Source organism: uncultured Tissierella sp., from assembly GCF_902479755.1.
GTDB lineage: Bacteria > Bacillota > Clostridia > Tissierellales > Tissierellaceae > Tissierella > Tissierella carlieri.
This window is the reverse complement of record NZ_CABSQO010000006.1, coordinates 57,672-115,342: the sequence shown is the minus strand read 5'-3', so window position 1 is coordinate 115,342 and position 57,671 is coordinate 57,672. Positions and strand designations below refer to the sequence as shown.

The window sequence follows — 57,671 nt, the reverse complement described above, 5'->3', positions numbered from 1 at the left end:
CTTTTCATCATATGAATTCACCATACCCTCTAGCTCCAAACTATGAAGTAATGGATAAAGTGTACCTGCCTTTAATGAAAATGTATTATCCGATTTCTTAGCCAATTCTTCAATCATTAAATAGCCATACATGTCCTTTTCTTCAAGGAGCTTTAATATTAACATTGTTGTGCTCCCAGTAATTAGATTCTTATTAATAGCCATATCTTCCCTTCCTTTCCATATATAGATAATCTATATATAGTATATATAGATTATCTATATATGTCAATAAAGAAAAAAAGACCTTGAAACTACTATTATAGCTTCTTAGTCCTTTCTCTATTACAAATATCATATTCCATTTCATTTCTCATTGTCTAATTCCTAAGTTCACAATAAATTCTTCTTATTAATTCTCATTTTTACTTTCATCATATATCTCTAGTATTCGATCATAATTCAAACTGTCACCTTTTAATTTATAGTTTTCTATTTTAGCATCCAGACAATATACACCATTTTTATCTACACCATATGATGCAATAGGCTCCCCTTCCTTTAGAAAAACAATATTAATCATTGATCTAATATCCATCCCTATCTTTTAAAATCATATATTCACAAGCTGGCCTTTTCATATTTTAGTTTAATAATATGGTAAAAGTGAGAAGTTTCCCTAAAGCCTAATTTACCATTTCTCTATCTCCGGAATCTTCTGGATTAATTTTTCATTGGCTTCTAGCATCTTTTCATAATATTTATCATATGCTGGACTTAGTTTTCGCATTGCTGGAATAAATATATCATAGTATCCACTCGTTTCTCCAAACTTACGAAATAAATTCATTTGCTGAGTCATCATAGAATCTTGATACTCCTCTGATTTCTTAAACTCTGCATATTCAATTATACTATCTTTGTTGTTTTTCCAGTATGTTTCAAAGTCATCATATACAGCTTGCATATTTTGATTAAGTTTTTCCAGTACCTCGTCTTCTATATCAAGATTAGCTTTATCTAATATAGGTTGGAGCTCTTCCGGTATTTGTATTGATTCAATATTGTCTAAGAAATCAACTATTATACCATACATTCTATTTTGTTCCTCTGTCTTTATAGGTTCATTGAGAAATTGACCAAAATGAATACTAATATAACGACCATAATATCCAGGGAAAGCCATCATCAATTTTTCTTTTATTGTAGTTTGTTGCTCTAGTAAATTAATCCTATCTTGAACCTTATACATATCTTCCTCACGAATTAATTCTTCAATTAATTCTATTCGGGCTAGTTTCGCCTTTGCTTGAATTTGCTTTTCTTGCTTTATCATTATTAGAACAGATTTCTTATCCTTACTTTCCATTACTTCTCTAATCTCATCTGTACTTAAATCAAGCCTTCTTAGCAAAGAAATCATCTTCAATTGTTCAAGGTTATCATCTGTAAACTCCCTATATCCATTTTCTTTTATTATTGGGGAGATCAATCCCTTGTTCTGATAATATTCAATTGCTTTCTTAGTTAATCCTGTTTGTTTGCAAACTTCATTAATTTGCATTATTACCACCTCCTAATTTAAGCTTAATCTATTCCCCAAGGTGGTAGTCAAGTACTTAAGCTAAATAATTTTCGCATCCTAATTACCCATGAATTCTACATTTTATCTAAGAAAAAAGATTTTATTACAGCAAAATATTCTCTAATATAAGATTTGAAGATAATTATGGGTGGTGTTTTGGCAGGCAATCCATAAGGAATTAATCCTAATCTCTTTGCTAATAATTTTGACCTGAAAATATGATACCTATTAGATGCAATTAAAATCTTTATATTTTCTTTATCATCTACTTCCCTTATCTTATCTAAACTTAACCTCAGATTTTGAAAAGTAGATGTAGATTTATCTTCGATAATTATCCTGCTTTTTTCAATACCATTATCTACTAAGTACTTCTCCATAGCATATGCCTCTGCAATATCCTCATTTGAACCTTGTCCACCTGATACCACTACTTTTACCTCTTTATTCTCAAGTAAATATCCTTTAGCTATCTTGAGTCTTTCTAATAAGGCTGGAGAAGGTATATCTCCATAAAGTCTTGCTCCTAGTACGATAACATAATCCACTTTTTCTGTTGATATTCTTTTTCCCTCAATAATAATTAGACTTTCTATTACTAAAAAAGATATTAAAACCATTGTAATAAGAATAACCATTGTTTTAAGCATTATTTTTTTCATAACTTTCTCCTATTTTACAACTTTTTTGTCCTAATAAAATTTTATAATGGATATGTATAAAACTTTATTTTATTATAAGTATTATATCATTAATAATGCTTTATTCCATCTATAGTTCTCTTTCAATTTTAATAATATATAATAGGAATAAAGTATAATTAAAAAGACCATATGTCTATCTATGGTCTATATTTCTTACTCTATTTTCTTATTATCTATAAGCTCTTCTTCTCCCATTCTTATTAATTCTCGTACTACCAAACCAGTATGTTTGGATGCCAAATTTCTAGGATCATCTACTCCAAATTCATTTGCAATCTCCATTTTAAACTTTTCTAAGGCTTCTCTGGCTTCAGGAACAATTAATTTATTTTTTGACATTAAATTCATCTCCTATTAATTAAATTATCACTATATATAGTATTTGTAAGAACCAACAAATTATCCCCATATAAGTTATTCTAATATCTTTTTTATTAATATCTTGACAATAAGTAAATAATATATAAGGAAATCAAATATTTAACCTTAAACTTTAGGAGGAGTGACATTGTCTGTAAAAATAGTAAAAAGAGGATTTGATCCTAACGATCATAAATGGTTTTCAGAGCAATCTTTAATAAAACTTAGTATTGCGCAAGAAGAAATTGAATGGTTGTTAGATAGAAATTATAAATTATCTTCAATATTAGAATTTGTTGGAGGACATTATCAGCTTTCTGCAAGACAAAGAATTGCACTAAAAAGAGCAACTTCAACTGAATTACAATATAAAAAAAGAAAATCAACTATGCTTCCATTGGAAATAGCTAAAAATGGGTGTATGCATATAGATGGATTCAATTTAATTATAACTCTTGAGGTAGCATTATCAGGAAGTCCACTTATATTTGGAAATGATGGTGTTATAAGAGATTTAGCAGGCTTAAGGGGTACTTATAAACCTATAGATAAAACTGACATAGCTTTACAACTTATTGGAAATAAATTAAATCAGCTTGAAGTTCCTAAGGTAATTTTTTTCCTTGACTCACCAGTCTCTAATTCTGGGATATTAAAAAGTAAAATTACTAATCTTGAAGATACATGGAAAATCCCTTTAAAGGTAGAACTAGTATCGAATCCTGATAGTATACTTTCTAAAATGGAAAGAGTAGTAACTTCAGATTCTATAATACTTGACGAATGCAAAAGTTGGTTTAATTTATCTAGAAAAATTATTGAAGAAAATATAAATAATCCTTGGATTATAAGCTTTAAGAATATGCACTAATCTTCTTAATGTATTTTTAGATTTTTACCTCGCTTATATTTCTTCAATAATTTCACAAGCCTATTTTTTCCATCCTTTAAAAACCATATAAAAATCTATATGGCTTTTAAATAAGTTTATTTTTAGTAGTTGAATTTTACTATTGTAGCCCAAATTGCTCTAAAATAGCCTTTGCTTTTTCAAATACTGATTTTTCTACTAGTATATCAACTCTTTCATTAGATGTACCACTAATTATTCTCATATAGCCGCCAATTCCATGCTCCTTTACTATATACGGAATCTTATGTTCATCCAATATACCTTTTACCATGTTAAATTCGTATTCATTATTAATAATTTTTAATAGAACTAGTTCAAAGTCATCTGATTTATTTCTCTTTTGAATTTTATTCTTTCTTTTAAACATAAGACTTTCCCCCTATTCGATTTGGTTTAATAAGGCTTCATCTTATTCCCTAATTTAATTATACCCAATAAGTTTCTTTATATCTAATGATTTATCTAATTTCAAAGTATTATTATATCTTTTAAAATTTCTTACTTAGTATAATTTCATTAAGCTCATTTGTTTTATCTCCATCTCTCTGAAATTCTTGAAATAGATTGATGGTCAAATCTCTAAAGAGGGTACTAGTATAGAAGGTATACACTAATCAACAAAGGGAATCGCTTATTAAAGAAGCGATTCCCTTGTCCTATTTATACATTAAAATTAAATTAGATCTTTCCTTATTACTTATTTCTTTATATTTTTAATGGTCTAATCCTGCTCACGAGGTCTACTCTCATTATTTACTTTATCTAAAGCTGTTATTGCATACTTATATCTCATAGACAAATCAACATTTTTGTCTATAAAGACAAAAGCATTATAATTATCTCTATCTACTTTTCTAACAATACTTTTTCCTTCATTACTTCCATCTTCAATTGCTCCTCGATATACTAAATAAGATATAGCATCATTTGTTGGGGAATCTTCCCAAATCAATATATTTCCATAGTTAGTTCCTATTGACCTTAAACTCAATGGAGCTTGTACTTCACTATGACTTGTCTCAGATTTAGTGGGTGATGAAATCTTACTAGTAAAATGCTCCGTCTTGAGAATATTAATAAACTCGTTATTCACTGGATTATTTACATTTTCTAATAAAGATCTATAACTAAAGAATATACTTCCCTTTATCTCATCATATAAACTATTAAACTTAAGCTGATTTGATATTTCCTGAGGATTTTTCCAACTTAAATTCTTATTATTTACATCAGCTTTTCTATAGCTGGCATGACCAATATATAAATTTACTTCTGTTCCATTTGCCACATCAGTCCACCAATCAACTAATTCTCCATAAGGTGCCGCCTTCTCATCAAAGGTCCAATAAATTTGTGGTGCTATATAATCAATCCAATTATTTTTAACCCATTTTCTTGTATCTGCAAATTGATCATCATAAGAAGCTCTAGATGTTCTAGGTGTTAAAGAACCTGTTCCCTCTATACTTCCTTCTGGATGCAGATCTTTATGCCCCCATATACCAAAAGGACTAATACCAAATTGTACACTCTTATTATTGTTATTATTATAAGTCTTAATGGAGTTATGAACAGTTTCTATTAGCTTGTCCACATTGTTTCTTCTCCAATCATCCCTATTTTTAAATCCACTTCCATACTTATTAAATGCGGCTTCTTCCTCCTTTGCATACCAGCTATCTCCACTCTTAAAAGGATAGAAATAATCATCAAAATGAACTGCATCTATATCATAGTTTTCTACTACTTCCATTACACTATCATTAATATATTTAATTACTTCAGGTTCTCCTGGATTTAATTGAAGCTTACCACCAAAATTAAAAACATATTGCGGATTTTGTCTTGCCCAATTATTAGAAGCTAAATCAGACAACTGTTCACTTCCAGTAGTTACTCTATATGGATTAAACCAAGCGTGAAATTCCATTCCACGATTATGAGCTTCTTCAATCATCCACTCTAATGGATCCCATTCAGGACTTAAACCCTGTGTACCAGTTAAATACTCTGACCAAGGATTTATATTTGATTCATAAAATGCATCTAATTTCGGTCTAACTTGAAATATAACTGCATTCATATTTAAGGCTTCTAAATTATCTAAAATCCTTATGTACTCATTCTTATACTCCCATTCAGTCAATCCCTTTTTAGATGGAAAATCTAAGTTATACACCGTGGACACCCATACCCCTCTTAACTGTTCTGTCTGCTCTTTGGCATATACAGGTATCTCTATTGGTTTATTTTTTAAGTAAATTATTTCATTTGAGTTATATTTCTTTAAAAGCTGCATTCCCATACCACTAGAATTTGCATTAACAGAAATAGTGTTTAAAGTCATAGTTAAAACAGTAGCACCTATTGTAATAAATTTAAATATTTTCTTTTTCATCTCCTATCCAACTCCAATCAAATAAATTATGCTGTTTCATAGAATTATATTATAATTCTATGGAGATTTCAAATTACGATTCTGTGACAATTCAATAAAAAAATCTACAACCTAGATTAACTGGGCTGTAGATAAAAATTTTAATTTATTATTTATAAAAAAGTAATTCTATCTCACTATTAATACAGAAATTTTAATATGATTTAGCACCTTATTTGATACACTACCTAGCATCGCTCTTGATAAAGCATTTAATCCTCTGCTTCCCATAACTAATAAATCATATCCTCCCTTTTCCGCCATTTCTATAATTTCACGAGCGGCATCACCACATTTAATAGATGTGCCAACCTTCCCTTCGTATCCTTCAAAAATTTTTAATGCTTCATCTAATAATTTCTTACCATGTTCTAACAATACCTTATTTATTTCAGATTCATATACCCTGTCTATAACATATGGATGGTAATTTCTTAGATCACTAACAACATTTAATATCATTAATTCACTGTTGTTTAATAAAGCAAGTTCTTTTGCTTTCTCTAGCGCCTTTGTTGAGTTTTCAGAGCCATCAATTGCCACTAAGATTTTTTTCATAGTCATACCCTCCTTTTATATTGTTTTATTAAAAGTATATGCTCAAAATTATACAGTCTGCAACTACTTTCATAATACATATACCCTATTCGTTATTATATTAACATAAAGCTAAGAAAAAAATCCTTACTTTAATTAGTAAGAATTTCCTCCTCAAACATCTCTACTATTATATGTGGGTCAACAGGCTTACTGATTAAATATCCTTGAATTTGATCACAGCTCTTTTTCTTTAGATATTCTAACTGTTCCCAAGTTTCTACCCCTTCTGCAATAGTTTTTATCTTTATAGATTTAGCCATATTAATAATAGTCGTTACAATAGTTTTTGCATTTTCATCATTCAACATATCATTAATAAATGAGCGATCTATTTTTAATGTATCAATAGGAAATCGTGTAAAATAAGCTAATGAAGAGTAACCTGTACCAAAATCATCTATAGATATGCGAACTCCCATACTTTTTAATTCTTTCATTTTAAGAAGCTTCTCCTCTACTCTATCCATAGCAATTCTTTCTGTAATTTCCAACTCTAAATATTTAGGTTCTAATTCTGTTTCCTCTAATATTTCCTTCACCATTTCAACAAAATTCGTTTGTTCAAATTGAATAGCTGAAACATTTACCGACACTATAATTGGTGAATAACCTTCTTTTTGCCATTGCTTATTTTGCCTACATGCTTCCTTTAAAACCCATCTGCCTATCTCTATTATTAAACCATTTTGTTCAGCTATTTGTATCAGCACTAAAGGAGAAACTTTACTATATAAGGGATTTGTCCATCTAAGCAATGCCTCTATACCTATGTTTCTGCCTGTAGCCAATTCTCTAATAGGTTGATATACTAATTTAAATTCATTGTTTTCAATTGCATGGTATAAGTCATTCTCTATTTTTTGCTCCTCTTTAATCAGTTCCTCCAACTCAAAATCGTAGAATCTATAATGATTTCCTCCCATCTTTTTAACTATGAGCTTTGCGATAGTTGCTTGATGTATGATTTCTTCTATAGCTATACTGTTATTAGTAGAAACACTAGCCCCAATACTCACCCTCATAACAAATTGATTATCATTGACTTTTACCTCACCACTACATAAATTCCATAACTTCTTTATCCGTTCCTCTATAGTTAATATATCATCCTCGTATAAGAATAAGATAAATTCATCTCCCAGAAATCTAGCTACAATTTCTTCTCCTCTCAAAAAATTCTTAAGCTGTCTTGCAAAATCGCAGAGCACTCCATCTCCAAAATCAAAACCATGAATACTATTTATCCTCTTAAAATCATCGATAGATATTATTACTATGGATGTCACTATTTTTTTGTCAGCTAACTTCTTCATCTTATAAGGAAGTTCCAGAAAGAAACCATTATAATTATAAAGTTCTGTTACCATATCTCTATAAGTTAAATCTTTAATCTTTTCTAGCATTTTATTAAAACTTTTAGCCGCTAAACCTAATTCATTATATATTTTCTCATTTGCCCTTATATTCAGATCACCATTAGCAGCTCTCTCGAATACTTTTTTTAATTCTAGAATTGGTTTTGATAGACTTCTTGAATAGAAGAAACAAAATGCAATCACTAATATTAATCCTATAATAATAGCTGCTAAAATTGTATTCCTCACTCCATTTATTTCTTTGTAAATTGATTTTTCAGAAATAGAAATAAGAAAGGTCCACTCTGGAGATTCTCTAATCTTATTAAAAAACACCAATATATTTTCACCATTCTCATCTATATATTCAATGATACCAGATTCCCCTTCCAGTATTTCATTTATTATATTGCCATCATCTATTATATAATCTTTAATATTTTTCTTTAAAGATGCTTGAGAATCTGGATGTGCTACTAATACACCATCCTTATTTACTATCCAACCATAAGCTTCTCCCTTCAAATTCATTCCTCTTACGACCTCGTTCAAAAACTCGTTATTTATTACTATATTTACTAGCCCAATAACTCGATTTTTTTCATCAGTAACACTATGGGAAATAATTATAATAGGCTTGTCTGATTCATGAACATATGGGCTATAAAATGGCTGAGAGATTATACATTCCTCTTCCTCTACAAAAATCTTTTGATATTGTTCTTGATGTGAGATATCAAATTCATCTAATATTGTTGACCAAGCCCTACCATCTGGATAAGCTATAGTCATATTTCTATATTTATTCTTTAGTACTAAATTAGGCAAATAAGATTTTATCTTTTCCAAGTCCATTGACCTTATTATTGGTGATTTTGATATTATGGTTATCTGCTCAATAAATCCTTTTAACTCCTTAGTTACTTCATCTGATCTAGCATTTACTATTTCACTATACTGAGCTTTAATATGCTTTGGAAGTTCATTTAATTTCAAATCAGAAAAAACAAACAATAATCCAAATAGTATTATTGCCCCTACCATGAGATATATTAGTATTTGATTTCTAATGGATTTCATATCATTATCACCTTTTCTCTATTCAGTGTCAATTTGATATCACGAGTATATATTGGCATAATATTTGAATCAATCTTTTTTAGACTTTTTTCGACAAAGTTTTATTTAAAAATTACCTCTATATTTCAGAGGTAATTCACTGTTTGTTTCTATTATTTAGTTCTTATAATTTCAACATCATATCCATCTGGATCTGTTACAAAATAATATCTTGGCTTTTCACCCGGAAGACCCATTAATTCTGTAACTTCATATCCCATTTCTTTATGTTTTTCTCTTGATGCCTCTAAATCTTCTACTCCAAATGCCATATGACTAAAGCCATCACCAATTACATATGGTTTTTCTGGATTATAGTTATATGTTAATTCTATTTCATGTTTCCCTGATTCATCAGATAAAAAAACTAAAGTAAATTCATCCTCTGGAAAATCCTTTCTTCTTGTCTCTGCTAAGCCTAAAGCTTCTTTATAAAATTTTAAAGATCTTTCTAAATCCATTACTCTTATACAAGTATGAAGTATTTTATAGTTCATAAATCACCACTCCTTTTTTGTAAATTAATGATATATATCCTATTATACCCTATTTATCCTATGTATTGAAAGTATTTTACTAATAAAATAATATTCTATTCGCTGGGCATAATAATTTAAAACTATTAGGAGGAGATAATATGTCTATTTTGCAAATAGATACTTGTGGATATGAAATTAATGATATAAATGATGTAGTTTTACGAACTTTTGATTCCCTGCCAGTAGGTGAAAAAATGGTGTTAATAAACGATACGGACCCATCTCATGTATTCAATCAATTGGAAGAAAAAAGATTTGGAAAATTTGAATGGGAATATATTGAAGAAGGACCAGATGTATGGAAAGTATCTTTAGCAAAAAAATATCTTAACTATATATAATAGGGTAGATAGCAGTTTGCTATCTACCTTTAGTTAATAACTTTATCAATATTAAAACGCTCTGAGATATCCCAGAATAATTTCAAAATCTTAATATTTACAACTATAGCTATTATGATAACCACTATTAAATATATAATACCTATTACAGGAATCAATGCTATAGGTATTGCTAGAAATACTGCCAATAGAACCTTCCAATAATAATTCCATAGCTCATCAGCCGTATTAGATAAATCTATTATATTGTTTTTTCTGCACATCTCTTTAATTCCAACAAGCAAATTATACATGAGTAGTAAAGATAAAACAGTTGAAGCTATACCAACTATAGTACCTATTAGACTAGATTGCGGCAATGTGAAATATCCATCTCTAATATTATTTTGATAAATTGAAAATAATGATAAAACTATTAATGGATAATTATATTTCATTGCCATAGTAAAATGTTCGCTATTAGGCAATAACATCTTTATTCCTTGTAAAATAATAATATAACCTATAGAGTCTGGTAATATATCAACTCCAGAAATTCTTAGATTAATAAATATGAAGATATATCCCCAAAACAACTTCTTAAAAGCCTTTTCATACATAAGTATCCCCCCCTTCCCAATGCGACTTTATACTATAGTATTCTATAGTTATCATTAAAACCACTTATAAAATTAAATTTATTTATATTATTTTCTCTGCTATAGATAAAACTAATGGTATAATGTATAGGTATTTAAATTATTTAATAGAAGAAGGGAATTATATGTTTAAAATTATTAATTATGAAGATATAGATCAAAATAGACTAGATGAAAATTATGTATTAATTGATGTTAGATCCCCCCACGAATATACATTAGAAACAATACCAGGATCTGTTAACATCCCTATTTTTGATGATAAGGAAAGAGAATTAATAGGTACAATCTATAAACAAGAAAGTATTGAAATAGCAAAGAAAATTGGTATAGCAACTGCAGCAAAAAATCTTCCAAGTATTTATGATAGGGTCTCTGAACTCGATAAGGAATATAATAATCTTATATTTTTCTGTGCTAGAGGTGGATTTAGAAGCAGCTCATTGGTTTCTCTTTTTAAAACCCTTGGAATAAATGCCACTAAACTGGATTGTGGATATAAGGGGTATAGAAAATATGTCAATGATCACCTACCAACAGTAGTAGAAAACATAAAATTTATAGTCCTTTATGGGAATACTGGGACAGGTAAAACTAATATTTTAAAATCTCTGGGAAGTCAAGGCTTGGATACTCTTGATTTGGAAGGTTGTGCTAATCATAGAGGTTCTATCCTTGGTAGTGTTGGTCTTGGTGAACAAAACAGTCAAAAAATGTTTGAAAGTCTTGTATACAAATCCTTAAAAAATAGAAAGACAAATTTTGTTTTTGTAGAAGGTGAAAGTAAAAGAATAGGTAAAGATATAATACCTAATTATTTGTATAATGCCATAAACAATGGAATAAATGTAAAGATTGAAGCTAATATAGAAACAAGAGTAAATAATCTTTTGAAGGAATATGTTCATGATACAGATAATGAACTTATAACCTCACTCCATAATCTAAGAAAATATTTGGGAGATAGTAATATTGATAAATATATAAAACTAATTGGAGAACATGATTATAAACCAGTAATAGAGGAACTGATAATAAAATATTATGACCCTCTTTACGAGCATAGAAATAGAGTTTATGAGGCAGTATTTTATAATGATAATGAATTACAAACAACTAATAAAATTATTGAATGGGCTAAAGATCATAAATATGATAAAAATTAATAAGACATAAGTGGCTTAATTCTTTACTCTGTTTTTTCATTAAATTAGAAAATTAAACTAATAAGGTAAATAATGGTTCCTGAAATACCCATAAATATACAAAATCTATAACTATCAGGAATTAAACTCAAATCACTCTTTGTTGGATTAGTTCTCCCAGTAGAAAATTTTTGATAGTTATATTGGGTATTCATTACCATTTTACTGCCACCAAGTACTGATAATGCTCCTACACATATTATTGCAAGAGAAGCATATTCTAACAAGTTCTTAAAGCCTAGATTAGTAAACCTACTTAATATGAAAGTTATTACAATTGTAATCAATATCATAATTATTAACTTTTTTATGTATTTAATTAGTTTAGATTTAATTATGTTCCAATCTATACTTGTTTTCATAATTTCTCCTTTCTTTTAAATACATAGAATAACTTCTTTATTCTCATCTTTTAATATTTTTTACATTATATTCTATTTACCCCTTTTTATACATATAAAAACTTAAAGTATAAAAATCAAGCTATAATTATAGCTTGATTTTTATACTTTTCCTTATAAAGTAGATTCAACCAATTCTTCATCTATCTCTAATGCTTTATATATAGTTTTTGCTATAAAATATACTAAAATCATAAATATATTAAAGGCAAAAAATGCTGTTAAACTATATGTTCTAGGTGACATGTATTTTTCAAAAAATGCAGCGGCAAAAGGGGCTTTATTTAAATAGCAATAATTAGAATTAGTTGCTTTATTAAATATATAAATTAGTAAATTATAAGTATTAGTAAAATACAATATTGATTTTAAACTATTTCTATCTATCCTATATTGATCTACCGCTAAAATATATACTGTAGACCATAACAACCCAATATGTCCTAAGAAATAGGAAATATTTGTATAATGAGGAAATGAGAAGGGATATAAATCAACAGGCATCATTAGAACTAATATAGATCCTATAAATCCCCAGTAGCATCCAACATTTTTAAATATTTTTTTATCTGTTATAAAAGCAAGTATTATAAAAATGATAGCAATTCTACAATTATATAGTGGTAAACTTTCTTTTATAGTACCATATCCCGAAAAACTGTACCAAAGATATAATATTATTTGCTGCAAAAATAAAATAATAATCATTAAAAGCTTAAATTTTCTTCCTATCAGAGGATTTCTGAGTTTTCTTTGATTCAATAATATAAATTGAATTCCTAGAAATGCAACTAAAATAATTACCAAATGAGTCAAACTCCAGATAGGAAATACATATCCATCTGGAGTACCTCTAAAAAAATGTTTTATCAGTTCCATAAGTTCTCCCTACCTTGCTATAAATCCTATCTTTTTATAAACCTTTCTAAGGGTTTTCATGGCTTGATACTCAGCTTTTTCTGCCCCATCTTTATATATCTTTTCTAGATAATCTTTATTTTTTATCAGATATTCAAACTTATCATGAATAGGTGAAAGTCCATTAACTACTACCTCTGCTAAATCTTCTTTAAATTTTCCATAGCCTTGCCCTTCATAACGATTTACTATTTGTGGTATTTCCTCATTTGAAAATATGCTATAAATTGTTAATAGGTTCTTTAGCCCCAGCTGTTCATCATTATATGCCATTGCTCCTAAAGAATCTGTAACAGCTCTTTTTACTTTTCTTCTTATGACATCTTTATTATCTAGAATCAATATATATCCATTTTCATCTGAATCAGATTTACTCATCTTTGCCTCTGGATTTTGAAGACTCATTATTCTAGCCCCGAATTCCTTTATTAGTGGCTCTGGCACCTTGAAAGTATCACTATATTTATTATTAAATCTTATTGCCAAATCTCTAGCTAATTCTAAATGTTGTTTTTGGTCCTCTCCTACAGGCACTAAATCAGTTTGATATAAAAGTATATCTGAAGCCATTAAAACTGGATAAGTAAATAATGCTGCATTTAGATTCTCCTCAGATTTCTTAGATTTCTCTTTATATTGAGTCATTCTATTTAATTGTCCCATATAAGATATACTATTTAATACCCAAGTTAATTCTGCATGGGCTGGTACATGAGATTGGACAAATAAAGTACTTTTATCTGGATCTATTCCACAAGCCAGATATAAAGCTAAGACATCTAATGTGTTTTTTCTAAGGTCTTTAGGTACTTGAGGTACTGTAATAGCATGCATGTCAACTATACAGTAGTAGCAATCATATTCATCTTGTAGCTCTACCCAGTTTTTTATAGCTCCTATATAATTCCCTATAGTTAGTGCTCCTGAAGGCTGCACTCCACTAAATACAATTTTCTTTTCCATAATAGTCCCTCCTATAATTCAATTCATAATTCATAGACATAGGCCGCTTGCACAATTCACATTTCTTAATGTACTGACTCTACATCAACTCACAACCTTTATCTACCCCGTAGGGCATAATTCAGTGGTGTCCGATAGGACCTAGCGTTCGTTGTGTTAGGTCATTTTCCGCAGTTTCGCAACTCAAATTTGTTCACTCCCTAATGGTCGTGCAAATTTGGTGCTCATTGCGTTTGACCTACATCAACTCACTAGCGTTCGTTGTGTTAGGTCATAAAAAAACCCTTTCATCTCTAATTAAAGAGACGAAAGGGTAATTTCCGCGGTACCACTCTTTTTGCTAAAAGCCAACTTTAATCCTTTAAGGGTGATTAACCCTATATCCTAATTATTTCAGATATATACTCCCAAGTCCATTCATCATAATAGTATCGCTAAGTTCTCACCATCCCTAGCTCTCTTTAGATCTTTATTATGATTACTATTCTTGTTCATTGTTAGTCCTATATTATATATATTATACTCTAGAATATTATATTGTAAACAATAAAATTTAATATTATTTACACGACATAAATATATCCATAATTTCTTTTTTTAACTACTCTAGCTGGAGCTCCTACTGCCGTAGAATATGGTGGAACATCTTCTAATACTACAGAATTTGCTCCTATTTTAGCTCCCTTTCCAATGGTTATAGGTCCAAGTATCTTAGCCCCTGCACCAATGATAACGTCATCTTCTATGGTAGGATGCCTTTTAGCCCCCTTTTCTCCGCCTATTCCTCCCAGAGTCACACCATGATACATTAGTACATTATTTCCTATTTCAGCAGTTTCACCTATTACTACACCCATTCCATGGTCTATAAACAATTTCTCTCCAATTTTAGCTCCAGGATGTATCTCAATGCCAGTTATTCTCCTAGCTCGCTGAGATATTATCCAAGAGAGCACAAATCTCTTCTTCTTATATAGTTTATATGCAATCTTATGATAAAATATTGCCTTTAAACTTGGGTAGAAAAACATAGCTGTAAAAAGACTTTTAGCTGCAGGATCTTTTTCCAATATGTTTTTTCCTTCTTCTATGAGAAACTTAAACATAGAATCACTCTCCATTAAATAAGTCAGTAGATAAATACCTTTCACCAGTATCAGGAAGGACTGTTAATACTATTTTACCTTCACCTAGTCTTTTAGCTATTATATTTGCAGCAGCCAGATTTGCTCCTGATGAAATTCCACATAGAATCCCTTCTTCTGCTGCCAATTTCCTTGCATATGAATATGCAGTTTCTTCATCAATACTTAGTATTTCATCTACTATATCATTATCAAATATATCAGGTATAAAGTTTGCACCTATACCTTGTATCTTATGACCACTTGGCTGCCCTCCTGTTAGAACTGGAGATTTAGCTGGCTGAACTGCTATAAGCAATATATCCTTATTATATTCTTTTAGTCTTTTTCCTGCTCCTGATATAGTTCCACCTGTTCCAACTCCTGCCACAAAGGCATCTATATTCCCATCAGTGGCCTTAAGTATTTCTATACCAGTTGTTTCATAATGAGCCATTAAATTATTTTTATTTGCAAATTGATTTGGCATAAAATAATTATTATCTCTAGCTAATCCTTCTGCTAATTCTACGGATCCTGCCATTCCATATTTGCCTTCGGTTAAAATAATTTTTGCACCATAGGCTTGCATTAGTTTTCTTCTCTCTATACTCATAGTATCAGGCATAACTAAAATTACATTGTATCCTTTTGCAGCTCCCATCATAGCCAAACCAACACCTGTATTTCCACTTGTAGGTTCAATTATTGTTCCACCTTTAGTTAAAAGTCCCTCTCTTTCAGCTGCTTCTATCATATATAAAGCCGCCCTATCCTTTACACTACCAGAAGGATTAAAGGACTCAATTTTTACAAGTATCTCTGCCATTCCTTCTTTTTTCATATTATTTAGTCTTACAATTGGTGTATTTCCCACCAATTCTCCAATATTATTTAATATCATTTTGCTACCTCCCTTTATTCAATTCATAGTTTACAATTTAAAATAATAAGTCACTAGAAATTTTATTTCTTATAAATAAAACATACTTTTAGTTTATCCTCATCTATAGGTAAAATTCCTCCGAAATTTTTATCACCTTCTTTGTATACTTTTAAGTTAAATTAAAAAAACCTTTTACCCATGTATAAATAAATATACAGAGGCAAAAGGTAAGTTTCGCGGTTCCACTCTGCTTGGGGTAATCCCCAGCTCGATTCAAGTACTTTCATACTCTAGTTCTATAACGGGAACAACCGTATAAGTCTACTATAGTTTTCGACTCCATGCTCCTTAGTGCACTTCAAATATATATTGTATAGATTCCTTTCACCAATAGAATCCTCTCTGAAATACTCTATATAATTTACTTTACCAATTCATAGCATTTTAGTATGTTTTAAATATTATATTCAAGTATAGCATAATAGTTCTTAAAAATAAAGCATTTTTTTATTTTTTATTTATATTATTTTTGGGTAATATGAATATGAGGTGATTAAATTTGAATTACACAAATATTTTATTAGTAGAAGATGAAAAAAATATTTCAGATGTTATTAAAGCGTATTTAATCAAAGAAGAATTTAATGTGTTTTTGGCTAATGATGGAGAGATTGCCTTGAACTTGTTTAATAATAATGATATTCACTTAATTATACTAGACTTGATGATACCCAAAGTTTCAGGTGAAGAAGTATGTAAGAAAATAAGATCTGTATCTAATGTGCCAATTATAATGCTGACTGCAAAAACTCATGAAGACGATAGAATCGAAGGTTTATCCATAGGGGCTGATGATTATGTATTAAAGCCCTTTAGTCCCAGAGAACTGATTGGCCGAGTGAAAGCATTACTTAGAAGATCTTATCCTAATTCTAGACCTTCAGCTGAAAAACTTAGTTTCAATAATGGCGATTTAGAAATTGAAGTAGACAAAATGACAGTCAGAAAAAACAATGAAAATATTAGCTTTACAACAAATGAGTTCAAAATTTTATTAGCCCTTGTATCTAACCCAAATCATGTACTTTCAAGAGATCAATTGATTGAATTTTCCCTTGGTCATGAATACGAAGGATTTGATAGAACCATCGATACTCATATAAAAAATATTAGACAAAAAATTGAAACTAATCCAAAATCCCCCGAATACATCCATACTGTTTATGGAGCTGGATATAAATTTGGGATAGGAAAACAATAACTACACTTTTTGATATCAAAAAGTGTAGTTATTGTTTATTTGTTTTTGCTTAATTGGCAATAATCCAATGGTTGTTCTCCAAAAGATTCTTTATTAGCCTTTGCAAGTTTATCTAGCATTTTTTTAATCCATTTTAACAAATTGCCTCACCTGCCTCCGAATTTATCTTGCCCAACTATTACCTCTCATCATGCCCATTCCTCTTCCCATTCCAAAGCCTTTTCCACCACAACCACCTGGCATGAATCCATTTTTATTATGGAATTCTTCCATTTCTTCAAAATGCTCTTCCCACGCCTTTGCTTCTTCTTCTGTTATTAATCCACTTTCAAGAGCCTTTTTTATTTGTTCCTTCTTAAATTCAGTTCTTTCCTTAAACCATGCTTCTCTATCTTCTATATTGAAGTTTGTATTTCTATTTCCAGAAACTATACTTGGTGTTTTCGTTGTATCAGCATATGCAACTAAAGAACCAATTCCTAGACTTAACACTAAAGCTCCTACTACTAATGATTTTTTCACAATAACCTCTCCTTTCATTCTATAGCTTCATTATAGCTATAAAATGTGAAGAAAATATGGAGAAAATTAAAATTATCTTTAACTTCTTCATAATGACTTCAAGATTAACTGTTATAATATAACTATACTATAACAAAAAATTACCTGTACACATAATTTTAATGTGTTCTTTAACAATTATTGGAGGAATATATATGAAACTTTCTAAAAAACTTACTCTTAACTTCATATTTTCAATTCTTGTGTCTATTATAATCATTAGCTTTATATCAAATCTAATGATAAATAATAAATTTGAAAATTATCTTGCTGAAGAGCAGCAGAGTAAACTTCAGAAAATATGTGATGAAATTAATGATTTATATAATAAGAATGGATATGTCTTATATCAAAGAGAAATTAACTCCTATGCATCCTTAGAAAATGTATATATTGAAATAAGAGATTTAAATGATAACATATTGTATACTTCTAATAATGGAAATGGTATGGAAGGAATGGGTGGGATGCATAGAAGGATGATGAGGATGCACAACATTCCTGAGGGAAATTATATAGAAAAATCCTGCCCATTACTTGAAGGAAATGATGAGGTGGGAAAATTAATTATAGGATATATTGATAATGCTTATTTAACTGAATCTGCAATTATTTTTAAAGATACCTTAACTAAATCATTCTTTATTTCAGCTATATTCACAATCTTCCTTGGACTAGGAACAAGTGCTATGCTGTCTAAATCTCTAACTAATCCTTTATTAGAAATTAGAAATACAGCAGTTGAAATGCGCAAAGGTAATCTTAACAGAAAATCTAATGTAAATACTAGTACAGTAGAAATTCTAGAATTATCAGATTCAATTAATTATCTTGGTGAAACTTTGGCCAAACAAGAAAATATAAGAAAAAAATATGCTTCTGATATTTCCCATGAACTTAGAACTCCTTTAGCTACCCTCAAAAGTCATCTAGAAGCTATTATTGATGGAATATGGGAGCCTAATGAAGATCATTTGAATATTCTAATGAAAGAAATCGATAGATTATCTACTTTAGTTGATGATCTTAAAAATTCCTTTAGGTCGGAAGAACTAGATCTAGTTCTAAATAAGACTAGATTTGATATGTCTAAAGAACTTCGAGATACTATTACAACATTTATTCCCCTATATACAAAAGAAGACTTTTGCATTGAAACTAGCATAGAGGATAATATTAACATCACCATGGATAGAGATAAACTTAAACAAATAATGTATAATCTATTATCAAACTCCATTAAATATCTTGATGAAGGAGGTAAGGTTTTTATAACTCTTATAAGTAATAAAGATAATAGCATTATTAAAGTAGCTGACAATGGCATAGGAATAGAAGAAAAAAATCTGCCATTTATATTCGACAGATTTTATAGGTCTGATAATTCAAGAAACAAAAACACTGGCGGAACTGGACTTGGTTTATCTATTGTAAAATCTATAGTTGAAGCACACAATGGAACAATAGATATAAAAAGTAAATATGGAGAAGGGACAGAAGTTATAATAACTCTTCCTTTAAACAACTAATTTCCAAGTCTCTCATGTTTTCCAAAGGAACTTCTTCTAAAGAAGTATACTATCATTATTACTAAGGGTATGAAAGTCTTGAAAATAAAATAGTAAATATATTCTGACAATCTTATTGGTTTTAACTCTATTAATATGGGCTTAAACTCAGCAATATAATAAGTTATCAAAATACTAATTACTCCAATAATGTATAATATTATATTTTTTCCTTTTTTCCTAAATATTTCTTTAAAGGCCTCACTGGAAATATAAAGATATGCAGTAATCTTACCCATCATAGCAATTATCCATATAAGTGTATAAACAGACTCTAGTCTTTCAAAAATAGAGTAGGTTTTAATACGCCTAATATAATTTAAAAATGGAAAGTTCGAGTGTTTAGCTTGCTCTATTCCTAATGATGCTTGAGTTGCCACTACTACTAGTAGTGCAAATAATAAAGAATAAAAGACGGCTTTAGTAAAAATTTTATTTATAGCTTTCTTATTTTCGAGTTTTGGGGTAATCATACTTATTATAGATATATCAACAAATATAAGGGATAATTCTATTGCACCAATATTAATATCTAGAAAATTAGAATCTTTATATATAGGCAGTAATATTTTTAAATCTATGCTATTATATCCTAGAAGAACAAAAATGATGACTGAAGTTATAATTATTGGAACAAATAATTCTGCCCCTCTAAATAAAGCTTCCCCCCCTTTAGAGGCAACATATATGCAGCTGCCTATTAGAAATATTATAGTTATAATTGGTTTTGTATTTGTCAGGAATGAAGTTCTTATCATTTGAATAGCTGTATAAGAAAATAAAATTGATATGGTTGCAAAAAAAATTCCATAAAGCACCCCCATAATCTTCCCTAAAACTTTACCCAATATCTTTTCCAAATATCCAATAATTGTAAGTTCATTGAATCTATTAGATAAAAATAATAAGGGAATAGATGATAAGATGGTATAGAAAAAAGATACTATAATAACTATCCATATATCCTGATTAGCTGGACCTATATATATTGTAGGCATAATAGTAATTATAGTTGTTATTCTATTAATAGTAATAAGTAAGCTTGCTTGCCTTGATGAAATCTTTTCACTCATCCTTATTATCTCCTTCTTCTTAGGTTACTAGGCACATTAATAATTCCAGCCTTTACTATATCTGTTTCTACATTGATGCTATAAGATATATCTGGAAAAATGTTATTCCAGTCTTCAGCTATATCTTTCCATATCTCTGGATATTGGCGATGTACTGTTGTCCCGATACTGAAATTATCTTGCTTGAATTCCTTTTGTCCTTTATCCATAGTTGCTGAAACAAGACTTTTTACTTTTTCAGAACAAGATTTTTCAAGTTCTTTAAGAGTTTCAGAATCACTTATATCAACTGCTTTATTTTCTTCAGCTAATGATCCTCTTAACTTTATGTTAATATTTAAATGTATTTGTCCATTAGATATCTCAATATTATTTTTAGTTTTTGAATTTAGTATTTCTACTGTAGTAAATTTTTCCTCATTTCCAATAATGGCCTTCCCATTATTTAATCTCTCAGGAGTATTAAATACAATTCCTCCTCCTTTTACACGATCTACAATAAAGTTAAAGCCAAGTATTTCATCTCCATCAAAGTATCCCACTAAATAATCTCTCTTCAATACGGCTCCGCCAGATACGTCTAATATTGATTTCATAGGCATATTTCTACGCCTTTCTTCATCTATTACTCTTTTTTCTAGTCTCTGTACAACTCCTATAACAGGCTCATTACTTATTTCATAGTAATATCTAAAATATTCAGCCATACTTACACTCAAACATTTTCCATTGTACTGAAAATTATCTAAGATATCCTTTAAGTAGGCCCCAGCAGATTCACTAAGCTCTCCCTTCACTCCCATTACTTCATAGGCCTTAGCTTCCTTAGCAACTAGTATGTATGCACTCTCTCTTGGTTCATAATCTCTTAGAAATAAATCTAAGAATCCAGTGATACCTTTCTTGGCGAATTCTTCTCCAAATATAAGGATATTAGAATGAGAAAAAAATAATTTTCTATCAAAATGCAAAGTTACATCTCTGATTGCCTCAAATACTGTTTTACCCATACCTTGAGCAAATACTATATTTCCTTGAGAATAAGTAAAGTCGGATGATGAGCTATTAGATGAGCCATTAGATGTAGGGTCTACTATTTCACATGTTATTATCACCTTATCATTTTCCAAATCAATTCCTGTAGCCGTAACTATAGCTAGAGTCTGTAGTTCATGGGTTTCAGTGCAAGATGTAAGGATTAGAGAAGTTACTATTAAATATATTGCTGTAATTAGAAATCTCTCATTTTTTTTCATCTATATCATTCCTTTTCCTTGCATTTTTATTAACTATAGCCCTAGGCCTATAATCCATCTCCTTTATGGATCTCATAAAAATAAAATCTTTCATACCTTCTCTATCATATGGAGCTATAGGATACATATAAGGAACTCCAAAGGATTTTAATGAAATAAGATGAATTATCATTACTACTATGCCACAGACTACACCATATAATCCTAATGATCCCCCTAGAAAAAGTAATATTAGTCTATAAATAACTATTATTTCTCTCTGCTGTGGAACTATAAATTCTGATATACCTGTAATTGCAATGACTATAACCATTAGAGGGCCAACTATTCCTGCTTGAACAGCTGTCTGCCCTATTACTATACCACTTACTACAGTTACTGCTGTACCTATGTTACTAGGTATTCTAAGACCCGATTCTTTAATTAGTTCAATAAAAAAGAGCATAAGTAATGCTTCTATAAAAGCTGTAAATGGTACTTCTTCTATGTTCTTAGCCATAGACATAAGCAGTTTTGTAGGTATCATTTCTTGATGAAAAGTTTTTAGAGCTACAAAAAAACCAGGCAATACTATTGAAGCAATTAAGGCAAAAATTCTTAGAATTCTTAGAAATGTTCCATACTGTGGTCTTGAATAGTAATCCTCAGCCATTTGCAAATCTTCTATAAATAACTTTGGCACGGTCAATATATCTGGACTTCCATCACATAAAATAGCAATCCTTCCTTCTAAAATTTTCCCAGCTGTTACATCAGGCTTTTGTGTATATCCAATTGTACATATCATTGTTTTTGGAGCATCCTCTATATAGCGTTGTATATATGCTGAATCCAATATTCCATCTATTCTAATATTTTCTATTCTCCTTCTTAATTCATCTAATATCTCTTGCTTCACTAAACCATCTATATAAGCCAATGACATCTGAGTATTAGTTTGTACACCTAAAATATAATCTTCAAATACAAAATTATTATTTCTAATTATTCTCCTTAAAAGGGCCTTATTTACATTAATATCTTCGATAAAACCTTCCTTAGGTCCTCTAACTACCCTTTCATTTCCAGATTCTTCTATTGTCCTTTTCTCCCAGAAATTTAATTCGAACAAATATGCTACATTCATACCTTCTATGAATAACACAGCATTACCAGTTGTCATTGGGTATGAAATTTCATTCATATCATATACCTCTTTTGCACCTGCAATAAAAATCGTACATAATACATCTTGAGGAGATATTAAATCTTTGATTAAAGGCTTTATTAAATTATCATTTAATCTGCTTTTATCAACTAGCCCATCTATATATCCAACTATTACCTTAGTATTACATAAGGTATCAAGCTCATATAAAATTAGATCGCTAGAATTTTTAAATATTTTCTTTAATTCTTCTCGATTTTCTTCTAGATTCTTTGAAATCATAATTCTCACCTTTAGGATTTTTCGATATCATAAATTATTGCCAACTAATAAAAAAATATAATAATCATTAGGAAAGTCCTAATGATTATTATATTCACAAAACAATATAGTGTCTGTTCTCCACGATTTTATTATCTTTTAACTAAATCCCTAGAATGTTTTTCTGCTCTAGACTTTGTTTTATCTATATCTAATATCTTTACCCCTCTTTTTTCAATTGTAGAAATTCCTTTAAAATCTTGACTAATAATACAAATATATAAAGTAATCTTAACCAATATAATTTACAAGCACAAGATTTACCAGTTTACTATATTATAATTCTATTGTATATTGTCTTTTACTATATATGCCTCAGAAAGCATTAAATGAGCAATAAATAACTCTTTATTGTTAAAATCATCTAGTTTCAGTTCATCCAAATAATCGATAATACTATTAATTTCCTTAATATTTTCTTGAATACCTAGTTCTGAAAATAACATCTCTATTACCCCTTTAATTATTGCTGTTTCTTCTTCAGCAAGAAGACTAATAAATTTTTCTATTCCTTCTTGAGTATATGATTTATATAGGTATGATCCATATCCTTCTGCATATGCTCCATCTAAATCATGAGAATATTGGCTAATTATTTCTTCTAAGGAATTACTCTCTTCTAAATTAATAAATAATCTATCCAGCTTTTCTACATCTTTTTCTAATGCCATCATTTCTTTACTTTTAATTTCAACATTCTCATCTGCTTTAATATTCATCCCTACTTTTCCACTGGCTTCCTTGCCTATAATCTTTATTCTACTTTCGCCTTTCTTAACTGAAATTGTTTTACCAACCTCATCAGTTCCATACAAGATAGTTATAATCTCATAATCTGGTGATATCAATACTACCTTGAAATCTCCTTTATTGATATTTGATTCAAAGTTGATTGTGATTTCACTGTCTTCATTAACTGTAATATAATATATAGTATCCATTCCTGTAAAATATTTGAATTCGATTATTTTTTTGTTATCTGCATCTTTCCCTAATTTTTCTAAATATGTAAAGCTATCATCAGTTTTTATAATCTCAATATCATCATCAAATATACCCTTTTGATAGTCATTAGCAAAATCACATCCACTAATAGTCACAACTATTAATATTACAAGAGTTATTAGTTTTAATTTCTTATAATATTTCACATTAAATCCCCCTTTTTTATAAATCTCAACGTGAAATCGATCTCTATCTTATAGCATAAAATTAATATAACTTGCTGAGCTTTATAAAATCAATGTTCTTAGTGAATTTTATTACTAGCACAGCAAGTTAATTTCTTAATAACTATTATATTGGATCCAAAGCAAACATATTTCAATAAAGTTTATTATCTTCTAATTAAATCCTTAGCATGCTTTTCTGCCATAAATTTTATCTTTTCTACATCTAATGTCTTTATCTCTCGCTTTTCCATTATTATCTTTCCATCTACTATAACTGTATCAACATCTGAAGCTTGGACTGAATAAGCTAAAGAGGATATTATATTGTGATGCGGATAAAGATGAGGTTTATCTATATCAATTAATATTAGATCTGCTTTCTTGCCTAATTCTATTGACCCTATTTCTTTATCCCAATTTAAAGCCTTTGCTCCATTTATAGTTGCCATCTCAAGGGCTGATATGGCTGGAACCGATACTGCATCTAAATTAACTGCCTTGTTTATAATAGCTGCTAAGTTAATTTCTTCAAACATATTTAAGTTATTATTAGATGAAGAACCATCTGTCCCTAGTGCAACTGAAATTCCCCTATTTAACATCTTATCCACTGGTGCAAATCCACTAGCTAATTTTAAGTTGCTACCTGGATTATTTACTGGATACACATTCTTTTCCCTCATAATTTCTATATCATTATCATCTACATGAACACAGTGAGCAGCAATAGTGTGTGTATCAAATATCCCTAAATCATATACATGTTTAATTGGAGATTTGCCATATAGTTTAAAACTATCATCCACTTCTTTCTTTGTCTCGGAAAGATGTATATGGATACCTGTGTTTAATTCCTTTGCCAGTTTAAAACTCTCTTTTAAAAAATCTGGGCTACAGGTATATGGTGCATGAGGTGCTACCATAACCTTAATTCTTCCATTTCCCCTACTATTCCAATTTTTAAATAATTCTCTAGTCTCATTAAGTTTTATTTGTGCCTGATCATCTTCGATTAAACCTCTAGTAAGTACCCCTCTCATTCCTGATTCTTCTAGCCCTTTACCCACTTCATCCATAAAGAAGTACATATCACAAAAAGCTGTAGTACCGCCTTGAATCATTTCAATCATACTTAGAAGTGAACCCCAGTATATATCATCAGCATTTAATTTCGCTTCCGTAGGCCATATCTTTTTAGTCAACCAATCATGCAATGGCAAATCATCGGCAAAATTTCTAAGCAAGGACATACCTATATGTGTATGGGCATTAATTAACCCAGGCATGGCTATCTTATTGTTTCCATCAATAATTTTTTCAACATGTAAATCTTCTCTTATTTCACCAATATGCATTATCTTATTATCAACAATATAAATATTTGTACTTTCTATTAATTCACTCTTCCCATCCATAGGTACTAATTTAATATTTTTAATTAGTATACTCATCTTTACCCCTCCCTAGTCTATTAATCTAAATCTATGGTAGTATATCTTACTATACTATATACTAAGCTAGGTACCAAAACTAATTGAATTATAATACCTGGTATTCCAGTTGTAACTCCTCCTATGACAAATATCATAGGGTCCATTTCAATTGCAAAAAATGCCGCTAATATAAACACTACTAATCCTGCCATTATCCTTCCAGCTATCATAGATATTATCAATGCAACTACAGAAGGTAGTTCTAACTTTCTATATAGTATTGAAGCTACAAGTCCATAAATACCTAATTCAAAAATCATAATCACTGCCATTGGAAACAATGGCGGCATTCCAGTAATCAAAGAATTAAGTATAGGTGTTAACATACCTAATAATAATGCTAAATACGGTGGTAATAAAAAGCCTCCTATTAAAACTGGAACATGCATAGGTAAAAATATATTTCCTGGAATTCCTGTTGTATGAAATATCGTTGGAATAATAACTCCTATTGCTAATAATAATCCTGCTATAATTAATCTCTTAGTATTATTTTTTTCGTACATTAAATATCTCCTTTCTACAGGATAGCAAAGCTATTACCTGTCTATCTATTGATGCAATTAGCTAAATCATTGCTTACTTATTGATGCGAAAAATTCTTTTATACCTTGTAACAATAATATAGGGTCTTCTATAGCTAGTGAAAGCTTCTCTATAGGACAATAGTCAGTTTTATCTCTATTTTTAATGTATGGACAAGATTTATTCTCAGTATATGGAATCTTATATTTATCTAAGGCAGAAATACCACCTTCTGATATCAAATCAGTATATACTTCCTTAATACCAATATAACCACATAAAATAGCTGCTCCTTTACCAATTACTCTATCGGCCAATGAAGCCTCATAAACCTTTGCCTTCATTTCAGTAGCTATAATATACATAGGTTTAATCCCCTTATCTTTAGATTTAAAAACTACTTCACCATTTTTTACTGCTACTAATGCCTGATCTTCTTCTATCAAAAGTTTCTTTGCTATTTCTATATCTTTCATATACTCACCTTCCCATCTTTTATTCAATAATCAGTGCATCACTTTCAAAAATATCCTTTCTTTTAAAATACCAGTATGAAAATACCAATCTAAAGCACATATCTATTCCAATACCTATCCAAATCCATAGTATATCTGCCTTAAATATATAAGCCATTATCATAACAAAAGGAACTCTAATAATCCAAAGTCCTATTCCTGCATTAATCATAGGAACCTTTGCATAACCTGCTCCTCTTAATGCACCATTTAATACTCCAGATATATTTTGAGGCAATTGAACTACACCCATTACAAATAAGTACATAGCACCTATTCTAATAACTTCTGGCTCCTTTACTAAAAGTCCCATTATCTGTTTAGGAAATATGAGGAGTACACCTGCAGCAAATATAGTTACAATAACGGTATATCTTATTAATTGTTTAAGATATTTTTTACCTAACTCTTTGTCTCTACTGCCTAATGCATAACCAACAAATGTCGTTGCTGCTACACCAAATCCTGTTGCAGGCATATAGGATATAGATTCTGCCTGTAGACCTAATTGATAGGCCGAATAAGCCAGCTCTCCATAAGTAAGAATAGCTCTTGTAAGAAATATGGATGCTGCTTGCCAAAATGATGTTTCAAAGGATGTTGGAAGTCCAAGTTTTAATATCATTAAAGCTTCATCTGATTTAAACTTAAATTCCAATTTTTCTCCCATACTAGTTATAATTCCATTTTTACCAAATAGCATAATTATTCCAAATATAGCAGAAGTAATATAGGCTATATTATAAGCATATCCTGCACCTATTAATCCTAGTGACTTAATACCTGCTTTCCCAGTTACTAAAATGAATCCAGCAGCAATATTAACTATATTTAATATACCAACAGCTATCATAGGTGTCCTTGCATTACCCATTCCTTGAAGTATACCAGCGACTAAAAGTATTACTGCCGCAAAAGGTAACGACCAAGATATTGTTTTTAAATATAATGCTCCATTTGCAAGTAAATCTGGATTTGGATTAAATACTGTTAATAATGGTTTGGCAAACCAAAAGAGTAATTGCTGAAATATAATAGCTGTACCTATGGAAATTATAAATGATTGTTCTGAAATGGATTTTAGCTTTTTATAGTTATTTGCTCCATGAGATTGAGCCACTAAAACCGAGGTGCCTGTGGCTATACCTTTAAATATCCCCCATAATATCCTATAAAGAACTGTTGCTATACCTATAGCACCAACTGCATAGGCATCAATCCTACCAATCATTGCCATAAGTACAATTCCAGCAGTCATTTGCAAAACATTTTCACCAGTAATAGGTAAAATCATAGACAATATTCTATTTCTAATAAGCTTATTTTCTTGTAAAAGTCTTTGCTCCATTCCATATCCCCTTATATTTAATTTTTATAATATATAACCTAATTATTATAATATATTTCGATACTCTAAACAAGCCATAACCTTTATTTAAAACCATACTAATACTATATCATGTAGATTGTAAATAATAAATATAATTTGCTTTTAATCTATGATTTGTTATAATGTTTGTGACAATCTAAATCTAAGGAGGAAAGACAATGGAAATAGTTAATGTGTCTAGATTAGTTAAATCAGAGGATTTAAATCATCATGGTACTTTATTTGCAGGAAGAGGAGCAGAATGGTTTGTAGAAGCCTGCTTTATATGCGGTGCTAAGGCTACGCAAAAACCTGAGAATATAGTTTGTGTAAATATTCATGGCTTGACTTTTAAAACTCCTGGTAATAAAGGAGATATAATAAATTTACAAACTAGAATAGCAAAGGCTGGAAGAACTAGCTTTGTTGTATATGGGAAAATGACTAAAAATAACAGTAAAGATATACTGTCAGATGGATTCATTACTTTCGTATTCATTGATGAAAATAACAAGACAATTCCTCATGGCATTGTTTTAGGAGATCCTATAGATGAGGAAGATATTAAAATAAGAGAAATGGCGGAAAAATTAAAATAAATTAGAATAACAGAAGTAAATGATAATAATTATCATTTACTTCTATGCTTTTTTATGTTATACTATTTTTGGCTCAAAATTATCGCGGCAAATAATTTTGATGGAGTGATAAATATTGGCAAAAATGATGGGGCCTAGATTTAAACAATCTAGGAGATTAGGATTAAATGTTTGTGGTCATCCTAAAGCAATGGATAGAGCCACTAGAGGAACATCTAGAGCAGACAAAAAGCTTACTGAGTACGGAAGACAATTATTAGAGAAGCAAAGACTTAGAGCATACTATTGTGTAATGGAAAAACAATTTTCAAAATATGTTAGAATTGCTAAGAAATCTGAGGAGCAAACAGGTCATGCCCTTATAAAAATTTTGGAAACAAGGTTAGATAATCTTGTATATAGGCTAGGCTTTGCTTCATCCATTAGACAAGCTAGACAGATGGTAGTTCACGGACATATTCTTGTGAATGGAAGAAAGGTAGATATACCTTCATATATAGTTGAAATAGGAGATACTATCGAGCTGAAGGGAAAATCTAAAGATATTGAGATTTTTAAAGAGAATTTTAATAACTTCTTTTTAAATCAATATCCATACCTAGAAAAAGACGAAAATAAAATGTCTGGTACTCTAGTTAGATATCCAGAAAGAAATGAAATTCCTATAGAGATAGAAGATCAATTAGTTGTTGAATATTATTCAAGACTTATGTAATATCAAAAGGCACAGAAATTTCTGTGCCTTTTTTATTCTACTCAATAACTTCAAACTGTTTGGTTATTAGCTTTTTTAACACCCCAAATAATATCACTGATGAGATACCAAATACTAAAGTTAATAATCCATATATAAGATTTATATTTACCCTATCTATTATTTTAATTACTAAAAATACTAGTCCTCCCACATATAAAGTACCTACACCCATACCAATTAATACATTTAGATTTTGTTTCATGGCTTTCTGTGGATTGTTCCAGTCCAACATTGGTCGTAGAATATCTATTATCATACCAATCTGGGTCATTGGTATACTACCTAGGAGTCCTAAGAATATTATCAATAGAATAATTAGAATATCTAATTTCACTACAAAAATTAAACTTACTAATAAAGCAATTATACCTAACACTTGAACAGCCAAAGATGATAATACTCTGCCTATTATCTGGTCTTCTACTTTTATAGGTAAAGTCCTTTGTATCCAGAAACATTTACCTTCTCTAGAAAAAGTAGTGGCTCCTATACTATTTAACATACCTAGAGCTACAACGAGACCTATACCTGCTAAAGCGATTAATCCTGAATCAACTCCTAGCATATCTATCATTGCTGACAGAGATTCATCTCCACCTGTCATATTAGACATTGCTAATATTATTGGAAATATAATCACTCCTCCAACTGCATTCAATAAATACACTGGAGTTTTAAACAGCATTATAATTTCCTTTTTGGCTAGAGCTAAATATGGTTTAGTTTCTCTAGCAGAATCTCTTATAGATAATTTTTTTCCTCTTCCTTTAGATGCCGATACTTCTATATTTCCTATTAGTCCATCAAAGAATAAGCTCTCAGATAAAAATATCATTATAAAGAAAGATATGATGCCTACTCCTATAAAAGATAATAGATTAATTAATCCTAAGATATTAGAATTATTTACTAAAGCCAATGTTCCCCATTGAGAGGGTGGAAATCCTAATCCTAATTTCTTCACTAAGAGATTAGAATCTGCTACTAGATTCATAAGAAAATTATCTCCTTGCATTATGGCCTTTTGTGCTATGGTTTGAATTTTAAGTTGAAGATACACTATAGCTATAAGGAAAAGCACTGCACTAATTGTCCTAATTAAATCCTTCTTCCTTCCGATATTTGTATACTTCATAAATACCATTATAAGAATAGAAGCTAATACTAAAGGTAAGATAGGAAGTGTAGCAGCTAATAATAGTGAATATATCCAATAAATAGGACCTTCTCCGCCCTTGGTTCCATAAATAATGATAAATGGTAGTATTATAGGTAATGAAGTTAAGTATTCACTTATCATAAGAGTTACAAATTTTGATCCTAAAATATAAGATGGTTTAATAGGTAATGGTACTAAGTGAGCTAAATCATTAGAAAAATAATATTTGCTCATTACATAGAGAAGTCCAAATAGAAATATCATTATCTGCGAAGCTAGAAATCCTGAGAGTAAAAACATAGATTTCTGTCCTATTTGACTATAGATATCGTACATCCCATTTAAGCCCTTTACCATCATAAAATAGGTTGGTAAAAGAGATAACATAGCTAAACCAAAGACTATTATCTGCCATCTATTTTTCTTATTTTTAAAACTATAGGCTATGGAGGAGAAACCAAAGGTAGTGTTAAAGTCGGTTTTGATTAATGAAATTATCTTATTCATCATTCAGTCAACTCCAAGAATATATTTTCTAGGGATTCTCTTTCTTCAGCATGAGTCCTCAATTCTTCCATGGTTCCCATAGCTACGATTCTACCTTTATTTATTATTGCTATTCTATCACAAAGTTTCTCTGCTACTTCCAATACATGGGTGGAAAAAAATACGGTTTTACCTTCATCACACATTTTTCTCATTATCTCTTTAAGATTAAAAGCTGATTTTGGGTCTAGACCTACCATGGGTTCGTCAAGGATAAATAACTTTGGGTCACTTAGTAGGGCAGATGTAAGAACTAACTTTTGCTTCATACCATGGGAATAACTAGCTATTATATCACCTATAGCATCTTTTATATTGAATAATTCTAGATAATAATTCATCTTCTTTTCCCTTTCCTCTTTGGAGATTCCATACATATCAGCTATAAAGTTTAGATACTCTATCCCTTTTAATCTATCATATATTTCAGGATTATCTGGAACATAAGAGATCATTGATTTAGCTTCTAGTGGTTCCTTCCAGGCATCTACTGTTCCTACAGTCACCTTTCCATTATCTGGTTTAAGTAATCCTACTATCATCTTTATAGTTGTAGTCTTACCAGCTCCATTTGGTCCTAGAAAACCAAATATCTCCCCTGGCTTTATATCTAGATTAATATTATCTACTGCCTTTATTGCACCTTTATTATAAGATTTAGAAATGCCTTCAAGTTTTAACAAGTTCATTACCTCCTTGCTTTATTTGTTATATTGATTATATAACAAATATTTTATGATAGCAATATTTATTTAATAAATTAATTATTTCTAACTATTGAAATGTAAATATATACAAATCAATAAAAAGCTATTTTAAGGCAATTTACATGAAATAATGTACTGATTATTATATTAAAATTATAAGAAAACCAAGGTTTTGGCACCTTTACCAAAACCTTGGTTTTCTTTTTTAATTGATTAATTTTAACGTCTATAAAACTATTCTTGCTTATTTAGTTTCACCTACTGCTTAGTTGTTTCCACCTTTAAAACATTGGGTCCCTTCTCTGGTATAATTGGCTCTCCAGCTCCTCCAGCAATTACTCCAATAGACAAATTAAGCAATAAAAGCATCAATACAACTAAACTTACAAGCATTCTTTTCCTTTTCATTTGATTATTCCCCCTTGATTTTTATTATACTATCTATTAATCCTTCAAGCTTAAAATACTCACAGCTGTCAATACAAGTCCTTAAACATTTAAAGACTGTCAATAGACTATCATTAATCTTAATGCCTGATACAACACTTTCATAGTATTCTTCTATTATTTTTAAAATATCATTGACATCTGCTTTTTTATTTAATTCCATAAGAGCCGTAAGATTTTTTAAAATATAGTCCTGCTGAATATTTTCTTTTGCATATTTTAAGGACTCTTTATAGTATTTTTCGGCTTTCTTAAAATCTCCTAGATTTTCATAAGAAATAGCTAATTGATTACAAATCAGCGAATAATTATATGAACTCTTATCTAGTTCATTCCAATCTTCTAAAATCGCTTCTAAATACTTATATGCTCGATTTTGATCCTTTAACTTTGTATAAGTCTCAGCTATATTTCCATATATTAAATATTTAAAATCACTGTATCCAGTAAATGTCAAGACCTGAAGAGCATTATTATAACTACTTAAGGCTGTTTCATACTCTCCCATTCCCAGATAACATACTCCTTGTAAATTATATGTTCTCTTCCATAAATCATAATCTTTTCTTTCAGTATATCTCAATAAATCTGAAATTATCTTTAAGGAAGATGAATACATCTTTAATTCGAAATAAGCTAAAGCATAATTATAATATATATATATTAGATATTCTTCAGGTATATTATCTACATTTATTAAGGCATTTTGAAATACTGAAACAGCATCCTCACACCTTTCCATATATATATAATTTGCCCCTAATTTGATAGTCAACAGATAGTTTGATTTTCTATTAGGATATCTATAGATTAATTCATGTCCCCTAAGATAGTAAATATAAGAGTTTTCATAGTCCTTCTTTTCACGATATATATCTCCTATTAGCTCATATGCCTTAAGCTTCTTATCCATAAGATTATATTCGCTTAGAATAAACTCCAAATCATCTAAATCATCTTCATCTATGATATAATCCCCATCTTTTCTATGCTTGTCCCACTGGCTAATATAGGTTTCTACTCTTTCTTTTGCATAATATCTCCTTGGTTCAAATAAATCCTCTGGTTCAATTATTAAATCCATCTCTCTCTGTTCTAAGACACTATTTATATTTTTACATATTATTTCTGCATTCTCTGTTTCCAAGGGAATTTTATCACTTTCTATTAACTTAATTAAATCGATATCAAGGTCATTCCCTGCAATATCTGATAGACTAATATTTAATTTCTCTCTTATTTCCTTTAAAATCCCCCCGGAAGTAGTCTCTAAGATCACACCCTCCAAACATATCACCCCAAATTTAATATTTAACTTTCAGCGTTTAATACAGAAACTTAAGATTCTATAATGGAATGAATCCTCATTGAAAAGAAATCATCTTATATATACATCTGACTGTAAAACTTTAAAGTTAGTATACGCCCTAAGTTATTTATTGAATCAATACTTTAATTATTAAATTCATTAAATCATATCTTAATATTTGACGTCAATACATTTGTTCATACAATTTTCGATATTTAATGTCGCATTTTGTCAAAAATTAAAGGAAAGTTCTAATCCATTTTAATTAGAACTTTCCTTTAATAAACTTATTCCAAAACTTTTTTTAAAAACTTCCCAGTATACGATTTCTTAACTTTTGCTACTTCCTCTGGAGTCCCTATTGTTACAATTGTTCCTCCCTTATCTCCACCTTCAGGGCCTAAATCTATTATATAATCAGCTGTTTTTATAACATCTAGGTTATGTTCTATAACTACTACTGTATTTCCGCCCTCTACAAGTTGATCTAATACTTTTATTAGCTTGTGAATATCTGCCACATGAAGTCCTGTGGTTGGTTCATCTAATATATATATTGTCTTTCCTGTAGATCTTTTGGATAACTCCGTGGCTAACTTAACCCTTTGAGCTTCTCCACCAGATAATTCTGTTGATGATTGACCAATCTTTATATATCCTAATCCTACATCAAATAAGGTTTCCAGTTTCCTAGATATTTTAGGTATATTCTTGAAAAATTCTACTCCTTCTTCTACTGTCATATCTAATACGTCTGATATACTTTTTCCTTTATATTTTACTTGGAGAGTTTCCCTATTATACCTCTTTCCTTTACATACTTCACAGGGTACATATACATCTGGTAGGAAGTGCATTTCAACCTTAAGTATTCCATCACCATTACAAGCTTCACATCGTCCACCCTTTACATTGAAGCTAAACCTGCCTTTTTGATATCCTCTCATCTTTGCCTCTGATGTCATGGCAAAGACATCTCTTATATGATCAAACATTCCAGTATAGGTAGCAGGATTTGATCTTGGCGTTCTACCTATTGGAGATTGGTCTATATCTATTACCTTGTCCAAATATTCTAATCCTCTTATATCCTTATACTTTCCTGGTTTTACCTTTGATCCATTTAGTTTTTGAGCTAAGGATTTGTGTAATATTTGATTTACTAAAGAAGATTTTCCTGAACCTGATACTCCAGTGACACAGGTTAATACTCCTAGAGGAATCTTTACATCTATGTTTTTCAGATTATTCTCCTCTGCTCCAATTATTTCTACCCATTTCCCATTAGGTTGTCTTCTTTTTTCTGGAACTTCAATCTTTTTCTTACCTGAAAGGTACAGACCTGTCATGGACTCGGGACTATTCTTTATCTCATCAACTGTTCCTTCAGCTATTATATATCCTCCGTGAATACCTGCACCTGGCCCTATATCCACAATATGATCTGCTGCATACATGGTGTCTTCATCATGTTCTACCACTATCAATGTATTCCCTAAATCAGTTAAATTTCTTAGAGTCTTTAATAACTTTTCATTATCTCTTTGATGTAACCCTATACTAGGCTCATCTAGTACATAAACTACTCCTACAAGACTAGACCCTATTTGAGTTGCTAGTCTAATTCTTTGAGATTCGCCCCCAGACAATGTTCCTGCTGTACGAGAAAGAGTTAAATAATTTAAACCAACATCCTTTAAAAAATTTAATCTCTCTTTAATTTCTTTAAATACTTGTTGTCCTATTATTTGTTGCTTTTCTGTAAGAACTAAGTTATCAAAGAATTCTATTGCCTTAGTGATAGAAAGGTCTGTTAGTTCTGCGATATTTAATTTATTTATTCTTACTGCCAGTACTTCATCTTTTAATCTCTTTCCACGACAAGTTGGGCAAGGATTTTCTGTCATATATTCATCTATTTTATTTCTCATATAATCAGAGTTAGTTGCAGTATATCTTCTTTCTAGATTTGGAATTATTCCTTCAAATTTCCCCTTAAAATCTCTAAGCCCTTCTTCATCAAAGTGACTAGCAAATTTAAAGGAAATTACCCTATCTGTACCATATAGCAGTTCTTCTATAAACTTCTCAGGTGCATCTTTCAATGGCTTATCTATACTAAAACCATTTTCCTCTGCTAGGGTTTTAAAAATTTGATAATAATATGTGGATTCATTTGAGCTAGAAAATGGTGCAATCCCACCTTCATCTATGCTTAAATCTAGATTAGGTATAACTAAATCTCTATCTATTTCTTTATAAAATCCCAAACCATTACAGGTAGGACACATACCAAAGGGGCTATTGAAAGAGAACATCCTAGGAGATAGCTCTTCAATAGCTATATTACAATCTGGGCATGATAGCTTCTCACTAAACATTACTTTTTCCTTTCCAATAAAATCCACTACAACTAGTCCATCTGCAAGTTTAAGTGCTGTTTCTAAGGAATCTGATAATCTGCCCTCTATACCTTCCTTAACCACTATTCTATCTACTACTACCTCTATAGTATGTTTTTTATTTTTTTCCAGTTTTATCTCGTCTCCAATATCATACATTTCTTCATCAACTATTACTCTAACAAAACCTTCTTTTTTAATACCCTCCAGAATTTTTACATGTTCACCCTTTTTTCCTCTAACAATAGGTGCTAGAATCTGAAGTTTCGTTCTTTCTTCAGATTCCATTATTTTATCTACCATTTGCTCTACGGTTTGGCTGGATATCTCCTTTCCGCATTTGTAACAATAGGGAGTACCTATTCTAGCGTATAATAGTCTTAAATAATCATATATCTCTGTAACAGTTCCTACAGTTGATCTTGGGTTTTTAGACGTGGTCTTTTGGTCTATGGAAATGGATGGGGATAACCCCTCTATATACTCAACATCTGGCTTATCCATTTGACCTAAAAATTGCCTAGCATAGCTAGATAGAGATTCTACATATCTTCTTTGACCTTCTGCATATATGGTATCAAAGGCTAGAGAAGACTTTCCTGAACCCGATAAACCTGTAAAAACTATGAATTTATTTCTAGGGAGAGTTAAGGATACATCTTTTAGATTATTCTCCTTAGCTCCCCTTATTATTATTTCGTCCTTTGCCATTTGCTTCACCTCTACTTTAGCTTCTTCTTTAATTCAATTATCTTATCTCTAAGTTCTGCTGCTTTTTCAAAGTTTAATTCTTCGGCTGCTTTTAACATAGCAGATTCTAATCCTTCTATCATGCCTTCTATTTCTTCCTTAGAGAATGATTCCTCATATTTTGCTTCATCTTCTGCTACTATTGTAGCTTCTATTATTTCCCTTACACCTTTCTTTATAGATTGTGGTATAATATTATGTTCTTTATTGTATTCATCTTGAATATTTCTTCTTCTATTTGTCTCAGATATAGCTCTTTCCATAGAATTAGTTATTCTATCTGCATACATAATTACTTTTCCTAGGACATTTCTTGCAGCTCTACCTGTAGTCTGGATCAATGATGTTTCTGATCTCAAAAATCCTTCTTTATCTGCATCTAATATGGCCACTAAGGATACCTCTGGCAAATCTAATCCTTCTCTAAGTAAGTTGATACCTACTAAAACATCATATTTACCTAATCTTAAGTCTCTGATTATCTCCATTCTTTCTATTGTTTCAACATCAGAATGAAGATAAGTAACTTTTATTCCAATATCTTTGAAATAATTAGTTAAATCTTCAGCCATTTTTTTAGTCAGAGTTGTTACTAATACTCTTTCTTCTCTATCTACCACTTTTCTAATTTCATTTACTAAATCATCTATCTGATGATCTGTAGGCTTTACTTCTATAATTGGGTCCAATAAACCTGTAGGTCTAATGATTTGCTCTACCGTATTCTCTGTATGTGTAAATTCATAAGGGCCTGGAGTTGCAGACACATATAAAATTTGATTTATAATAGACTCAAATTCATTAAATTTAAGAGGTCTATTGTCTAATGCTGATGGTAGCCTAAATCCATATTCAACTAAGTTTGTCTTTCTAGATTTATCCCCTTCGTACATACCTCTTATTTGTGGTATGGTAACATGAGACTCATCTACTATTATTAAAAAATCATCTGGAAAATAGTCTATTAAAGTAAAGGGTCTAGAACCAGAAGGTCTATTGCTTAAATGTCTTGAATAGTTTTCTATTCCTTGACAAAATCCCATTTCTTCTAACATTTCTAAATCATATCTAGTCCTTTGTTCTAACCTTTGGGCTTCAAGGAGTTTCTCCTTACCTCTTAATTCTTTTAATCTTTCATCTAATTCTTCTTCTATAGTTTCTATTGCTCTTTTAACTTTCTCTTCAGTTGTAGCATAGTGAGAGGCTGGAAATATAGAAACATGAGATCTAAGCCCAATTACTTCACCAGTCAGATGATTTACTTCCACTATCCTATCAATTTCGTCTCCAAAAAATTCAATTCGAATTGTATTTTCACTGGATGAGGCTGGAAATATTTCTAGTATATCTCCTCTGACTCTGAAGGTTCCTCTAATAAAATTAATATCATTCCTTATATATTGAATATCTATTAATTTTCTCATTATCTCATCTCTGTCCTTTATCATACCTGGCCTTAAGGAAACTACAAGATTTTCGTAATCTATAGGATCTCCCAGACCATATATACAGGATACAGATGCTACTATAATTACATCTCTCCTCTCAAATAAAGCAGCCGTAGCGGAATGTCGTAGTTTATCTATCTCATCATTAATTGATGCATCTTTTTCTATATAGGTATCTGATTGTGGTACATATGCCTCAGGTTGGTAATAATCATAATAGCTAACAAAATATTCTACAGCATTATTAGGAAAAAACTCTTTAAATTCAGAAGCTAATTGATAGGCTAATGTTTTATTATGTGCTATGACTAATGTTGGTTTTTGAACTTTCTCAATTATGTTCGCCATAGTAAAGGTCTTTCCAGAACCAGTGACTCCAAGTAATACCTGATGTTTAAGGTCCTTATTGATACCTTCTACTAAATTATTTATAGCTTCTGGTTGGTCACCAGTTGGTTTAAAGCTTGATTCTATTTTAAATTTATTCATATTTACACCTCATTGCTTGAACATTTGTTCCTACATATAATATATTATATTATATAATATCCTTTTGTCAAAGCATATTATATAAATATATTATAGAATAAAGATTTATTATGAAAAAGCATATTGAAGAAATGAGATTAATATAGTAAACTATCAGTAAGGAGGCGACTTTCATGAAGCGAATTTTATTAATAATTGTCACAATATTTATAGCACTAGTCTTTTCCGGTTGTAATCCTAATGAAAAAGATTCTGTAGCTCTTGACGATGCGAGATTTGAAGAAGAAGAAATCAAATATGAAATCGAACAAATACTTTTCTCTAAAAGTTTCCAATCTATTGAACCTTCTGTTGAAATCATCACTAACAATAATAAGCTAAAAATATTAGCATCCTTAGGGCTAAGTGAATACTCAGGTATTAATGTAAATAGCATAGTAAAAAAGGGCAGTGAAATTAATATTCATGTTAGTGGGATTTCCAATAAGAATGATCTTCGTTTAGCAGTACCCCAAGTAGTTATGGAACTTAAAAAAACAAAACTTAAAAAAATTGAGGATTTAAAGTTTAATATAATCTATGATGATTATACTCCACTTAAGATTAAATATGGTATCAATGATGTACTAAATAAAATACAATCCCATTTTAAAGTGTCAACAAAAGGAACTCCAATATTCGATCTAATTAGGATAAATGATGCTATAGTATGGGATATATCCTACAATAGTATTTTTGACAAGGAAAATCCAGATATTCCTTTAGTAAATTTATCTGCACAGGTTGATGCAAATACAGGAAATATTATAGATTCAGAAAAACTATCTATCTCAACCTCCTTAGATAGTGGTCATATTTTAGGTTACATAAATAATGATTACATTTTATATAAAAAAACAGTATTAGATAAGGATACCAATAAATCCATCGAACAATTGTGGGATTATAGTGCTTTAAATAATGAAAAGTCTATGCTTTATTCTTCAAATTTCAAAATATCATCTGCACAATTTAGCTCTGACCTACACTATGTTTCTGTTATAGAGGTAAATGATAATGGATCAGAACTATATATAATTCCATTGGATGATAAGAGAGCATATAAAATATCTTTTGAAAATAAATTCAATCCTAAAACAATGAGATGGAATAGTGATAATATTTTATATCTAATAGAAAATAATGATGATAATTCTACAGTATACTCCTACAATGTAAAAAATAATGACATAAATGTTATAGGTATTTTCAATAAAAATATAGAAAATTTAATAATCAACAATGATAATTTTCTAATAGTTGAAAAAACTGATAATGAACTAAATAGGAAAATATCTATTACCTCTGATTGGGATAAATTCAAACCAATAGGTAATGGAGCTAATCCAAAATTCTTAAATAAAAATATGATTTCTTATTTAAGAAAAAATGAAGATAATGACTATAATTCATTATTTGTTTATGATATGAAGGCAAAAGATATCATCAGTCAGATTGAAGGAAATATTTTAAATTATGAAATACTTCCAGATAGTAATATAGTTTACGTAGATAAAAACATTAATAAAAATGACTTTACATTAAAAAAATATTCACTAAATAATCAAGTAACTAATGATATAGCTCATTTTATTAGTGATAAGATTTATTATGATGAAAATAGAAATCTAGTTTATTTGAATATAACGCTACCTTTTGATAACGAAAAAACAGAAATGATTTACTCTTTAGATTTAAGTAAGCTCAATTAAAAATCCCTAGGGACTATTATTAGTCCTAGGGATTTTCTTTTTCCATAATATCTCTTTACAGATAATCCAGATTTCATGTTAAAAAACTCAATTCTTAGCTTATTTATCTTTATATTCATAAGATCTTCTAAGTCCTTATTGCTATTTATTTCAGCACCATTTATTTTAAGCACTATATCTCCTGTCTTTATTCCTAATTTATGTGCTACTGTATTAGGAAGAACCTCTAGAACTTTCACTCCCTTATCAAAAGAAGTAAATATAGGCATTTTATTATTTTCAATCATTTTATTTTGCAGAATGATATATTCATGACCTAATAAGGCAAATAATGGTGGCAGAAAAAGATTTTCTATAGTTTTTGATAAGTATAATAGAATAATGCTATATATGAATAATACTACAGATGTCTTTACAACTTTTTGCCTAGGATATGATGATATAGAGTAATCCCCATAGCTAAGGATTGCCATAAGAGTAATAGGATGAATCAAGCCATCACCAATAAATATTACAAATGGAATGGGCCAGAACCTATTCATATTAAATCCACCAACTATCTCACTCTTTGTTTCAAAAAAAACTGGAAGCCTGCTTCTCCATCCATCTAGAAGAATCAATATGCTCTCCACTATATGCAGCACAGCAACTACAGACATTACTTGAGAAATTTGGATCTTTGGATATCCTATTATTAGACTGCATAGGGCCACTATAGAACCACCATAGGAAAAGCACATATACCTAGGATTAATAAGGGATAATATAATTGCAACAATTAATATATACATAAAATCCTTAGGTATGACGACAACACCTAGGTATAGAAACACCACAGTCGTTATTATTCCTCCAAACATGCCAAATATAGTAGATATAAATAATTTTAGTAATGCAGATCTTTTATAACCTAAATTCTCCTTTTCTATTTTGCCTATCTTTAAATATTGAAAATATATGATACATAGGACTGCAATAAAAAAAGGAGATTTTAAAGTATTTATAATATCTATTATTGTAAAATACACAATCTGATATAAACCGTACATACTTTAATTCTCCTTATTTGAGCTTATTTAATTTTTGATTTTATTTCATCTATAGCTGTCCTTAACTGAATGTCTTCTTTTAAGTTATCTACACCTATTTCTTCAACACCTTCTGGTAACTCTACTATAATATCTGGTGCTATTCCAACTCCATGGATATTAATACCATTCGGTGTGAAATACTCTGAAATAGTTAATTTCAATCCAGATCCATCGTCTAAATCGTGTATTCTTTGTACAACTCCTTTTCCAAATGTTGTTGTTCCAATTAATGTCCCTCTCTTATGGTCTTTAATTGCACCTGCTAGTATCTCTGATGCTGATGCAGACCCTCCATTAACAAGTAAGACTAATGGATAATCAACCATTGATTTGTTAGATTTTAAATATTCTCTTTTACCACTCTTAGTTTGAGTATATACAATGTCACCTTCTCCTAATAATTCGTCAGCTATTTGAGCACATCTATCTAATAATCCGCCAGGATTATTTCTCAAATCTATAATCAAACCTTTAATATTACGTCTTCCAAGTTTATCTAATTCCGTCTTAAAATCTTTATATGTTAAATCATCAAAGGATGTAATCTTTATATATCCAATATTATCATCTATTAGGCTAGATTTCACAGTAATTAATCTAATTATTTCCCTAGTTATTTCAAGATCAAAAATATCATTTTTTCCAGCTTTATCTTTTCTCATAATGGTTAGAACCACTTTAGTATTCGGGTCACCTTTCATTACCTTTACAGCCTGATCCATGTTTTCTCCAAGATATTCTATTCCATTTACCTTTATTATCTTATCTCCACTCTTTATACCTGATTTTTCTCCAGGGGTACCTTCTATTGGAGATACTACGGTTATTAGATTATCCTCTCCTGGAGTAACTACAACTCCAATTCCAGCATATGTTCCGCTAGTTTGTTGTAAAAATGATGCAAATTCATCTTGAGTCATATAATTAGAATATGGATCTTCAAGGGATTGGAGCATACCCTTTAATTGTCCATCAACTAATTTCTTTTCATCCACATCTCGCAAGTAATTTTCCTTAACATAATTTTCTACTGCCATTACCTTTGAAAATTCATTATAAATAGATTTAAGTTTATTATATTCTGCCAAAGGCACATATGCCTTATTATTAAATGTTATGCTCATCAAATTAGTTAGACCGAAAGTAATTGCATTTGTAATCAATAATAAAACTACCATTAAAGTTATGACTTTCTTCTTGGACATTTTCTCACCTCTATAATTTTTGGGTTATACAACTATTGTATTTATTTTACATTAAGATTATACCATTAATTAAATACATTAAAAAGCCTAAAGATTAGTGTATATAACTTATTAAAATATTTATAAATCCTCTACTACCATTTAAGATGGAAATAGAGGATTTATAATAGTACCGTATTAGTTATAAGTTTTATGGTGTTACTACAACTTTTACAACTTCATTTTGATTATTTTCAAATATATCATAGGCTTTAACTATATCATCTAATTTCATGCGATGGGTTATTAGTGATGTCATATCTATTTGACCTGATTCAACCATATTAAGTAAACGCTGCATATGACCTAAGTATCCTAACCCCATTTCAATTGATATATTTTTCATAAATATTTCTGGTAATGGCAACTCAATATTTTTTGAATAAAGTCCAACCAGAGAAACTCTGCCACTGATTCCTACACACTTAACTGCTTGTTGAAGTGCAATTTCTGATCCAGAAGCTTCAATAGCTGCATCTGCACCTTTTCCTTTAGTTATTTCAGATATACTCTTAAATAAATCATCTTTATCAGTTCTTATAATATGTGTTGCTCCTAGTTTTTTTCCTATATCAAGTCTTAATTGATTTTTTCTTCCTATAAGAATTATATTTTTAGGACTAAATAATTTTGCTGCTTGTACAGCACATAATCCAACAGGACCAGCACCAAATATAACTACATCATCTCCAGGCTGAATCCTACATTTTTCTGCACCAAAGTATCCCGTAGACAATACATCACCTACGAATAATACTTGTTCGTCTTTAAGGTTTTCAGGAACTTTTATTAAGTTATTATCAGCAAATGGTACTCGTGAAAATTCTGCATGAGTACCTGGAATATTTCCAAACTCCTTTCCACTACCATGTACTCCCCCATTTTTACATTGAGCTATATGACCATTTTTGCAGTTTTCACAATATCCACAGAAAGGAGCAGCTGGTCCAATTACTCTATCACCTTTTTTTAGGCTTTTTACTGCTTCCCCAACTTCTTCAACAATTCCTACATATTCATGTCCTAATGTATACCCTGGAGTGGTTTGCATATGTCCGTGGTATAAATGAATATCACTTCCACAAATAGTTGTCATAGTGATTCTAATTATCGCATCAGTTTCTTTTTCAATCATAGGCTTTTCTATTTCTTGTAATTCAATTTGATTAATATCTTTAAAAACAAGACCTTTCATGATGCTCTTCCTCCTTTTATTTTACCGTGATATTATATAAGATTGTTAAATTTTTATCCTGTAGATATAGTATCACTTTATTTTACAGCTGTCAAAGTTATTTTTACACTAATAAGGAGGTTTCTAAATAATATATTTAACCAATTTTTATATTAAAAAAAGGGGATCATTTCCCCTTTTTGTTATTTACTCTTTAACCATGGCATTGGATCTTGATATGCTCCATTTTTTCTTACTTCAAAGTGACAATGTGGCCCAGTAGATACTCCTGTACTTCCAATCTTTGCTATAGTATCTCCTCGTTTTACTTCCTTACCCTCTGAAACTACTAAGGATGAGTTATGACCATAAAGTGTAACTATACCGCCTCCATGATCTATCATTATTGTTTTGCCGTAACCACCTAATGTGCCTGAATATATTACTACTCCTGCTTCTGCTGCAATTACTCTTTCTCCATGATTAGCCGATATATCGACTCCTGTATGCAATTTTTTAGTCTTAAAAACTGGATGGATTCTATAACCATAAAGAGAACTTACTCTTTTATATACTGGTACAGGCCATTCCATCTTACCTCCTCCAGTATATGCCCCAGTATTTCTTTGCAATTTAACTATCTTTGATTCAATTTCCTTAGCAAAATCATTTAACTTATCATATTCTTTTTCATATGCTACTTTATCCTTTTCTAATCTACCCATTAAGTCCTTTTTTTCTCTGGTAGCCTTTTCTAAATCTCTCCTTCTAGCTTCCAACTTAGTTTTAGATGTCTCCACTGCATTTTTTTGCATTTCCAGCTCTGTTTTCTTTGTATCTATTATATCTCTTTGCTCCTTCATATATTCTATTAATTCAGTATCATGCTTTGCTATAGCTTTTATCATATCTTGTCTAGATAAAAAATCCTTAATATCAGAAGATGCTAAAAGTACTTCAAGATATCCTACATTTCCATTCTTATACATTACCCTTAATCTTTTATTAAATGTTTCTTGTTTATCATTAACATTCTCTTCTGCCTCTTTTAATTCTAGTGTTGTCTTTTCAATATTATTCTCTAAATCCTGTAATTCTTTTTCTACATTATTTAACTCATTAGTAGCATTATCCATCTTTACATCCAAATCTGCTATTTGTTTAGATACATCCTTTGCCTGTTGTTCAATGGCTTTAATTTCTTTTTTTGTATTCTCTATCTGCTTATTAACATTTTTCTGCTGCTTTTTCAAATCATTTACTGAATCTGCATATGCTTGAATAAAGTTAAATGTAAATATTAAAGCTAGAACCAAAAATATAATTTTTCTTTTTTTCATATTGCCCCCCCTATACATTAAGAAAACGTTTTAAAGATACTATACTCCCTAATGCCCCGATTCCAACACCTATAGCTGTAAACATTATTGTTATGTCCTTAATTAGCAGAGACGGCGGCACTAGATATACTGTAAGAAGAACATAGAGCTTATCACTGACTGATTTGAAGAAATATTCATATCCATAATTTATCAATAATATGGAAAATACCGCTCCAATAAGCCCAAATAATATTCCTTCTATAATAAATGGTCCTCTTATATAACCATTAGTTGCACCTACATATTTCATTATATTTATCTCTCTTTTTCTTGAGGCCACTGTAATTTTTATAGTATTGGAAATAATAAATACTGATACCAATACTAAGATTCCTATTACAACTATACCTCCAAATCTAATATAATTAGCAACTACCATAAGCTTGTCTATTATATCCTTATAATAGTTTACATCCTCTATTCCTTTTATAGACTTAAGTGTCTCAACTACTGAATCTGCATATTTTATATCTTTTAACTGAATTATATAAGAATTTTGAAGAGGATTATCATCTTCCAGCCCTTCTAGCACATAGCTCTCTTCTTCCCATTGTTCCTTCATTATTTCTAGTCCTTGCTCCTTAGAGCGAAATACTACAGATAATACACCTTCTATTGATTTTATGGATTCCTCTATAGGTTCTATATCTTTATCTTCTAGATCTAGTTCTAAAAATACTTGTATTTCATCAAACTTAGTTTTTACCTCTAATACTAAATTATTTATACTTAAGATTAAAATTAAAACTATACCTAGTATCATAAGTACAGCTGATATGGATCCAACAGATGCTAGTCCCATACCACGGTTTCGCCACATGCCCTGAAACCCTTGTTTTATTGTGTTCTTAAACACCCGAAATCGCATCACCATACCCGCCCTTCTGTTCATCTCTAACTAATTTACCATCATGAATTTCTATTACTCTTTTCTTCATTTGGTTTACTATGTCTTTGGCATGGGTTGCCATAAGTATTGTAGTACCTCTACCATTTATTTCAGATAGAACTTTCATTATTTCCCATGCAGTTTCTGGATCTAAATTACCAGTAGGCTCGTCCGCAATCAACACAGGAGGACTATTGACTATTGCCCTGGCAATAGATACTCTTTGACGTTCTCCTCCAGATAACTGATCTGGATAACTAGATGCCTTTCTACTCAAGTCTACCATACTAAGTACCATGGGTACCTTTCTTCTTATTTCCTTAGGATGAGAACCTATTATTTCCATTGCAAAGGCTACATTTTCATATACAGTCTTATTTGGCAGCAGCCTAAAATCTTGAAATACAACACCTACATCTCTCCTAATATAGGGTACTCTTCTATTTCTAACCTTTGTAATATCCATATCATTTAATATTATCTTACCCTCCGTAGGTTGTTCTTCTTTTAATAATAATTTAATCATAGTAGATTTACCTGCCCCAGATGAACCTACTACAAAAACAAATTCACCTTTATGTATATTCACATTTATATTTGAAAGTGCCTTAACATTATTATCATATTCTTTGCTTACATTTTCAAATTTTATCAAACATATCACCTCGTTTTTCTATAATATAATATATTAAAATTCGAGTAAAGTCCCATTAATTTCCATTCTCTTATGATGCATAGAAAAATTCTCATAAATTATTCTTTTTAAAAAAGGTTACCTTGATAATATTTTATAGAAACATTTTTTACTTTCCCTTAATTGTATATTATAATATAAAATGTAAGATAAATAAACCATAAGAGGTGATTATTTTGGACAAAAAAATTTTAAGAGAAAAAGTCTTGCAAAAAAGAGCGGATTTATCTCCTAAAAATATTATTGAATATAGCGATATTATTGCGGAGAAATTGTATAAAATGGATTCTTATAAAGAAGCTAAAACCATTATGTCTTTCATTAGTTTTGATTCCGAGGTTAATACACATGAAATAATTAAAAGATCTATAAGCCATAATAAATCAATAGTTGTACCTATAACCATACCTAAAACTAAAGAATTGAAGGTTTCTGAAGTCTTAGATTTTTCAGAACTTGAATTAGGATACTATAATATCCTTACCCCTAAGAAAAAATATATAAGATTTATTGATCCTAGTACTATAGACCTAATTTTAGTTCCTGGTGTGGTCTTCGCTAGAAATGGTTATAGGGTTGGATATGGTGGCGGTTATTATGATAGATTTTTATCTAAATTTGAAAAAAAAGTGGATAAGATTGGATTAGCTTTTGACCTACAAGTCACAGATGAAGTTCCTACAGATTCCTTTGATATACCTGTAGATTTAATTATAACTGAAAAGGAAATAATTAATTGTTTGAAAAAATAAACTTAACACTATCTTTTAATTTATATTATTAATGATATAATATATGAGGTGTTAAATTTGTTATTTAGGAGGAATTATAATGGTAAGAACCGTAGGCACTACAGCAAGAGGTATTAGAACCCCTATTGTCAAGAAAGGCGACGATTTAGTTAATATTGTAGTGGATTCTTTACTCCTAGCAGCTAACTCTGAAAACTTTCATATTAACGATAGAGATGTTTTAGGTATTACTGAATCCTTATTAGCTAGAGCCCAAGGTAATTATGCTACTGCTGATATTATAGGAAAAGATATTGAATCTAAATTCCCTTCAACTATAGGATTAGTTTTCCCAATTTTGAGTAGAAATAGATTTTCCATTATATTAAAAGGAATAATATCCAGTGGAAGAAAAGTAGTATTACTTCTTTCCTACCCATCAGATGAAGTAGGAAATCACCTAATGGATATAGATAAAATGGATGAATTGAAAATCAATCCTTATACTGATGTCTTAACGGAATCTGATTATAGAAAACTATTTGGTGAAAAAGTAGTACATCCTTTTACAGGAGTAGACTATGTAAATGTATATAAAGAAATAGGTAAAGAAAATATTGAAATAATTTTCTCTAACGATCCAAGAACTATATTAAACTATACGAAAGATATCTTGGTGGCGAATGTTCATGATAGGCATAGAACTAAAAGAATACTTAAAGAAGCTGGAGCTAATCTAGTTTATGGGCTAGATGATATTTTAAACTCGCCTATAGATAGCTCTGGTTACAATCCAGAATATGGAGTACTTGGTTCAAACCTTTCTTCTGACCATGAGCTAAAACTATTTCCAAGAGATTGTCAGGTTTTTGTAGAATCTGTACAAAACAAGATTAAGGAAAAAGTTGGTAAGAACATTGAGGTTATGATTTATGGAGATGGGGCTTTTAAAGATCCAGTCGGAAAAATTTGGGAACTTGCTGATCCAGTAGTTTCTCCAGGATACACTAAGGGGTTAGAAGGTACACCAAATGAATTAAAATTAAAATATATCGTTGATACAGAATTAGATGCTTTACGTGGTGATGAAGTTATACAGGCTGTTAAAAAGAAAATAAATACTAAAAATAATCATATGGTGGCAAAAGAAGAATCTCTTGGTACAACTCCTAGGAGATTAACGGATTTATTAGGGAGCCTTTGTGATTTAACTAGCGGTAGTGGTGATAAAGGTACCCCTGTAGTACTTATTCAAGGGTATTTCGATAATTATGCAACTGAATAATTCTAAGGGATGGTATTTTAATAATCCATCCCTTTTTCTTATCTTAGTTTGAAATCTATTTTCTATTCTTCTAATTCTTTATCTAGCATAGCATAATATATTAGTTTTTCTTGTACATAAGCATTAATAGTATTTTCTTCGTATTCTCCACTTTCATTTAATTCTCCTGCTTTTATACCTGTTAATATTTCCATTCCCTCATCTATAGTATCTATGGCATAAATAGTGAACTTTCCATCTTTTACTGCCATAATTACTTCATCATTTAGCATTAAATTTTCTATGTTTTTACTTGGAATTATAACTCCCTCCCCACCTTTGAATCCTTTTATCTTGCAAATCTTATAGAAGCCCTCTATCTTCTCATTTACTCCTCCAATAGGCTGTATTTTTCCCTTTTGATTCACAGAACCAGTTACCGCAATTCCTTGTTTTACTGGGATATCTCCTAGACTTGATAATATAGCGTACAACTCAGTACTTGATGCACTATCTCCATCTATACCATCATAGGATTGCTCAAAGGTAATACTAGCTGTCATAGATAATTGAATATTTTGAGCATATTTCTCCCCTAAATATCCACTCATAATTAAAACTCCCTTATCATGGATATTTCCACTTTGCTCTGTTTCTTTTTCAATATTTATTATTCCATCTTTTCCAAAGTAGGTATTTGCAGTTATCTTAGTAGGTCTACCAAAAGAATATTGACCTAAATCAATAACTGATAGACCATTTATTTCTCCGACTTTTTCTCCTTGAGTATCTATCAAGATAGTTTCATTATTTATTAACTCTAAAAGTTTTTCCTCATATGAATTATTTCTATACTGTTTCTTTAATATTGCCTTTTCAACATCTTCTTTTGTAACTACTTTTTTATATTCACTTGATGCCCAACCATCAGCTTCATATATTATCTCTACAAGTTCATTAAAACTGGCAGTAAGTTTGTTTTTCTCATCTGCTATTCTACTGCTTAAATCTATTATTGCTCCTAATGCCTCTCTATGAAATGGTAGCAAGTTTTCCTCTTTACATTGATAAGCTACAAAAGAACCTATTTTTAATATATTTTCTTCATTTCTCTCCATTTCAGTATCAAAGTCTGCTCTTATTCTAAATATTTTTTTGAATTCTTCATCATAAGCATACAAAATATGATAGGTGATATAATCACCAATAATTATTATCTTAATATCTAATGGAATTGCCTCAGGATTTAATGTTTCAGATGTTAGATTTGAACTGTAAATATTTTCAACCTTTAATTCCTCAGTAGTTATTGTCCTCTTTAACCCTTCCCAAGAAATTCTATTTTGTAAAATGTCTTTTGCTTGAATTAATATATATCCTCCATTAGCTTCATGCATAGAACCTGGTTTAATTCTAGTATGATCTGTCTTTGCAACACCCATCTCATTAGCATACTCTATTTTACCAAATAAATTATAATAATTAGGATTCATCTCCCTAATAACTGGCGCTCCTTGAGTATAGCTATTATCTATAAATAAATTGATAGAATATCTTTTTAAAAAATCCTCTTTTTTGTTCCCTTGTAAAAAGATCTTCTCCACATAGTTTTCTTCTTCATTATCTAAAAACATTTCGTAATTTTTTACTATATCTTCCTTCATATCCAAAAGAAAACTAGTTATTCCTTCATTTTCTCTATACTTTACTTGAATTGGCCCTATAAATGTAGTAGCTACTAATACAATTTGTTCTTCCTTTATTCTTTTTATTTCATTTTTTAATTTAGTTTCAACGGCCTTTATTCGCTTAATATAATCATAAGATTTTTGAGTTAACTCTATAGATATATCTCCAAGTCTATCCATTTCATCATCTGATAATTTTTCAAGTTCTTCATCAGTCATAGGTCTATTATCAATCAAGGGTATGCTCAATATACCTCTATCTGTTTGCTTAAATACGAAACTATATTCCTTTGCAAAATTATTCAATTCCATTAATATACTTTCAGCTACTTTTTTATTTTCATTAAATATAGCATTTTTACTATCTTCATAATCTTTTGAGCTTAAGGCCCTAGGTATTTCAGTCTCTATATTCTTTATAGCTGATTCTATTTCTTGTTTAAAACCTATTCCTTTCCCAGAAGGTAAATTTATTGCCTTAGGACAATTTGGCTTTTTAAAATTATATACATAACACCAATCACAAGGTGTAGGTTTTTTCTTAGCAAATTCTTCAGCAACTAAATATGAATAGGAGTTTCTTCCTGTACCTATAAAACCTGATACATAAATATTATATCCTTTTCTCTTCATTGAGAGTCCATATTTTAATGCTTCCATAGCTCTATCTTGACCTATTAGCTCTCTATCTACTATCCACTCCTCCGTAGTTTCATGAGGAAATATATTTGGATCACATTGATTTCTTAACTTTTCAACTGGCACTTTATATTTTTCTAACATTTGGATCACCTCCGTAGATAACTGATTTAATTATACACTATTTCATAATTTAATGTATTCCAAAATTTGGATTTGTTGAGTAAAAATGGAGTAGAAGGTAACTAATTTTTAGTTACCTTCTACTCCATTTCTATTTACTTAATTTTATCTATTTAATAACTAAACTTAATTCTACTGGAATACTTGCTTCTACCTTTTCTTCATTTAATGCTTTAACTGCTGTTTCAACACCAATTGATCCAATTAGTGTTGGCTGCTGAGCTACTGTTGCAGCCATTTCTCCTGCATTTACTGATGCTACAGCATCATCAGTAGCATCAAATCCTACTACCATTATATCTCTTCCACTAGCTTTTATTGCTTCCAGTGCACCTAGAGCCATCTCATCATTATGAGCAAATAGTGCTTGGATGTCTGGCTGTGATTGAAGAATATTTTCCATTACATCTAACCCTTTTACCCTATCAAAGTCTGCAGTTTGTTTTGCTACTACTTTAAGCTCAGAGGCAGCTACAGCCTCATTAAATCCTTGTCCACGATCTCTCGCTGCACTTGTTCCTGCTATACCTTCTAATTCTACTACATTGCCCTTTCCACCTAATTTTTCAATTATAAATTCTCCTGCCATCTTTCCACCTGCTACGTTATCAGAAGCTATATGAGATAGAACTTCTCCACCATTTGATGCCCTATCTAATGTAATTACAGGTATCTTTGCATCATTAGCAGCTCTAACACTATTTACTACTGCATCAGAATCTGTTGGATTAACTAAGATTAAGTCAACACCTTTTGTTATTAAGTCCTCCATATTTGATATTTCTTTTGCTGGATCATCTTGTGAATCTAGTACTATAATTTCTACTCCTAATTCTTTTGCTTTTGCTTCTGCCCCTTCTTTAAGCGATACGAAGAAAGGATTTGTCTGAGTTGATATTACTAGTCCTATTTTCTTTGCTCCGTCAGTTGATTTCCCTCCCGTATTAGAACTACATGCTACTAATGATAATGATAGAATTAATACTAATAAAAGCACTAATAGTTTTTTCATGTTAACTCTCTCCTTTTCAATTAATTTATATTTCTTCTAGGCATTTGCCCTATAGAAAACAATGACTAAAATAATACTCCTGATTTAAGAATTATATTTGCATAGGGTGTGAATTCCCCAGTTCTAATCACCGCTTTTACATTATAAGACAGCTCTTTTAATTCTTCATGTGAAATAGCTTTTAAAATAAATTCACCTTTTACAACCTCTTCTAGTTCTTTTTTTAAATTAGGACTAACTTCACTCATCTCAGTTCCGATTATTCCTTCAGTTACACACAATTCGCCTAATACTGCTTTTAATACATCAAAAAAACCTGGCACACCATTGGTTATTGCAAGATCTATTAATTGTACTCCCTTTGGTACTGGCATTCCTGCATCTCCAATTAAAATCATATCATTATGGGCCATCTCTGCTATAACCTTAGATAGTTCTCCATGTAAAAGACCTGTTTTCTTCATATTTATACCACCTTTATTTTGTCTTCTCTTTTTTATCTAGCAGCACTGCAACTATTATTACTATTGCTTTGGCTATCATTTGATAATAGGACTGTACATCCATTAGATTTAAAGCATTATTAAGTATTCCTATAATCAACGCACCAATAATAGTCCCTATTATCGTACCTTGTCCACCTACTAAAGACGTTCCGCCAAGTACTACTGCCGCTATTGCATCTAATTCATAGCCCTCTCCTGATGTTGGTTGAGCTGAAGATAGTCTAGATGTTACAATGATTCCAGCAATAGCTGCTAGTATACCACTAGCTGTATATGCTAATATTTTTATCTTAGCAGTATTTACACCAGATAATAACGAGGCTTCTTCATTACCTCCTACAGCATATAGATGTCTTCCATATTGAGTGTGGTTTAAAATGTAATAGCAGACTATAAATACAATAATCATAATAGCTATTGGTACTGGTATACCTAATACTACTCCCGTACCAATCCATCTAAATACCCCTGATATATGTTCTCCAGAAACAGGTATTGGCCTCCCAGAGGTAAATACCATTGTTGCACCTCTCAAAAGAATCATAATAGCAAGAGTGGCTATAAATGGTTGTACCTTTCCTCTAGTAATAATTATTCCATTTACTATTCCTGCTACTGCACCAATAACTATGGCCACTAAGAGAGATAACCAAATATTATAGCCTGACGCTAGCATCTTCGCCCCTACAGCTCCCGAAAATCCTAGAATAGACCCTACAGATAAATCTATGCCCGCTGATAATATTACAAAGGTCATTCCAGCAGCAATTATTGCATTTATAGATGTTTGTCTAAATACATTTAGAAGATTTCCCATAGTTAGAAATCTTGGATTTAAAATACTTATAATTACTGAGAAAATTATTAGTCCAATTATTGGTCTTAACTTGTCTAAGTTTCTATTTTCCATTCTATCTATCCTCCCCTCTTACTATATAGCTCATTATTTTTTCTTGTGTAGCTTCTTCTCTAGATATCTCACCTCTTAATTGTCCTTCATGCATTACTAATATACGATCACTCATTCCTAGTATCTCTGGCATTTCTGATGAAATCATTATAATTGATCTGCCTTCCTCCTTGATTTTATTTAAAAGATCATATATTTCTTTTTTGGCTCCTACATCAACACCTCTTGTTGGTTCATCTAAGATTAATACCTTTGGGTCTGTAAGAAGTGATTTGGCAATTGCTACCTTCTGCTGATTTCCACCACTCAGGTTCTGAACTTTTTGATGAAGAGAAGGTGTCTTTATATTAATTTTCTCTCTATATTCTGATGCAATCCTATTTTCTTTCTTTTTATCTATACCTAGAAATCTTTTGAATTTCTCCAATGCAGATATGGTCATGTTACTCCTTACATCCATCATTAAAATAAGTCCGTCATGCTTTCGATCTTCTGACACATATACTATACCTTTATCTAATGCCTCTTTTGGAGTTCTAAGATTTACTTTTTCACCATCTAATGTCACTGTGCCCCTATCCTTTTTATATACTCCATAAAGTGTTTTTGCTAATTCCGTTCTACCAGCACCTACTAATCCGGAAATCCCTAGTATCTCACCTTTTCTAAGTGTAAATCCAATATCTTTAATATATTCATTACTTAAATTCTCTACATTTAATACTTCTTCTTGAAAATTAGTTTTTATATAGGGAAATTGTTCTTCTAGCGTTCTACCTACCATAAGTCGTATAATCTCATCTTCATCTACTTCTGATACTTTTTTCTCAGCTATAAACTGTCCATCTCGAAGAACTGTAAGTTTATCACATATTTCAAAGACCTCTTTTAGTCTATGAGATATATATACTATTCCTTTTCCTTCTTTTTTTAGCTCCCTAATTATCTCAAATAAATTTTCTACTTCTTGATCTGTTAAGGTGTCTGTAGGTTCATCCATTATAATGATCTTAGCATTTAATGAGAGTGCTTTAGCTATTTCTACCATTTGCTGCTGAGCGATAGATAATGTGTTCACTTTTACATTAGGATTAATATTTACTTTTAGTTTTCTTAACAATTCATCTGATTGTCTTATCATTTCTCTTTTATTAAGAACTCCTGTTGCTAGCTTCAATTCTCTGCCTAAAAATATATTTTCGTATACTGTCAGATAGGGGATCAAATTTAATTCTTGATGAATTATTGCTATTCCCTTATCAGTAGCATCTTTTGGTGAAATCATCTCCACTGGCTGGCCCTCAAGAATTATCTGACCTGAGTCTCTTTTATATACTCCTGATAATATCTTCATTAATGTACTTTTTCCTGCACCATTTTCACCTAATAGGGCCATCACTTCATTTTCATATACTGTAAAATTTACGCTATCTAGAGCCTTTACTCCCGGAAAACTCTTGGATATCATTTCCATGACTAATATTGGTTTTCCCATTATCGACACCTCCTTTACCTAAAATTATCCACTTCTTCTTTTGTCGGAAGAGAACTCTGAGCCCCTACTTTTTGTATTGCTAATGCTGCTGTTTTTTGCCCTATTTCTATAGATTTCTCTATATTTCCATTTTCTATATAAGAAGAAACAAAACCACCGATGAAGCTATCTCCAGCTGCTGTTGTGTCAACTACATTTACTTTATAAGCCTCAAAAAATTTATATCCATTTATATCGATATATAGAACTCCTTTGCCGCCCAATGTAACTATTATTTGCTTTATACCTTTTTGGAGGAGTATGTTTGCGGCTTTTAATATTGAATCTTGATCAGTAACTTTTATCTTTGATATTCTTTCTAATTCATGCTCATTTGGAATTAATATATCTACATTTTGGATTATCTCATCATCTAATTCATATGCTGGTGCTGGATTTAATATGGTTGTCTTACCTAGCTTTCTTGCAATCTTTAATCCTTCTTTTACAGTTTCTAAAGGAACTTCCAACTGAAATACTACGATATCAGCCTTTTCAAAAGCTATAAGATGTCTTTGTAGATATCCTTTATCCACGTCTCCATTAGCTCCAGGGATAACTATTATATTGTTATTACCATACTTATCTACATTAATAACTGCAATCCCTGTAGATTCATCTGTCTTTTCTATATGTTCTATATTAACTCCAGATTCTTTCATAGATTCAATTAATGCATCTCCAAAAACATCTTTACCTACCTTACCCAAAAATATAATCTCGTTATTCAATTTGGCTATGGCTACCCCTTGATTAGCTCCTTTACCCCCTGGAATCTGCAATAATTCATTTCCTAATAGGGTTTCACCTATTTGGGGAATTTCATTTACTTTTATCACCAAATCCATATTCATACTTCCAACTACTGTGATTATAGGCTTCAATTAACTACTCCCCCTTTCAACTAATATTGTTTCTAAAACTTTGGTCATCTTAATACTTTTTTCTTCAATCATCGATATTAACATTTCTACTGCTTCTTCTCCCATTTGGTATATAGGCTGCTTAATAGTTGTTAATGGAGGATCAATGTATTGAGATATTGATATATCATCAAATCCTATTATCTTAACTTCTTCTGGTATTTTAATATTCTTTTCTTTGAGAGCTTTAATAGCACCAATAGCAATTAAATCATTTCCACAATAGATTCCGTCTATTTCTGTTTGCATAAGTAAGGCAATGGTACCTTGGTATCCAGATTCTATGGTATAATTTTGTAAAAATATTTTTTCCTTATCTATTTTAAATCCATTATCTATAAGAGCTTTTTCATATCCATTTAGACGCTCCGCTGATAGTTTGGTTTTACTATCCGCAGATATAAAACCTATGTTTTTGCATCCTTTTTTTATGAGAAAATTTGTAGCATTATAAGCTCCTTCTTCATTATCTACAACTATACGTCCTACTTTTTTATCAGAAGCAATATCTCTATCTACTAATACCATAGGAGTATTACATCGATCTAAAGATTTACTTATACTACTCTCAGAGGCTGTTAGTATTATGCCATCTACCATCTTTTCCTGAAGAATTTGAATATATCTTTCTTCCTTTGATTGTTTATTATCTGAGTTACACAAAATAACTGAATATCCCTCTCTTTCCGCAGCATCTTCTGCACCCCTTGCAACTTCGGAAAAGAAAAGATTCATAACATCAGGCATAATAATTCCTATGGTTTTAGTTCTTTTCATCTTCAAACTTTTTGCAATTCCATTAGGAATATATCCTTCTCTCTCAATTATTGCCAGTACCTTCTGCCTCGTAGCTTCACTTATATGCTTATCTTTTCCATTAATAATCTTAGAAACCGTAGCACTAGATACATTGGCTAATTCCGCAATTCTTTTTATTGTCATTATTATCACGTTCCTTAATAAGTTACTATAATAATTTAGGTAATCGATTACCTAAATTATATCATGGTTCTAATAAAAATCAATATGGTTTTTTTATATAAATTGTGAACAGTTGGATGTAGTTTTTCTTGAACACTACATAAACGACTTGCACGAAATCAAAGATTTCAGAA

General features: G+C 30.3%; 55 protein-coding genes and 2 other annotated features (1 of these 57 only partly in view). Of the genes, 10 read left to right on the top strand and 45 right to left on the bottom strand.

Translation table 11 applies throughout. The features are described from left to right. The 5 genes from RDK80_RS05225 to RDK80_RS05205 form a co-directional block, all read right to left on the bottom strand. Nucleotides 1-204, bottom strand: the 5' portion of a protein-coding gene (locus RDK80_RS05225; protein WP_094903268.1) for a PadR family transcriptional regulator. It extends 144 nt beyond the left edge of the window; the window shows 204 of its 348 coding nt (coding positions 1-204); the start codon lies at nt 202-204; its stop codon lies beyond the left edge, outside the window. 187 nt (nt 205-391) lie between these two features. Further along, nucleotides 392-562 carry a hypothetical protein gene (locus RDK80_RS05220; RefSeq protein WP_308523695.1) on the bottom strand — a complete coding sequence of 57 codons (171 nt, stop codon included), beginning with the start codon at nt 560-562 and terminating at the stop codon, nt 392-394. Between the two features lie 108 nt (nt 563-670). Next, entirely contained in the window at nt 671-1,543 is an 873-nt protein-coding gene (locus RDK80_RS05215; RefSeq protein ID WP_308523694.1) for a MerR family transcriptional regulator, read from the bottom strand. Between the two features lie 95 nt (nt 1,544-1,638). After that, the gene (locus tag RDK80_RS05210; RefSeq protein WP_308523693.1) at nt 1,639-2,226 is read right to left on the bottom strand and encodes a YdcF family protein; all 588 of its coding nucleotides are present in this window, start codon (nt 2,224-2,226) and stop codon (nt 1,639-1,641) included. A 195-nt stretch (nt 2,227-2,421) separates the two neighbouring features. Then, complete coding sequence (locus tag RDK80_RS05205; RefSeq protein ID WP_308523692.1) at nt 2,422-2,607, bottom strand: alpha/beta-type small acid-soluble spore protein; 186 nt, start codon at nt 2,605-2,607, stop codon at nt 2,422-2,424. Nucleotides 2,608-2,776: 169 nt separating this feature from the next. On the opposite strand from RDK80_RS05205, the gene RDK80_RS05200 reads away from it, so the two are divergent. Next, on the top strand, nt 2,777-3,499 hold the full coding sequence (locus RDK80_RS05200; RefSeq protein WP_308523691.1) for a DUF434 domain-containing protein: 723 nt from the start codon (nt 2,777-2,779) through the stop codon (nt 3,497-3,499). Between the two features lie 139 nt (nt 3,500-3,638). Here the strand turns inward: RDK80_RS05200 and RDK80_RS05195 are convergent, their stop codons facing one another. From RDK80_RS05195 to RDK80_RS05175, 5 genes are all read right to left on the bottom strand, one after another. Then, the gene (locus RDK80_RS05195) at nt 3,639-3,908 is read right to left on the bottom strand and encodes a putative signal transducing protein (RefSeq protein WP_094904354.1); all 270 of its coding nucleotides are present in this window, start codon (nt 3,906-3,908) and stop codon (nt 3,639-3,641) included. Between the two features lie 354 nt (nt 3,909-4,262). Next, on the bottom strand, nt 4,263-5,939 hold the full coding sequence (locus tag RDK80_RS05190) for a family 10 glycosylhydrolase (protein WP_308523690.1): 1,677 nt from the start codon (nt 5,937-5,939) through the stop codon (nt 4,263-4,265). A 168-nt stretch (nt 5,940-6,107) separates the two neighbouring features. Continuing rightward, entirely contained in the window at nt 6,108-6,536 is a 429-nt protein-coding gene (locus tag RDK80_RS05185; RefSeq protein ID WP_308523689.1) for a universal stress protein, read from the bottom strand. A 131-nt stretch (nt 6,537-6,667) separates the two neighbouring features. Beyond that, nucleotides 6,668-9,013, bottom strand: a complete 2,346-nt coding sequence (locus tag RDK80_RS05180) for an EAL domain-containing protein (protein ID WP_308523688.1) — start codon at nt 9,011-9,013, stop codon at nt 6,668-6,670. 152 nt (nt 9,014-9,165) lie between these two features. Then, complete coding sequence (locus RDK80_RS05175; RefSeq protein WP_094904347.1) at nt 9,166-9,549, bottom strand: VOC family protein; 384 nt, start codon at nt 9,547-9,549, stop codon at nt 9,166-9,168. A 140-nt stretch (nt 9,550-9,689) separates the two neighbouring features. Here RDK80_RS05175 and RDK80_RS05170 point away from each other — a divergent pair, with 140 nt between their 5' ends. Then, nucleotides 9,690-9,932 (top strand): DUF2249 domain-containing protein, encoded by a 243-nt coding sequence (locus RDK80_RS05170; protein WP_094904346.1) that lies wholly within the window; start codon nt 9,690-9,692, stop codon nt 9,930-9,932. A 29-nt stretch (nt 9,933-9,961) separates the two neighbouring features. Here RDK80_RS05170 and RDK80_RS05165 read toward each other — a convergent pair whose 3' ends face one another. Next, the gene (locus tag RDK80_RS05165; protein WP_308523687.1) at nt 9,962-10,531 is read right to left on the bottom strand and encodes a hypothetical protein; all 570 of its coding nucleotides are present in this window, start codon (nt 10,529-10,531) and stop codon (nt 9,962-9,964) included. A gap of 164 nt (nt 10,532-10,695) precedes the next feature. Here RDK80_RS05165 and mnmH point away from each other — a divergent pair, with 164 nt between their 5' ends. Continuing rightward, on the top strand, nt 10,696-11,736 hold the full coding sequence (gene mnmH, locus RDK80_RS05160) for a tRNA 2-selenouridine(34) synthase MnmH (RefSeq protein WP_308523686.1): 1,041 nt from the start codon (nt 10,696-10,698) through the stop codon (nt 11,734-11,736). Between the two features lie 44 nt (nt 11,737-11,780). On the opposite strand, the gene RDK80_RS05155 is transcribed toward mnmH, so the two are convergent. The 5 genes from RDK80_RS05155 to cysK all read right to left on the bottom strand — a co-directional run bounded on the left by RDK80_RS05155 (nt 11,781) and on the right by cysK (nt 16,085). Continuing rightward, complete coding sequence (locus RDK80_RS05155) at nt 11,781-12,137, bottom strand: hypothetical protein (protein ID WP_216561903.1); 357 nt, start codon at nt 12,135-12,137, stop codon at nt 11,781-11,783. A 153-nt stretch (nt 12,138-12,290) separates the two neighbouring features. Further along, entirely contained in the window at nt 12,291-13,055 is a 765-nt protein-coding gene (locus RDK80_RS05150; protein WP_308523685.1) for a TIGR02206 family membrane protein, read from the bottom strand. 9 nt (nt 13,056-13,064) lie between these two features. Further along, on the bottom strand, nt 13,065-14,057 hold the full coding sequence (gene trpS / locus RDK80_RS05145) for a tryptophan--tRNA ligase (RefSeq protein ID WP_216561899.1): 993 nt from the start codon (nt 14,055-14,057) through the stop codon (nt 13,065-13,067). Between the two features lie 298 nt (nt 14,058-14,355). After that, nucleotides 14,356-14,561, bottom strand: a binding site (T-box leader). 59 nt (nt 14,562-14,620) lie between these two features. Continuing rightward, a complete protein-coding gene (gene epsC, locus RDK80_RS05140; protein ID WP_308523684.1) occupies nt 14,621-15,163 on the bottom strand; it encodes a serine O-acetyltransferase EpsC in 543 nt (180 codons plus the stop codon). Between the two features lie 4 nt (nt 15,164-15,167). Next, nucleotides 15,168-16,085 carry a cysteine synthase A gene (cysK, locus tag RDK80_RS05135; protein ID WP_308523683.1) on the bottom strand — a complete coding sequence of 306 codons (918 nt, stop codon included), beginning with the start codon at nt 16,083-16,085 and terminating at the stop codon, nt 15,168-15,170. 195 nt (nt 16,086-16,280) lie between these two features. Continuing rightward, nucleotides 16,281-16,514: a binding site (T-box leader), on the bottom strand. 112 nt (nt 16,515-16,626) lie between these two features. On the opposite strand from cysK, the gene RDK80_RS05130 reads away from it, so the two are divergent. Continuing rightward, a complete protein-coding gene (locus RDK80_RS05130) occupies nt 16,627-17,328 on the top strand; it encodes a response regulator transcription factor (protein ID WP_308523682.1) in 702 nt (233 codons plus the stop codon). A 35-nt stretch (nt 17,329-17,363) separates the two neighbouring features. Here the strand turns inward: RDK80_RS05130 and RDK80_RS05125 are convergent, their stop codons facing one another. Both RDK80_RS05125 and RDK80_RS05120 read right to left on the bottom strand, forming a co-directional pair. Further along, entirely contained in the window at nt 17,364-17,468 is a 105-nt protein-coding gene (locus tag RDK80_RS05125) for an LDCC motif putative metal-binding protein (RefSeq protein WP_308523681.1), read from the bottom strand. 22 nt (nt 17,469-17,490) lie between these two features. Next, nucleotides 17,491-17,850: a DUF2680 domain-containing protein gene (locus tag RDK80_RS05120; RefSeq protein WP_308523680.1), complete on the bottom strand. Its 360-nt coding sequence runs from the start codon at nt 17,848-17,850 to the stop codon at nt 17,491-17,493. Nucleotides 17,851-18,044: 194 nt separating this feature from the next. Between RDK80_RS05120 and RDK80_RS05115 the strand changes: the two genes are divergently transcribed. Beyond that, nucleotides 18,045-19,418 (top strand): ATP-binding protein, encoded by a 1,374-nt coding sequence (locus RDK80_RS05115; RefSeq protein WP_308523679.1) that lies wholly within the window; start codon nt 18,045-18,047, stop codon nt 19,416-19,418. Here RDK80_RS05115 and RDK80_RS05110 read toward each other — a convergent pair. The 8 genes from RDK80_RS05110 to RDK80_RS05075 form a co-directional block, all read right to left on the bottom strand. Next, nucleotides 19,415-20,530, bottom strand: coding sequence for a GerAB/ArcD/ProY family transporter (locus RDK80_RS05110; protein WP_308523678.1), 1,116 nt, complete (start codon nt 20,528-20,530; stop codon nt 19,415-19,417). The two genes, RDK80_RS05115 and RDK80_RS05110, sit on opposite strands and share 4 nt — an antisense overlap. A gap of 5 nt (nt 20,531-20,535) precedes the next feature. Then, nucleotides 20,536-21,786: a Ger(x)C family spore germination protein gene (locus RDK80_RS05105; protein ID WP_308523677.1), complete on the bottom strand. Its 1,251-nt coding sequence runs from the start codon at nt 21,784-21,786 to the stop codon at nt 20,536-20,538. Continuing rightward, on the bottom strand, nt 21,773-23,215 hold the full coding sequence (locus tag RDK80_RS05100; protein WP_308523676.1) for a spore germination protein: 1,443 nt from the start codon (nt 23,213-23,215) through the stop codon (nt 21,773-21,775). The genes RDK80_RS05105 and RDK80_RS05100 overlap by 14 nt, the downstream gene beginning before the upstream one ends. A 323-nt stretch (nt 23,216-23,538) precedes the next feature. Then, nucleotides 23,539-24,405, bottom strand: a complete 867-nt coding sequence (locus RDK80_RS05095; protein ID WP_308523675.1) for a hypothetical protein — start codon at nt 24,403-24,405, stop codon at nt 23,539-23,541. A 185-nt stretch (nt 24,406-24,590) separates the two neighbouring features. Continuing rightward, entirely contained in the window at nt 24,591-25,877 is a 1,287-nt protein-coding gene (locus RDK80_RS05090; protein WP_308523674.1) for an amidohydrolase, read from the bottom strand. A 20-nt stretch (nt 25,878-25,897) separates the two neighbouring features. Continuing rightward, nucleotides 25,898-26,425: an ECF transporter S component gene (locus tag RDK80_RS05085; protein ID WP_094899162.1), complete on the bottom strand. Its 528-nt coding sequence runs from the start codon at nt 26,423-26,425 to the stop codon at nt 25,898-25,900. Between the two features lie 66 nt (nt 26,426-26,491). Continuing rightward, entirely contained in the window at nt 26,492-26,920 is a 429-nt protein-coding gene (locus RDK80_RS05080) for a DUF1893 domain-containing protein (protein ID WP_094899187.1), read from the bottom strand. 19 nt (nt 26,921-26,939) lie between these two features. Next, entirely contained in the window at nt 26,940-28,307 is a 1,368-nt protein-coding gene (locus tag RDK80_RS05075; RefSeq protein WP_308523673.1) for an MATE family efflux transporter, read from the bottom strand. Between the two features lie 200 nt (nt 28,308-28,507). On the opposite strand from RDK80_RS05075, the gene RDK80_RS05070 reads away from it, so the two are divergent. Further along, nucleotides 28,508-28,927: an acyl-CoA thioesterase gene (locus RDK80_RS05070; protein WP_094899159.1), complete on the top strand. Its 420-nt coding sequence runs from the start codon at nt 28,508-28,510 to the stop codon at nt 28,925-28,927. 115 nt (nt 28,928-29,042) lie between these two features. Beyond that, nucleotides 29,043-29,642 carry a 30S ribosomal protein S4 gene (gene rpsD / locus RDK80_RS05065; RefSeq protein ID WP_308523672.1) on the top strand — a complete coding sequence of 200 codons (600 nt, stop codon included), beginning with the start codon at nt 29,043-29,045 and terminating at the stop codon, nt 29,640-29,642. A gap of 37 nt (nt 29,643-29,679) precedes the next feature. Here the strand turns inward: rpsD and RDK80_RS05060 are convergent, their stop codons facing one another. The 6 genes from RDK80_RS05060 to uvrB all read right to left on the bottom strand — a co-directional run bounded on the left by RDK80_RS05060 (nt 29,680) and on the right by uvrB (nt 38,941). Beyond that, nucleotides 29,680-31,353, bottom strand: coding sequence for a hypothetical protein (locus RDK80_RS05060; protein ID WP_308523671.1), 1,674 nt, complete (start codon nt 31,351-31,353; stop codon nt 29,680-29,682). After that, nucleotides 31,350-32,072 (bottom strand): ABC transporter ATP-binding protein, encoded by a 723-nt coding sequence (locus RDK80_RS05055; RefSeq protein ID WP_308523670.1) that lies wholly within the window; start codon nt 32,070-32,072, stop codon nt 31,350-31,352. The genes RDK80_RS05060 and RDK80_RS05055 overlap by 4 nt, the downstream gene beginning before the upstream one ends. A 282-nt stretch (nt 32,073-32,354) precedes the next feature. Beyond that, the gene (locus RDK80_RS05050; RefSeq protein WP_308523669.1) at nt 32,355-32,504 is read right to left on the bottom strand and encodes a hypothetical protein; all 150 of its coding nucleotides are present in this window, start codon (nt 32,502-32,504) and stop codon (nt 32,355-32,357) included. Between the two features lie 4 nt (nt 32,505-32,508). After that, nucleotides 32,509-33,822, bottom strand: coding sequence for a tetratricopeptide repeat protein (locus RDK80_RS05045; RefSeq protein ID WP_308523701.1), 1,314 nt, complete (start codon nt 33,820-33,822; stop codon nt 32,509-32,511). Nucleotides 33,823-34,139: 317 nt separating this feature from the next. Continuing rightward, on the bottom strand, nt 34,140-36,965 hold the full coding sequence (gene uvrA, locus RDK80_RS05040; RefSeq protein WP_094899151.1) for an excinuclease ABC subunit UvrA: 2,826 nt from the start codon (nt 36,963-36,965) through the stop codon (nt 34,140-34,142). Nucleotides 36,966-36,976: 11 nt separating this feature from the next. Next, entirely contained in the window at nt 36,977-38,941 is a 1,965-nt protein-coding gene (gene uvrB, locus RDK80_RS05035) for an excinuclease ABC subunit UvrB (protein WP_094899148.1), read from the bottom strand. A 173-nt stretch (nt 38,942-39,114) separates the two neighbouring features. On the opposite strand from uvrB, the gene RDK80_RS05030 reads away from it, so the two are divergent. After that, nucleotides 39,115-40,692, top strand: coding sequence for a hypothetical protein (locus RDK80_RS05030; RefSeq protein WP_094899147.1), 1,578 nt, complete (start codon nt 39,115-39,117; stop codon nt 40,690-40,692). On the opposite strand, the gene RDK80_RS05025 is transcribed toward RDK80_RS05030, so the two are convergent. The 6 genes from RDK80_RS05025 to ftsE all read right to left on the bottom strand — a co-directional run bounded on the left by RDK80_RS05025 (nt 40,689) and on the right by ftsE (nt 47,127). Then, nucleotides 40,689-41,741, bottom strand: coding sequence for a PDZ domain-containing protein (locus RDK80_RS05025; protein ID WP_094899145.1), 1,053 nt, complete (start codon nt 41,739-41,741; stop codon nt 40,689-40,691). The two genes, RDK80_RS05030 and RDK80_RS05025, sit on opposite strands and share 4 nt — an antisense overlap. A 23-nt stretch (nt 41,742-41,764) precedes the next feature. After that, nucleotides 41,765-42,988, bottom strand: a complete 1,224-nt coding sequence (locus RDK80_RS05020) for a S41 family peptidase (protein WP_094899144.1) — start codon at nt 42,986-42,988, stop codon at nt 41,765-41,767. A 190-nt stretch (nt 42,989-43,178) separates the two neighbouring features. Next, nucleotides 43,179-44,222, bottom strand: a complete 1,044-nt coding sequence (locus RDK80_RS05015; protein WP_308523668.1) for an alcohol dehydrogenase — start codon at nt 44,220-44,222, stop codon at nt 43,179-43,181. 182 nt (nt 44,223-44,404) lie between these two features. Beyond that, nucleotides 44,405-45,541 carry a murein hydrolase activator EnvC gene (locus RDK80_RS05010; RefSeq protein WP_094899141.1) on the bottom strand — a complete coding sequence of 379 codons (1,137 nt, stop codon included), beginning with the start codon at nt 45,539-45,541 and terminating at the stop codon, nt 44,405-44,407. Nucleotides 45,542-45,551: 10 nt separating this feature from the next. Continuing rightward, entirely contained in the window at nt 45,552-46,403 is an 852-nt protein-coding gene (ftsX, locus tag RDK80_RS05005) for a permease-like cell division protein FtsX (protein WP_235601204.1), read from the bottom strand. 28 nt (nt 46,404-46,431) lie between these two features. After that, entirely contained in the window at nt 46,432-47,127 is a 696-nt protein-coding gene (ftsE, locus tag RDK80_RS05000; protein ID WP_308523667.1) for a cell division ATP-binding protein FtsE, read from the bottom strand. A 215-nt stretch (nt 47,128-47,342) separates the two neighbouring features. On the opposite strand from ftsE, the gene RDK80_RS04995 reads away from it, so the two are divergent. Then, nucleotides 47,343-47,918: a 5-formyltetrahydrofolate cyclo-ligase gene (locus RDK80_RS04995; RefSeq protein WP_201259640.1), complete on the top strand. Its 576-nt coding sequence runs from the start codon at nt 47,343-47,345 to the stop codon at nt 47,916-47,918. Between the two features lie 79 nt (nt 47,919-47,997). Then, nucleotides 47,998-49,182 carry a coenzyme F420-0:L-glutamate ligase gene (locus tag RDK80_RS04990; RefSeq protein WP_308523666.1) on the top strand — a complete coding sequence of 395 codons (1,185 nt, stop codon included), beginning with the start codon at nt 47,998-48,000 and terminating at the stop codon, nt 49,180-49,182. A 62-nt stretch (nt 49,183-49,244) separates the two neighbouring features. Here the strand turns inward: RDK80_RS04990 and RDK80_RS04985 are convergent, their stop codons facing one another. From RDK80_RS04985 to RDK80_RS04955, 7 genes are all read right to left on the bottom strand, one after another. Then, on the bottom strand, nt 49,245-51,632 hold the full coding sequence (locus RDK80_RS04985; RefSeq protein ID WP_308523665.1) for an AAA family ATPase: 2,388 nt from the start codon (nt 51,630-51,632) through the stop codon (nt 49,245-49,247). A gap of 148 nt (nt 51,633-51,780) precedes the next feature. Continuing rightward, nucleotides 51,781-52,683: a ribose ABC transporter substrate-binding protein RbsB gene (gene rbsB / locus RDK80_RS04980; protein ID WP_094899135.1), complete on the bottom strand. Its 903-nt coding sequence runs from the start codon at nt 52,681-52,683 to the stop codon at nt 51,781-51,783. A 65-nt stretch (nt 52,684-52,748) separates the two neighbouring features. Further along, nucleotides 52,749-53,147, bottom strand: coding sequence for a D-ribose pyranase (rbsD, locus tag RDK80_RS04975; protein WP_094899133.1), 399 nt, complete (start codon nt 53,145-53,147; stop codon nt 52,749-52,751). 13 nt (nt 53,148-53,160) lie between these two features. Then, nucleotides 53,161-54,099, bottom strand: a complete 939-nt coding sequence (gene rbsC / locus RDK80_RS04970; protein WP_094899132.1) for a ribose ABC transporter permease — start codon at nt 54,097-54,099, stop codon at nt 53,161-53,163. A gap of 1 nt (nt 54,100) precedes the next feature. Further along, a complete protein-coding gene (locus RDK80_RS04965) occupies nt 54,101-55,594 on the bottom strand; it encodes an ATP-binding cassette domain-containing protein (RefSeq protein ID WP_308523664.1) in 1,494 nt (497 codons plus the stop codon). Between the two features lie 14 nt (nt 55,595-55,608). Next, on the bottom strand, nt 55,609-56,517 hold the full coding sequence (gene rbsK, locus RDK80_RS04960; RefSeq protein WP_308523663.1) for a ribokinase: 909 nt from the start codon (nt 56,515-56,517) through the stop codon (nt 55,609-55,611). Continuing rightward, nucleotides 56,518-57,498 (bottom strand): LacI family DNA-binding transcriptional regulator, encoded by a 981-nt coding sequence (locus tag RDK80_RS04955; RefSeq protein WP_308523662.1) that lies wholly within the window; start codon nt 57,496-57,498, stop codon nt 56,518-56,520. Nucleotides 57,499-57,671: the final 173 nt, after the last annotated feature.

Excerpts from the sequence above, each read along its gene's own strand:
- RDK80_RS05050 (WP_308523669.1), bottom strand. The coding sequence starts at position 32,504 with ATGAAAAGGAAAAGAATGCTTGTAAGTTTAGTTGTATTGATGCTTTTA.
- cysK (WP_308523683.1), bottom strand. The coding sequence starts at position 16,085 with ATGATATTAAATAATATTGGAGAATTGGTGGGAAATACACCAATTGTA.
- RDK80_RS04985 (WP_308523665.1), bottom strand. The coding sequence starts at position 51,632 with ATGTTAGAAAAATATAAAGTGCCAGTTGAAAAGTTAAGAAATCAATGT.
- RDK80_RS05150 (WP_308523685.1), bottom strand. The coding sequence starts at position 13,055 with ATGGAACTGATAAAACATTTTTTTAGAGGTACTCCAGATGGATATGTA.
- rbsC (WP_094899132.1), bottom strand. The coding sequence starts at position 54,099 with ATGGAAAATAGAAACTTAGACAAGTTAAGACCAATAATTGGACTAATA.
- RDK80_RS04965 (WP_308523664.1), bottom strand. The coding sequence starts at position 55,594 with ATGGGAAAACCAATATTAGTCATGGAAATGATATCCAAGAGTTTTCCG.
- RDK80_RS05195 (WP_094904354.1), bottom strand. The coding sequence starts at position 3,908 with ATGTTTAAAAGAAAGAATAAAATTCAAAAGAGAAATAAATCAGATGAC.
- trpS (WP_216561899.1), bottom strand. The coding sequence starts at position 14,057 with ATGGAAAAGAAAATTGTATTTAGTGGAGTGCAGCCTTCAGGAGCACTA.
- mnmH (WP_308523686.1), top strand. The coding sequence starts at position 10,696 with ATGTTTAAAATTATTAATTATGAAGATATAGATCAAAATAGACTAGAT.
- RDK80_RS05010 (WP_094899141.1), bottom strand. The coding sequence starts at position 45,541 with ATGAAAAAAAGAAAAATTATATTTTTGGTTCTAGCTTTAATATTTACA.
- RDK80_RS05170 (WP_094904346.1), top strand. The coding sequence starts at position 9,690 with ATGTCTATTTTGCAAATAGATACTTGTGGATATGAAATTAATGATATA.
- RDK80_RS05205 (WP_308523692.1), bottom strand. The coding sequence starts at position 2,607 with ATGTCAAAAAATAAATTAATTGTTCCTGAAGCCAGAGAAGCCTTAGAA.
- RDK80_RS05080 (WP_094899187.1), bottom strand. The coding sequence starts at position 26,920 with ATGAAAGATATAGAAATAGCAAAGAAACTTTTGATAGAAGAAGATCAG.
- RDK80_RS05070 (WP_094899159.1), top strand. The coding sequence starts at position 28,508 with ATGGAAATAGTTAATGTGTCTAGATTAGTTAAATCAGAGGATTTAAAT.
- rbsD (WP_094899133.1), bottom strand. The coding sequence starts at position 53,147 with ATGAAGAAAACAGGTCTTTTACATGGAGAACTATCTAAGGTTATAGCA.
- RDK80_RS05155 (WP_216561903.1), bottom strand. The coding sequence starts at position 12,137 with ATGAAAACAAGTATAGATTGGAACATAATTAAATCTAAACTAATTAAA.
- RDK80_RS05165 (WP_308523687.1), bottom strand. The coding sequence starts at position 10,531 with ATGTATGAAAAGGCTTTTAAGAAGTTGTTTTGGGGATATATCTTCATA.
- RDK80_RS04990 (WP_308523666.1), top strand. The coding sequence starts at position 47,998 with ATGGTAAGAACCGTAGGCACTACAGCAAGAGGTATTAGAACCCCTATT.
- epsC (WP_308523684.1), bottom strand. The coding sequence starts at position 15,163 with ATGTTTAAGTTTCTCATAGAAGAAGGAAAAAACATATTGGAAAAAGAT.
- RDK80_RS05110 (WP_308523678.1), bottom strand. The coding sequence starts at position 20,530 with ATGAGTGAAAAGATTTCATCAAGGCAAGCAAGCTTACTTATTACTATT.
- RDK80_RS05075 (WP_308523673.1), bottom strand. The coding sequence starts at position 28,307 with ATGGAGCAAAGACTTTTACAAGAAAATAAGCTTATTAGAAATAGAATA.
- RDK80_RS05175 (WP_094904347.1), bottom strand. The coding sequence starts at position 9,549 with ATGAACTATAAAATACTTCATACTTGTATAAGAGTAATGGATTTAGAA.
- RDK80_RS05090 (WP_308523674.1), bottom strand. The coding sequence starts at position 25,877 with ATGAGTATACTAATTAAAAATATTAAATTAGTACCTATGGATGGGAAG.
- RDK80_RS05215 (WP_308523694.1), bottom strand. The coding sequence starts at position 1,543 with ATGCAAATTAATGAAGTTTGCAAACAAACAGGATTAACTAAGAAAGCA.
- RDK80_RS05180 (WP_308523688.1), bottom strand. The coding sequence starts at position 9,013 with ATGAAATCCATTAGAAATCAAATACTAATATATCTCATGGTAGGGGCA.
- RDK80_RS05020 (WP_094899144.1), bottom strand. The coding sequence starts at position 42,988 with ATGTCCAAGAAGAAAGTCATAACTTTAATGGTAGTTTTATTATTGATT.
- rbsB (WP_094899135.1), bottom strand. The coding sequence starts at position 52,683 with ATGAAAAAACTATTAGTGCTTTTATTAGTATTAATTCTATCATTATCA.
- RDK80_RS05190 (WP_308523690.1), bottom strand. The coding sequence starts at position 5,939 with ATGAAAAAGAAAATATTTAAATTTATTACAATAGGTGCTACTGTTTTA.
- RDK80_RS05185 (WP_308523689.1), bottom strand. The coding sequence starts at position 6,536 with ATGAAAAAAATCTTAGTGGCAATTGATGGCTCTGAAAACTCAACAAAG.
- uvrB (WP_094899148.1), bottom strand. The coding sequence starts at position 38,941 with ATGAATAAATTTAAAATAGAATCAAGCTTTAAACCAACTGGTGACCAA.
- RDK80_RS05220 (WP_308523695.1), bottom strand. The coding sequence starts at position 562 with ATGATTAATATTGTTTTTCTAAAGGAAGGGGAGCCTATTGCATCATAT.
- RDK80_RS05115 (WP_308523679.1), top strand. The coding sequence starts at position 18,045 with ATGAAACTTTCTAAAAAACTTACTCTTAACTTCATATTTTCAATTCTT.
- RDK80_RS05210 (WP_308523693.1), bottom strand. The coding sequence starts at position 2,226 with ATGAAAAAAATAATGCTTAAAACAATGGTTATTCTTATTACAATGGTT.
- RDK80_RS05100 (WP_308523676.1), bottom strand. The coding sequence starts at position 23,215 with ATGATTTCAAAGAATCTAGAAGAAAATCGAGAAGAATTAAAGAAAATA.
- uvrA (WP_094899151.1), bottom strand. The coding sequence starts at position 36,965 with ATGGCAAAGGACGAAATAATAATAAGGGGAGCTAAGGAGAATAATCTA.
- RDK80_RS05085 (WP_094899162.1), bottom strand. The coding sequence starts at position 26,425 with ATGTACGAAAAAAATAATACTAAGAGATTAATTATAGCAGGATTATTA.
- RDK80_RS05030 (WP_094899147.1), top strand. The coding sequence starts at position 39,115 with ATGAAGCGAATTTTATTAATAATTGTCACAATATTTATAGCACTAGTC.
- ftsX (WP_235601204.1), bottom strand. The coding sequence starts at position 46,403 with ATGTGGCGAAACCGTGGTATGGGACTAGCATCTGTTGGATCCATATCA.
- RDK80_RS05025 (WP_094899145.1), bottom strand. The coding sequence starts at position 41,741 with ATGTACGGTTTATATCAGATTGTGTATTTTACAATAATAGATATTATA.
- RDK80_RS05060 (WP_308523671.1), bottom strand. The coding sequence starts at position 31,353 with ATGATGAATAAGATAATTTCATTAATCAAAACCGACTTTAACACTACC.
- RDK80_RS04955 (WP_308523662.1), bottom strand. The coding sequence starts at position 57,498 with ATGACAATAAAAAGAATTGCGGAATTAGCCAATGTATCTAGTGCTACG.
- RDK80_RS05105 (WP_308523677.1), bottom strand. The coding sequence starts at position 21,786 with ATGAAAAAAAATGAGAGATTTCTAATTACAGCAATATATTTAATAGTA.
- RDK80_RS05015 (WP_308523668.1), bottom strand. The coding sequence starts at position 44,222 with ATGAAAGGTCTTGTTTTTAAAGATATTAATCAAATTGAATTACAAGAA.